At 51.5% G+C, this 52215-nt stretch carries 50 protein-coding genes, 9 tRNA genes and 2 rRNA genes; 41 read left to right on the top strand and 20 right to left on the bottom strand.

The features are described 5' to 3' along the window. Nucleotides 1-61: 61 nt before the first annotated feature. From L4D79_RS29205 to L4D79_RS29175, 7 genes are all read left to right on the top strand, one after another. Nucleotides 62-146 (top strand) — tRNA-Leu (locus L4D79_RS29205). A gap of 66 nt (nucleotides 147-212) precedes the next feature. Next, a tRNA-Leu gene (locus L4D79_RS29200) sits at nucleotides 213-297 on the top strand. Nucleotides 298-334: 37 nt separating this feature from the next. After that, nucleotides 335-409: transfer RNA gene (locus tag L4D79_RS29195), tRNA-Gln, on the top strand. Between the two features lie 42 nt (nucleotides 410-451). Next, nucleotides 452-536: transfer RNA gene (locus L4D79_RS29190), tRNA-Leu, on the top strand. Between the two features lie 67 nt (nucleotides 537-603). Continuing rightward, nucleotides 604-688, top strand: a tRNA-Leu gene (locus tag L4D79_RS29185). A 37-nt stretch (nucleotides 689-725) separates the two neighbouring features. After that, a tRNA-Gln gene (locus L4D79_RS29180) sits at nucleotides 726-800 on the top strand. Between the two features lie 57 nt (nucleotides 801-857). Further along, nucleotides 858-942, top strand: a tRNA-Leu gene (locus tag L4D79_RS29175). Nucleotides 943-1142: 200 nt separating this feature from the next. On the opposite strand, the gene L4D79_RS29170 is transcribed toward L4D79_RS29175, so the two are convergent. Further along, a complete protein-coding gene (locus L4D79_RS29170; protein ID WP_428657244.1) occupies nucleotides 1143-2303 on the bottom strand; it encodes a 2-octaprenyl-3-methyl-6-methoxy-1,4-benzoquinol hydroxylase in 1161 nt (386 codons plus the stop codon). Between the two features lie 130 nt (nucleotides 2304-2433). On the opposite strand from L4D79_RS29170, the gene mtgA reads away from it, so the two are divergent. From mtgA to L4D79_RS29135, 7 genes are all read left to right on the top strand, one after another. Continuing rightward, nucleotides 2434-3138, top strand: a complete 705-nt coding sequence (gene mtgA, locus L4D79_RS29165) for a monofunctional biosynthetic peptidoglycan transglycosylase (RefSeq protein WP_428657246.1) — start codon at nucleotides 2434-2436, stop codon at nucleotides 3136-3138. A 159-nt stretch (nucleotides 3139-3297) separates the two neighbouring features. Further along, nucleotides 3298-4722, top strand: coding sequence for a tRNA (N6-isopentenyl adenosine(37)-C2)-methylthiotransferase MiaB (gene miaB / locus L4D79_RS29160; protein ID WP_428657242.1), 1425 nt, complete (start codon nucleotides 3298-3300; stop codon nucleotides 4720-4722). An 81-nt stretch (nucleotides 4723-4803) separates the two neighbouring features. Next, nucleotides 4804-5901 carry a PhoH family protein gene (locus tag L4D79_RS29155; protein WP_428657240.1) on the top strand — a complete coding sequence of 366 codons (1098 nt, stop codon included), beginning with the start codon at nucleotides 4804-4806 and terminating at the stop codon, nucleotides 5899-5901. Then, nucleotides 5901-6365: an rRNA maturation RNase YbeY gene (ybeY, locus tag L4D79_RS29150; RefSeq protein WP_428657238.1), complete on the top strand. Its 465-nt coding sequence runs from the start codon at nucleotides 5901-5903 to the stop codon at nucleotides 6363-6365. Before L4D79_RS29155 ends, ybeY begins: the two co-directional genes overlap by 1 nt. Before the next feature lie 99 nt (nucleotides 6366-6464). After that, a complete protein-coding gene (gene corC / locus L4D79_RS29145) occupies nucleotides 6465-7337 on the top strand; it encodes a CNNM family magnesium/cobalt transport protein CorC (RefSeq protein ID WP_428657236.1) in 873 nt (290 codons plus the stop codon). 3 nt (nucleotides 7338-7340) lie between these two features. Next, nucleotides 7341-8900 carry an apolipoprotein N-acyltransferase gene (gene lnt / locus L4D79_RS29140; protein WP_428657234.1) on the top strand — a complete coding sequence of 520 codons (1560 nt, stop codon included), beginning with the start codon at nucleotides 7341-7343 and terminating at the stop codon, nucleotides 8898-8900. Between the two features lie 204 nt (nucleotides 8901-9104). Further along, complete coding sequence (locus L4D79_RS29135; RefSeq protein WP_428657232.1) at nucleotides 9105-9767, top strand: lipid-binding SYLF domain-containing protein; 663 nt, start codon at nucleotides 9105-9107, stop codon at nucleotides 9765-9767. A gap of 73 nt (nucleotides 9768-9840) precedes the next feature. On the opposite strand, the gene L4D79_RS29130 is transcribed toward L4D79_RS29135, so the two are convergent. Then, nucleotides 9841-10323, bottom strand: a complete 483-nt coding sequence (locus tag L4D79_RS29130; RefSeq protein WP_428657230.1) for a zinc ribbon-containing protein — start codon at nucleotides 10321-10323, stop codon at nucleotides 9841-9843. Nucleotides 10324-10507: 184 nt separating this feature from the next. Between L4D79_RS29130 and leuS the strand changes: the two genes are divergently transcribed. The 12 genes from leuS (at nucleotide 10508) to lipA (ending at nucleotide 23375) form a co-directional block, all read left to right on the top strand. Next, complete coding sequence (gene leuS, locus L4D79_RS29125; protein ID WP_428657228.1) at nucleotides 10508-13084, top strand: leucine--tRNA ligase; 2577 nt, start codon at nucleotides 10508-10510, stop codon at nucleotides 13082-13084. Nucleotides 13085-13226: 142 nt separating this feature from the next. After that, nucleotides 13227-13922: an LPS-assembly lipoprotein LptE gene (locus L4D79_RS29120; RefSeq protein WP_428657226.1), complete on the top strand. Its 696-nt coding sequence runs from the start codon at nucleotides 13227-13229 to the stop codon at nucleotides 13920-13922. Continuing rightward, a complete protein-coding gene (holA, locus tag L4D79_RS29115; RefSeq protein ID WP_428657224.1) occupies nucleotides 13919-14947 on the top strand; it encodes a DNA polymerase III subunit delta in 1029 nt (342 codons plus the stop codon). The genes L4D79_RS29120 and holA overlap by 4 nt, the downstream gene beginning before the upstream one ends. A gap of 151 nt (nucleotides 14948-15098) precedes the next feature. Further along, nucleotides 15099-15416: a ribosome silencing factor gene (rsfS, locus tag L4D79_RS29110; RefSeq protein ID WP_428657222.1), complete on the top strand. Its 318-nt coding sequence runs from the start codon at nucleotides 15099-15101 to the stop codon at nucleotides 15414-15416. A 6-nt stretch (nucleotides 15417-15422) separates the two neighbouring features. Then, entirely contained in the window at nucleotides 15423-15893 is a 471-nt protein-coding gene (gene rlmH / locus L4D79_RS29105) for a 23S rRNA (pseudouridine(1915)-N(3))-methyltransferase RlmH (RefSeq protein ID WP_428657220.1), read from the top strand. A gap of 6 nt (nucleotides 15894-15899) precedes the next feature. Continuing rightward, entirely contained in the window at nucleotides 15900-17855 is a 1956-nt protein-coding gene (gene mrdA / locus L4D79_RS29100; RefSeq protein WP_428657218.1) for a penicillin-binding protein 2, read from the top strand. Next, nucleotides 17852-18973: a peptidoglycan glycosyltransferase MrdB gene (gene mrdB / locus L4D79_RS29095; protein ID WP_428657216.1), complete on the top strand. Its 1122-nt coding sequence runs from the start codon at nucleotides 17852-17854 to the stop codon at nucleotides 18971-18973. Before mrdA ends, mrdB begins: the two co-directional genes overlap by 4 nt. After that, a complete protein-coding gene (locus L4D79_RS29090) occupies nucleotides 18974-19780 on the top strand; it encodes a septal ring lytic transglycosylase RlpA family protein (RefSeq protein ID WP_428657214.1) in 807 nt (268 codons plus the stop codon). It begins immediately after the preceding gene. Nucleotides 19781-20009: 229 nt separating this feature from the next. Beyond that, a complete protein-coding gene (locus tag L4D79_RS29085) occupies nucleotides 20010-21185 on the top strand; it encodes a serine hydrolase (RefSeq protein WP_428657212.1) in 1176 nt (391 codons plus the stop codon). Nucleotides 21186-21349: 164 nt separating this feature from the next. Beyond that, nucleotides 21350-21625 (top strand): DUF493 family protein YbeD, encoded by a 276-nt coding sequence (gene ybeD / locus L4D79_RS29080; RefSeq protein ID WP_428657210.1) that lies wholly within the window; start codon nucleotides 21350-21352, stop codon nucleotides 21623-21625. A gap of 134 nt (nucleotides 21626-21759) precedes the next feature. Further along, on the top strand, nucleotides 21760-22407 hold the full coding sequence (gene lipB / locus L4D79_RS29075) for a lipoyl(octanoyl) transferase LipB (RefSeq protein ID WP_428657208.1): 648 nt from the start codon (nucleotides 21760-21762) through the stop codon (nucleotides 22405-22407). Next, on the top strand, nucleotides 22404-23375 hold the full coding sequence (gene lipA, locus L4D79_RS29070) for a lipoyl synthase (RefSeq protein ID WP_428657206.1): 972 nt from the start codon (nucleotides 22404-22406) through the stop codon (nucleotides 23373-23375). The genes lipB and lipA overlap by 4 nt, the downstream gene beginning before the upstream one ends. A gap of 122 nt (nucleotides 23376-23497) precedes the next feature. Here lipA and bamC read toward each other — a convergent pair whose 3' ends face one another. Beyond that, nucleotides 23498-24526, bottom strand: a complete 1029-nt coding sequence (bamC, locus tag L4D79_RS29065; protein ID WP_428657204.1) for an outer membrane protein assembly factor BamC — start codon at nucleotides 24524-24526, stop codon at nucleotides 23498-23500. 30 nt (nucleotides 24527-24556) lie between these two features. Next, nucleotides 24557-25438, bottom strand: coding sequence for a 4-hydroxy-tetrahydrodipicolinate synthase (gene dapA / locus L4D79_RS29060; protein ID WP_428657202.1), 882 nt, complete (start codon nucleotides 25436-25438; stop codon nucleotides 24557-24559). A 315-nt stretch (nucleotides 25439-25753) separates the two neighbouring features. On the opposite strand from dapA, the gene L4D79_RS29055 reads away from it, so the two are divergent. After that, nucleotides 25754-26293, top strand: coding sequence for a glycine cleavage system transcriptional repressor (locus tag L4D79_RS29055; RefSeq protein ID WP_428657200.1), 540 nt, complete (start codon nucleotides 25754-25756; stop codon nucleotides 26291-26293). A 10-nt stretch (nucleotides 26294-26303) separates the two neighbouring features. Next, the gene (bcp, locus tag L4D79_RS29050) at nucleotides 26304-26774 is read left to right on the top strand and encodes a thioredoxin-dependent thiol peroxidase (RefSeq protein ID WP_428657198.1); all 471 of its coding nucleotides are present in this window, start codon (nucleotides 26304-26306) and stop codon (nucleotides 26772-26774) included. Nucleotides 26775-26832: 58 nt separating this feature from the next. On the opposite strand, the gene L4D79_RS29045 is transcribed toward bcp, so the two are convergent. Next, complete coding sequence (locus L4D79_RS29045) at nucleotides 26833-27909, bottom strand: AI-2E family transporter (protein WP_428657196.1); 1077 nt, start codon at nucleotides 27907-27909, stop codon at nucleotides 26833-26835. Between the two features lie 7 nt (nucleotides 27910-27916). Further along, nucleotides 27917-28171 carry a sulfurtransferase TusA family protein gene (locus tag L4D79_RS29040; protein WP_428657194.1) on the bottom strand — a complete coding sequence of 85 codons (255 nt, stop codon included), beginning with the start codon at nucleotides 28169-28171 and terminating at the stop codon, nucleotides 27917-27919. A 156-nt stretch (nucleotides 28172-28327) separates the two neighbouring features. Between L4D79_RS29040 and bepA the strand changes: the two genes are divergently transcribed. The 4 genes from bepA to L4D79_RS29020 all read left to right on the top strand — a co-directional run bounded on the left by bepA (nucleotide 28328) and on the right by L4D79_RS29020 (nucleotide 31290). Further along, nucleotides 28328-29782: a beta-barrel assembly-enhancing protease gene (bepA, locus tag L4D79_RS29035; protein WP_428657192.1), complete on the top strand. Its 1455-nt coding sequence runs from the start codon at nucleotides 28328-28330 to the stop codon at nucleotides 29780-29782. 130 nt (nucleotides 29783-29912) lie between these two features. Beyond that, entirely contained in the window at nucleotides 29913-30263 is a 351-nt protein-coding gene (gene arsC, locus L4D79_RS29030) for an arsenate reductase (glutaredoxin) (protein WP_428657190.1), read from the top strand. 15 nt (nucleotides 30264-30278) lie between these two features. Then, a complete protein-coding gene (gene wrbA, locus L4D79_RS29025; protein ID WP_428657188.1) occupies nucleotides 30279-30860 on the top strand; it encodes an NAD(P)H:quinone oxidoreductase in 582 nt (193 codons plus the stop codon). Between the two features lie 4 nt (nucleotides 30861-30864). Next, entirely contained in the window at nucleotides 30865-31290 is a 426-nt protein-coding gene (locus tag L4D79_RS29020; RefSeq protein WP_428657186.1) for a DUF2069 domain-containing protein, read from the top strand. Nucleotides 31291-31385: 95 nt separating this feature from the next. On the opposite strand, the gene L4D79_RS29015 is transcribed toward L4D79_RS29020, so the two are convergent. Beyond that, a complete protein-coding gene (locus tag L4D79_RS29015; protein WP_428657184.1) occupies nucleotides 31386-32624 on the bottom strand; it encodes a DUF2066 domain-containing protein in 1239 nt (412 codons plus the stop codon). 293 nt (nucleotides 32625-32917) lie between these two features. Between L4D79_RS29015 and L4D79_RS29010 the strand changes: the two genes are divergently transcribed. Further along, complete coding sequence (locus tag L4D79_RS29010; RefSeq protein ID WP_428657182.1) at nucleotides 32918-34171, top strand: uracil-xanthine permease family protein; 1254 nt, start codon at nucleotides 32918-32920, stop codon at nucleotides 34169-34171. A gap of 85 nt (nucleotides 34172-34256) precedes the next feature. On the opposite strand, the gene upp is transcribed toward L4D79_RS29010, so the two are convergent. Next, on the bottom strand, nucleotides 34257-34883 hold the full coding sequence (gene upp / locus L4D79_RS29005) for a uracil phosphoribosyltransferase (protein WP_428657180.1): 627 nt from the start codon (nucleotides 34881-34883) through the stop codon (nucleotides 34257-34259). 196 nt (nucleotides 34884-35079) lie between these two features. Between upp and purM the strand changes: the two genes are divergently transcribed. Together purM and purN are read left to right on the top strand one after the other, a co-directional pair. Continuing rightward, nucleotides 35080-36120, top strand: a complete 1041-nt coding sequence (purM, locus tag L4D79_RS29000; protein ID WP_428657178.1) for a phosphoribosylformylglycinamidine cyclo-ligase — start codon at nucleotides 35080-35082, stop codon at nucleotides 36118-36120. A 3-nt stretch (nucleotides 36121-36123) separates the two neighbouring features. Then, nucleotides 36124-36768, top strand: a complete 645-nt coding sequence (purN, locus tag L4D79_RS28995; RefSeq protein ID WP_428657176.1) for a phosphoribosylglycinamide formyltransferase — start codon at nucleotides 36124-36126, stop codon at nucleotides 36766-36768. Between the two features lie 77 nt (nucleotides 36769-36845). Here the strand turns inward: purN and L4D79_RS28990 are convergent, their stop codons facing one another. Genes L4D79_RS28990 through dauA form a run of 3 tightly spaced genes read right to left on the bottom strand, consistent with a single transcriptional unit; the run spans nucleotide 36846 to nucleotide 39998 of the window. Then, complete coding sequence (locus L4D79_RS28990; RefSeq protein ID WP_428657174.1) at nucleotides 36846-37625, bottom strand: class II glutamine amidotransferase; 780 nt, start codon at nucleotides 37623-37625, stop codon at nucleotides 36846-36848. Nucleotides 37626-37669: 44 nt separating this feature from the next. Then, complete coding sequence (lpcA, locus tag L4D79_RS28985) at nucleotides 37670-38248, bottom strand: D-sedoheptulose 7-phosphate isomerase (protein WP_428657172.1); 579 nt, start codon at nucleotides 38246-38248, stop codon at nucleotides 37670-37672. A gap of 31 nt (nucleotides 38249-38279) precedes the next feature. Next, nucleotides 38280-39998, bottom strand: coding sequence for a C4-dicarboxylic acid transporter DauA (gene dauA, locus L4D79_RS28980; protein WP_428657170.1), 1719 nt, complete (start codon nucleotides 39996-39998; stop codon nucleotides 38280-38282). Between the two features lie 490 nt (nucleotides 39999-40488). On the opposite strand from dauA, the gene fadE reads away from it, so the two are divergent. Next, nucleotides 40489-42939, top strand: a complete 2451-nt coding sequence (gene fadE, locus L4D79_RS28975; RefSeq protein ID WP_428657168.1) for an acyl-CoA dehydrogenase FadE — start codon at nucleotides 40489-40491, stop codon at nucleotides 42937-42939. A 136-nt stretch (nucleotides 42940-43075) separates the two neighbouring features. On the opposite strand, the gene L4D79_RS28970 is transcribed toward fadE, so the two are convergent. Then, nucleotides 43076-44338, bottom strand: a complete 1263-nt coding sequence (locus L4D79_RS28970; RefSeq protein ID WP_428657166.1) for a TIGR03503 family protein — start codon at nucleotides 44336-44338, stop codon at nucleotides 43076-43078. 4 nt (nucleotides 44339-44342) lie between these two features. After that, nucleotides 44343-45068, bottom strand: a complete 726-nt coding sequence (gene dnaQ, locus L4D79_RS28965; protein ID WP_428657164.1) for a DNA polymerase III subunit epsilon — start codon at nucleotides 45066-45068, stop codon at nucleotides 44343-44345. Between the two features lie 51 nt (nucleotides 45069-45119). Between dnaQ and rnhA the strand changes: the two genes are divergently transcribed. Continuing rightward, nucleotides 45120-45584 carry a ribonuclease HI gene (rnhA, locus tag L4D79_RS28960; protein WP_428657162.1) on the top strand — a complete coding sequence of 155 codons (465 nt, stop codon included), beginning with the start codon at nucleotides 45120-45122 and terminating at the stop codon, nucleotides 45582-45584. Nucleotides 45585-45594: 10 nt separating this feature from the next. Here the strand turns inward: rnhA and L4D79_RS28955 are convergent, their stop codons facing one another. Then, on the bottom strand, nucleotides 45595-46338 hold the full coding sequence (locus L4D79_RS28955; RefSeq protein WP_428657160.1) for a methyltransferase domain-containing protein: 744 nt from the start codon (nucleotides 46336-46338) through the stop codon (nucleotides 45595-45597). 54 nt (nucleotides 46339-46392) lie between these two features. Here L4D79_RS28955 and gloB point away from each other — a divergent pair, with 54 nt between their 5' ends. The 3 genes from gloB (at nucleotide 46393) to L4D79_RS28940 (ending at nucleotide 49479) form a co-directional block, all read left to right on the top strand. Beyond that, entirely contained in the window at nucleotides 46393-47151 is a 759-nt protein-coding gene (gene gloB, locus L4D79_RS28950) for a hydroxyacylglutathione hydrolase (protein WP_428657158.1), read from the top strand. 70 nt (nucleotides 47152-47221) lie between these two features. Then, a complete protein-coding gene (locus tag L4D79_RS28945) occupies nucleotides 47222-48793 on the top strand; it encodes a LysM peptidoglycan-binding domain-containing protein (RefSeq protein ID WP_428657156.1) in 1572 nt (523 codons plus the stop codon). Next, nucleotides 48790-49479 (top strand): YIP1 family protein, encoded by a 690-nt coding sequence (locus L4D79_RS28940; RefSeq protein WP_428657154.1) that lies wholly within the window; start codon nucleotides 48790-48792, stop codon nucleotides 49477-49479. The genes L4D79_RS28945 and L4D79_RS28940 overlap by 4 nt, the downstream gene beginning before the upstream one ends. Here L4D79_RS28940 and L4D79_RS28935 read toward each other — a convergent pair. Next, complete coding sequence (locus tag L4D79_RS28935; RefSeq protein ID WP_428657152.1) at nucleotides 49466-50317, bottom strand: endonuclease/exonuclease/phosphatase family protein; 852 nt, start codon at nucleotides 50315-50317, stop codon at nucleotides 49466-49468. The genes L4D79_RS28940 and L4D79_RS28935 overlap by 14 nt on opposite strands. 124 nt (nucleotides 50318-50441) lie before the next feature. Beyond that, nucleotides 50442-50777 (bottom strand): DUF1904 domain-containing protein, encoded by a 336-nt coding sequence (locus L4D79_RS28930; RefSeq protein WP_428657150.1) that lies wholly within the window; start codon nucleotides 50775-50777, stop codon nucleotides 50442-50444. Nucleotides 50778-50977: 200 nt separating this feature from the next. Between L4D79_RS28930 and L4D79_RS28925 the strand changes: the two genes are divergently transcribed. Continuing rightward, entirely contained in the window at nucleotides 50978-51316 is a 339-nt protein-coding gene (locus tag L4D79_RS28925) for a hypothetical protein (RefSeq protein WP_428657148.1), read from the top strand. An 88-nt stretch (nucleotides 51317-51404) separates the two neighbouring features. On the opposite strand, the gene L4D79_RS28920 is transcribed toward L4D79_RS28925, so the two are convergent. From L4D79_RS28920 to L4D79_RS28905, 4 genes are all read right to left on the bottom strand, one after another. Then, nucleotides 51405-51481 (bottom strand) — tRNA-Trp (locus L4D79_RS28920). Between the two features lie 105 nt (nucleotides 51482-51586). Next, a tRNA-Asp gene (locus L4D79_RS28915) sits at nucleotides 51587-51663 on the bottom strand. A gap of 66 nt (nucleotides 51664-51729) precedes the next feature. Then, nucleotides 51730-51845, bottom strand: a 5S ribosomal RNA gene (gene rrf / locus L4D79_RS28910). Nucleotides 51846-51974: 129 nt separating this feature from the next. Continuing rightward, nucleotides 51975-52215: ribosomal RNA gene (locus tag L4D79_RS28905) — 23S ribosomal RNA — on the bottom strand; the annotation flags it as partial.

Below are 52215 nucleotides of genomic sequence, written 5' to 3'. Positions count from 1 at the left end.
AATCCAGGTAGACCTGCCATTATTAAACTTAACGAGTTTCTTCGGAACATTCGGTAAGTATGCGGAAGTGGCGAAATTGGTAGACGCACCAGATTTAGGTTCTGGCGCCGCAAGGTGTGAGAGTTCAAGTCTCTCCTTCCGCACCATCATTCTTTGATTAAGCTCCGGCTTAATTGAGAAAACCAGAGAAGCAGCTGGCAACAGCACAAAATGCGGAAGTGGCGAAATTGGTAGACGCACCAGATTTAGGTTCTGGCGCCGCAAGGTGTGAGAGTTCAAGTCTCTCCTTCCGCACCATTCTCTCTGGATTCAAGTCTCTGCAAAGAGCATCTGCAGGTCTATCGCCAAGCGGTAAGGCAGCGGCTTTTGATGCCGCCATTCCCTGGTTCGAATCCAGGTAGACCTGCCATTATTAAACTTAACGAGTTTCTTCGGAACATTCGGTAAGTATGCGGAAGTGGCGAAATTGGTAGACGCACCAGATTTAGGTTCTGGCGCCGCAAGGTGTGAGAGTTCAAGTCTCTCCTTCCGCACCATCATTCTTCGATTGAGCTCCGGCTTAATTGAGAAAACCAGAGAAGCAGCTGGCAACAGCACAAAAATGCGGAAGTGGCGAAATTGGTAGACGCACCAGATTTAGGTTCTGGCGCCGCAAGGTGTGAGAGTTCAAGTCTCTCCTTCCGCACCATTCTCTCTGGACTCAAGTCTCTGTAAAGAGCAACTGCAGGTCTATCGCCAAGCGGTAAGGCAGCGGCTTTTGATGCCGCCATTCCCTGGTTCGAATCCAGGTAGACCTGCCATCTTTTGCTTAACGTCTTTCGTTATTCGTTGCTAAAATGGATATAGACGGTAAGTACGCGGAAGTGGCGAAATTGGTAGACGCACCAGATTTAGGTTCTGGCGCCGCAAGGTGTGAGAGTTCAAGTCTCTCCTTCCGCACCATCTTTAGAAACCCACCTTTTGGTGGGTTTTCTTATGTCTGGCATATGGTTAATAAAATACATTATTATCCAGAAAGTTAGGCAACAAATTTTACAACCAACTCAATGATCGTATCTCTCTGGTTGTTAAGCCGAATGTTTTTACAAACATTCGGCTTTTTTCTTTTTCAGCGCTTATGCCTACTCCCCCGTTCCGGGCAGCTACATTCCCATCGCATATTTCAATACTTTCTGCTTAATCGGCCCAGCCTGTTCGGCCAGCTTCAACCCCGCATTGCGTAACAACTTCACCGGCAGTAAGTTGTTACTGAAAGTGGTATAGAAAAAGTCCATGCCACTTTGCATCAGCAGGTTATCCGGCCGGCGGCGGCGCTCATAAGCTTTGAGTACCCGAACGTTAGACCAATCTTGACCCGCTTTCTCGATTTCATGCAGTAAGACATCAACATCCTTGAAGCCAAGGTTGACCCCCTGCCCCGCCAACGGATTAATAGTATGAGCTGCATCGCCTAACAGCACCACGCCTGACTTATAGTATTGCTGGGCATGACGACGGGTGAGCGAGAAGCGGCCATGGTTAAGGACTTTGATTTCACCCAGCTCTGGTGGGAAATGGGTAATGATCTGCGCTTCCAGCTGAGCTGGAGTCATCGCCGACAGCTGCTGGATCTTCGCCGGGCTGTCGTACCATACCAATGAGCCCTGATGGCCCGGCAACGGCAGAAATGAACGCGGGCCGTGAGGCGTAAACATCTGCCAGGTAATATCCTGCTGCGGCGAGGCCGTTTCGACATTGATCAGCATGCAATGCTGGCGGTAGTCCCAAGCGGTGATCCCAATTCCCGCCTGTTGGCGAACACGCGACTGAGCACCGTCGGCCCCCACCAGCAAAGTAGCACGCAGTGAGTTGCCATCCTCGAGTGCAATCTCATAACCACTGTCGGTTTCGACTGCTGAAACCATACGGGCTGGGCACTTCACCGTCAGGTTCGGATAGAGTTCGAACTGCTGCCACAGCGCCAGTTGGATAACCCGGTTTTCGACAATATAGCCAAGGCGGTTAAGGTGCATATGCTCAGCATTGAAACGGGTACGGCACTCTGGGTGCTCCCAGGTTTCCAATCGTTTATACGGACAGAGGCGCATGGCCGTCACCGCTTCCCACGCCCCCAACCGTTCCAGCAATGAAACAGAATGTGGGGAAATAGCCGACACCCGCAGATCCATTGGCTGCGAGGATGCAAACGGGGCTGGGGTTACCCCTTCCAACACTGCAACAGATAGCCCCTGCTGGGCCAACCCTATTGCTGTTGCCGCTCCGACCATACCGCCGCCAGCCACAACCACATCAAACTGTTCCATATCGGTTCCCATTTGTTATGCTCAAGAAAAGAGTACAGCGCCCAGTGGCGCGTTGCTGCCATTATTCTATCAAAATTCACTAACGCATCAGTGATTAATAAACGCTAACTGCCGCACAGAGATGAGGGTGATGATCGGATTTATCAAAAGTTGGCTACTCAGGCTGTTGTTGCTAGCCCTTGTTCTGCCTATCTTGCTGGTATTGGCTGGGAAGTATATCAACCCGCCAGTGTGGGGTTGGCAACTTCACCGTGAATGGTTTCCCCCACAAGGCTATCCACCACGCTCAGCGCATTTATGGGTACCGATGGCTGCGATATCAACCAATGTCCAGCTCGCAGTGATTGCCTCTGAAGATCAGCACTTCCCCGATCATAGCGGCATTGACATCAACGCTATCCTGGCGATCCTCAAACAAACGGGTAGCGAGGGTCCCAGCCGGGGAGGCAGTACCATCACCCAGCAAACGGCCAAAAACCTGTTCCTGTTTCCATCCCGTACATTCCTGCGCAAAGGGGTCGAGCTCTACTTTACCCTGTGGATGGAAGTTCTCTGGGACAAATCACGGATCTTGGAAGTCTACCTGAACATCGTAGAATTCGGCCCAGGCCTGTTCGGGGTGGAGGCGGCCAGCCAGACCTTTTTCGGTATTCCCGCCAGTCGGCTCAACGCCCAGCAAGCCGCCCAACTGGCAGCGGTATTACCCAACCCTTACCGAATGCAACCAGCCCCCATGACACCCTATATTCAGCAACGCAGTCAATGGATCCATCAACAAATGCGTCAATTGGGCCCCCAAACCCTCAATAAACTCAAACCGGTAGCGACAGAATGAAAAACCACAAAATATTCGGGGTGGTGATGATCTAGTCAGGCACGCTTTAAAGCAGTACAATACGCGGCTTGCTACCGCAGGCGGCCTTGTTTTGACCGCCGAAGCGGAATGAAGCAATGTGAAATGCAATGAATAAACACTACGAGTGAAGAGTTAGACATGGCTAAGAAACTGCTTATCAAAACCTGGGGTTGCCAGATGAACGAATACGATTCATCAAAAATGGCCGATCTTCTTAATGCAGCCAATGGCTTCGAGATAACGGAAGAACCAGAAGAAGCAGACGTTCTGCTGCTTAACACCTGCTCCATCCGTGAAAAAGCCCAGGAAAAAGTGTTCCACCAGCTTGGTCGCTGGAAAACCCTAAAAGACAAAAAACCTGAGCTAGTGATCGGCGTGGGGGGTTGTGTAGCAACCCAAGAAGGCGATTCAATCCGCAAGCGTGCACCATATGTCGATGTCATTTTCGGCCCACAGACCTTGCACCGCCTGCCTGAGATGATCAAGCAATCGCAGAGCGACCATGCGCCAGTCATGGATATTTCCTTCCCGGAAATCGAGAAATTCGACCGCCTACCAGAACCTCGTGCTGAAGGCCCGACGGCGTTCGTTTCGATTATGGAAGGCTGCTCGAAGTACTGCACCTACTGTGTGGTTCCTTATACCCGTGGTGAAGAAGTAAGTCGCCCGCTGGATGACGTACTATTCGAGATCGCCCAGCTGGCAGAACAAGGCGTACGTGAGGTCAACCTGCTTGGCCAGAACGTAAATGCTTTCCGTGGTGCAACCCACGATGGTGATATCGCGACTTTCGCGGAGCTATTGCGTCTGGTGGCGGCTATCGACGGCATCGACCGTATTCGCTACACCACCAGCCACCCGATCGAGTTCACTGATGACATTGTCGAAGTGTACCAAGACACCCCTGAAGTGGTGAGCTTCCTACACCTACCGGTACAAAGTGGTTCGGACCGTATCTTGACGAACATGAAGCGCCCACACACCGCGATCGAGTACAAGTCGAAGATCCGCAAGCTACGTAAAGCGCGTCCGGATATCACGATCAGCTCTGACTTTATCGTTGGTTTCCCGGGCGAGTCTGATCAAGACTTCCAGGATACGATGAAACTGATCCGCGATGTCGACTTCGATATCAGCTTCAGCTTTATCTTCTCTGCCCGTCCAGGTACACCGGCAGCCGATTACCCATGTGATCTGCCTGAAGAAGTGAAGAAAGAACGCTTGTATGAACTGCAGCAACAGATCAATACTCAAGCTATGCGCTATTCTCGCCAGATGCTAGGTACCGAGCAGCGTATCTTGATTGAAGGCCCATCGAAGAAGAACGTGATGGAGTTGCGCGGCCGTACCGAGAACAACCGCGTGGTGAACTTTGAAGGTTCGCCAGAGCTAATCGGCCAGTTCGTTGACGTGAAAATCACTGACGTCTTCACCAACTCGCTACGTGGTGAGTTAGTTCGCACCGAAGCAGAAATGGACCTACGCGTGGCCATGTCTCCAGCCGAAGTGATGGAAAAAACACGCAAAGAAGATGAATTGGGTGTTGGCGTATATACTCCATAGTAAGACGCCCGTCTGAACACTAGTAGGACGCGCCCTGAACCCTAGGCCACCCGCACGGGTGGCCCTATTGAGAGGCAAATCTTGAGCAAAGTTATTACTATTGAATTCAATCTGGAACCCGCCAATAACCAGCGCCTTTCCAGCCTTTGTGGCCCTTTCGACGATAACATCAAACAACTTGAACGCCGTTTGGGTGTAGAAATAAACCACCGCAGCAGCAGTTTCAGTGTGGTCGGACAGCCCCACACAGCCGAATCCGCCGCCGATATCATCAAAAACCTGTATGTCGATACCGCCCCGGTTCGCAACACCATTCCTGACATCGAACCTGATCAAGTTCACTTGGCTATCAAAGAGTCCGGTGTCCTAGAGCAGTCTACCGAATCAAGCATTCCTTATGGCAAGGAAGTGGTGATCAAAACCAAGAAAGGGGTGATCAAGCCACGCACACCTAACCAGGCCCAGTACATTGCCAACATGGTCCGCCATGACATTACCTTCGGCATTGGCCCGGCAGGTACCGGTAAGACATATCTGGCTGTCGCTGCTGCGGTTGATGCGCTGGAGCGTCAGGAAATCCGTCGTATTCTTCTGACCCGCCCTGCGGTTGAAGCCGGTGAGAAACTGGGATTCCTACCCGGTGATTTGAGCCAGAAGGTCGACCCATACCTACGCCCGCTCTACGATGCCCTGTTTGAAATGCTGGGTTTCGAGCGTGTTGAGAAGCTGATTGAACGCAACGTGATTGAAGTTGCGCCGCTCGCCTACATGCGTGGCCGTACTCTCAATGACGCTTTTATTATTCTTGATGAAAGCCAGAACACGACCGTCGAGCAGATGAAGATGTTCCTGACCCGTATCGGTTTCAACTCCCGTGCGGTGATCACCGGCGACGTGACCCAAATCGACTTGCCTCGCGGTGCCCGTTCCGGCCTGCGCCATGCGATTGAAGTACTGTCCGATGTCGATGAGATCAGCTTCAACTTCTTCCAGGCCGACGATGTCGTTCGCCACCCTGTGGTTGCTCGAATTGTCCAGGCCTACGAGGTATGGGAAAGCGCGGATCAAAAACAACGCAAGCTCACCGAGCTGCGCCGACGTGATGAGCAAGCCGCCATGCAAGCTGCCGCTGCCGCACCGGTTGCCACCCCAGCAGTAGAAACGGAAAAAACAAACTAATGGCGATTTATCTCGATCTCCAGGTAGCCACTGAAAACACCGACGGTATGCCTAGCGAAGCGCAATTCCAGCAATGGCTGGATGCTGCTATCACTCCCTTCCAAGCCGATGCCGAAGTCACTATCCGCTTGGTCGACGAGGAAGAGAGCCATAGTCTTAACCATGATTACCGTGGCAAAGACAAACCGACCAATGTCCTGTCTTTCCCGTTCGAGGCACCACCGGGTGTGGAGCTGGAACTGCTGGGCGACTTGATCATTTGCCGACAGGTCGTCGAAAAAGAAGCTAAGATGCAGGATAAACCTCTAAATGCCCATTGGGCACACATGGTTGTACACGGCAGTCTTCATCTGCTAGGTTATGACCATATAGAGGACGACGAAGCAGAAGAGATGGAAAGCTTGGAAACGGACATCATGCAGCAGATGGGCTATGTCGATCCGTATGCCGAAGAAAAGCAGTAAACTTTTCATGTTATTGTTGTCAAACTAATACGGCACATTGAGGTGCCGTATATTCCCGTGGCACAGCCACTTAACTGAGAGAAGTAATTCTTACAAACAATGAACGAAGATAACTCACAAAATTCTGAAGGTCCGAGTAGAAAGTCCTTCTTTGAACGAATTGGCCAGCTGTTCCAAGGCGAGCCACAGAACCGCGAAGAGCTTGTAGAGGTTTTCCGTGATTCAGAAGAAAACGATTTGATCGACCACGACACCCGCGACATGCTCGAAGGGGTCATGGAAATTTCCGAGATGCGTGTCCGTGACATCATGATCCCGCGCTCTCAGATGGTCACTATCGAGCGTTCTCAGAAGGTAGAGGATCTAATTAATTTAATTGTTGATGCCCAGCACTCACGCTACCCGGTGATCAGTGACGACAAAGACCACGTCGAAGGGATCCTTCTGGCTAAAGATCTTTTACGTTACCTGCAGCCTAACAGCGAACCGTTCGATATGGAAAAAGTACTGCGACCTGCGGTCGTTGTGCCGGAAAGCAAGCGGGTTGACCGCCTGCTCAAGGAGTTCCGTGAAGAACGTTACCACATGGCTATTGTGGTCGATGAGTTTGGTGGGGTATCCGGTGTTATCACCATTGAAGATATCCTTGAACAAATCGTTGGCGAAATCGAGGACGAGTTCGACGACGAGGAAGAGCAGGATATTCGTCAGTTAAGCAAACACACATATGCGGTGAAAGCGCTGACAACCATTGAAGAGTTCAATGAAATGTTCCATACCCAATTCAGCGATGAAGAAGTCGATACCGTCGGCGGCTTGGTGATGACCAGCTTTGGTCACCTGCCTACCCGAGGGGAGATCGTTGAATTGGCGGGCTACTCATTCAAGGTAACGTCAGCCGACAACCGCCGGGTTATTCAGTTGCAAGTGACCGTGCCTCACGAAGCACCTCAACCGACGACAACATCATAACGAATGACGAAAAATACCCTTAAGAAGTTGGGGCAGCCATTGCTGGCTGTCCCAGCAGGTGCCTTAGCCACCTTATCCTTCGCTCCCTACCATCACTGGTACCTTGCTCCACTTTCCCTCTTTATTTTTCTGTACTTACTGCAGAATCAATCCGTCAAGCGCTCCGCGCTGATCGGTTTGTTGTGGGGCTTGGGTCTGTTTGGTACCGGGATCAGCTGGGTTCATGTCAGTATCGCTAATTTTGGCGGAATGCCATGGTTAGCTGGCTGGGCATTAATGGCACTGCTGATTGGCTACCTTGCCCTTTACCCCGCCGTATTCGGCGCCCTGTTCAACAAATTCAACCGTGGCCGCCCGTTCCACCAGCTGATGCTGAGCGGCCCGGTACTCTGGCTGTTGCTAGACTGGATCCGCGGCTGGCTGATGACCGGCTTCCCATGGCTCTGGTTGGGCTACGGACAAATTGATAGCCCATATGCCGGCCTTGCTCCTATCTTGGGGGTAGAAGGGATCACCTTGGCACTGCTGCTCACTGGCGGTGCCCTCGTGGCAGCCACTTACTACCGTAACTGGCGCCCGCTACTGGTACCAGTCTTCATTTTGGCTCTAAGCCTGTTTGCCGGCCAAAAGCAATGGGTCAAACCGGACACCGACAATACCGTCGATGTCGCGATGATCCAGGGTAACGTACCGCAGGAAATCAAATGGCTGCCAAGCCAGCGCTGGCCGACCCTGATGAAGTTCACCGATCTGACCCGAGAAAACTGGGACGCAGATTTGATCATCTGGCCGGAAGCGGCGATCCCAGCATTAGAAACTCAGGTCACCACCTTCCTGCAGAATCTCGATGCGGCAGCACGCAATAACAACAGTACCGTGATCACCGGGGTGCTGGACCAAAATGAGCAAGGGGAGTTTTACAACAACATCCTCACACTTGGCGTCAATGCAGTCGGCCCGTACCAGTACGACCAAGCAGAGCGCTATAGCAAGCACCACTTGCTACCGTTTGGTGAATTCGTGCCGTTCGGCGATATCCTGCGTCCAATTGCACCGTTCTTCAACCTGCCGATGTCTTCGTTCAGCCGGGGGGATTACATCCAACCGAACCTCGAGGCCAATGGCTACTCGCTGGCACCAGCACTGTGCTACGAAGTCGCGTTCAGCGAGCAGGTGCGTCGCAACGTCAATATCGATACCGAATTCTTGCTGACCCTGTCTAACGATACCTGGTTCGGTAAATCCATCGGCCCATTCCAGCATATGGAAATTGCCCAGATGCGCTCGCTTGAACTTGGTAAGCCCCTGCTGCGCGCAACCAACAGCGGCCTGACCGGTATTGTCGATCACAAGGGTAAGATCATTGAGCAGATCCCGCAGTTCGAAACAGGTGTCCTCAGAGCAGAAGTGGTGCCGACCATAGGTATGACACCGTACACCACGCTTGGTAGCTGGCCACTGTATATCTACATCCTGTGGTCTGTCGCCTTATCGTGGATCCTGATCCGCCGTCAGGCCGGTCGGTTTCGTGACGAGCAACCGCAAGTGAACTACCACGACTAACCGGCTCGCCAGCATTACGCTGAATCAACGCTGACAATCCCCCCGAAAGGCGAAGGTAACCCCTTCGCCTTTTCATTCACCTTGTTAATATATTGGACAGATAACCAAGTGGTGTGTATTGGAGTGTGCCACAGCACGCGTAGTGCCTGTACCTATCAAAAGCTTGGAATAACAACAGCACAACGTCTATTTGGGGAAACGCCAATGAAATCGATCAACAAACTCTTTGCCATGCTATGCAGCATCGCTATGCTCTGCGTGGCAACCGGTTCGGTAGCAAAAGAAGATCTCGAGACCCAAGCCACTCTTACCCAGTTCCAAGCCGCCTCACAAACCCAGCCCTTTTTCCATACCGCGTATGGCTATGCGGTTTTTCCTTCTGTTGGTAAAGGCGGATTCTGGGTTGGCGGTGCTTATGGCAGCGGTACGGTCTTCAAAGATAGTGAGATCACCGGCCATGCCAAGCTGTACCAAGTCTCTTTCGGCCTGCAGTTCGGTGGCCAATCCTACAGCGAAATTATTTTCTTCCAGGACAAACGCGCCTATGAGCGCTTCATGGACGGTAACTTCGAGCTTGATGCATCGGCCTCTGCTGTGGCCTTGACCGAGGGTGCCCAAGCCAATGCGGGAACATCAGGTTTTCGTGCCAGCGCCGGTGATAAATTTGTCGACGCTGACTACACCAACGGGGTGGCAGTATTCACTGCCGCCAAAGGCGGGATGATGGTGGAAGCAGCCATTGCCGGCCAGAAATTCAGTGTCACACCGCTCCAGAATAGTGCTCAGCCGTCGACAGCCATACCTACGCAGCTTCCAGAGCCCGCACCAACCACAGTGGTGGTCGAGACGATAGAGCCTATCGAGTAAGCCGCATTGTATTGCTAGCAATAACGGGCCCCAAGGGCCCGTTTTTGTTTATCTCCGATTAGTCAATCGGAGCCTAGGGTGACAGCGGCTTGCGGGTAAAGCGGTTATGGCCGCATTTGAGGCAAGGTGAGATTTCTTTAACATGGGTGATGACCTCGTCGTGGCCGCACTTTTCACAGACCAGATGACCGAGGCCAACAATCTCACCCGCTTCATAGACTCCCTGGTGCTTGAGGTCATCCATTACTTCGTGCCATTCGATCTGGGTTTTGTCCGTCGCTTCGGCAAGTCCTTCCCAAATCGTTTCTTTCACTACCCGGTAAAATGGGCTGTCGCTGAACGGCGCCGGGCTCTCGTCAGCATTCTGGCCGAACTCCTGCACATCCCGTTTGAGGTATGCAGAAATTAATGCCAGCTCGTCTTTGGTCATGTCACTGGCCGCTTGACGGTACTTTTCCGTCACTTCTGCCCAGTGTTTTAGCTCATCAGGACTGTGCTTGAGGGTTTCCGTGACTTGCTCGAGTAGCGCCTCATAATCCGTTTTCTTTGTTGCCATAGGTCACCTCCTATCCGCTAATTCACCGGCATCCGCCTGCCTTCTGCGTAATTGGCACCATTATAGGCCAACAATTCGTCCCCGAAGTGGTTTCAGCTATTGTTGACACCTTTACCTTTAGTTATTCTATGTCGATTATATTGAATGTGTTTGTACTCAACTCACAAAATCCCGGATGTCATCGATGCAAGAACAATATCGTCCACAGGACATTGAACAGAAAGTTCAAGAACATTGGGACAACAAAAAGACCTTTGTTGTAAGTGAAGACCCTAATAAAGAAAAATTCTACTGTCTCTCCATGTTCCCGTACCCAAGTGGTCGACTGCACATGGGTCACGTGCGTAACTACACCATCGGTGATGTGATCTCTCGTTACCAGCGCCTACAAGGCAAGAATGTAATGCAACCAATCGGTTGGGATGCATTCGGTCTACCCGCTGAAAATGCCGCGGTTAAAAACAAGACTGCACCAGCGCCTTGGACATACGAGAACATCGAATACATGAAGAACCAGCTTAAACTGCTGGGCTTCGGCTACGACTGGGACCGTGAGTTTGCAACCTGTACCCCAGAATACTACCGCTGGGAACAGGAGTTCTTCACTAAGCTTTACGAAAAAGGCTTGGTTTACAAGAAGACCTCTTCAGTTAACTGGTGCCCGAACGACCAGACCGTACTGGCTAACGAACAGGTTGAAGACGGTTGCTGCTGGCGTTGTGATACCCCGGTTGAACAAAAGAAAATTCCTCAGTGGTTCATCAAGATCACTGAATACGCACAAGAACTTCTTGACGATCTAGACAACCTTGAAGGTTGGCCTGAAATGGTGAAAACCATGCAGCGTAACTGGATCGGCCGCTCTGAAGGTGTTGAGCTATCTTTCGCTGTTAACGGTGAAGAAGCGCCACTAGAAGTCTACACAACGCGTCCAGATACGCTGATGGGCGTCTCTTACGTGGGTATCGCTGCAGGTCACCCTCTTGCAGAAAAAGCCTCTCAGAATAACCCTGAGCTTGCTGCTTTTGTTGAAGAGTGCCGTAACACCAAAGTTGCTGAAGCTGAGCTGGCAACCATGGAAAAGAAAGGCATGGATACGGGCCTAACCGCTATCCACCCGCTTAACAGCCGTGAAGTACCTGTATTCGTTGCTAACTTCGTACTGATGGATTACGGCACAGGTGCGGTAATGGCGGTTCCAGCTCACGACCAACGTGACTACGAATTCGCGACCAAGTACGATCTAGACATCATTCCAGTGATCAAGCCAGAAGACGGCAGCGAGCTAGACGTATCAGAAGCGGCATACACTGAAAAAGGTGTCCTGTTTGATTCGGGTGAATTCGACGGCCTTGACTTCCAAGCGGCATTCGATGCAATTGCAGCGAAACTTGAAGCGGAAGGTAAAGGCAAGAAGACCGTAAACTTCCGTCTACGTGACTGGGGTGTCTCTCGCCAGCGTTACTGGGGTGCGCCAATCCCAATGGTAACCACTGAAGATGGCGAAGTTCACCCGGTTCCAGCCGATCAGCTACCAGTGATCTTGCCGGAAGATGTGGTTATGGACGGTGTAACCAGTCCAATCAAAGCCGACAAAGAGTGGGCTAAAACCACTTTCAACGGCGAGCCAGCACTGCGTGAAACAGATACCTTCGATACTTTCATGGAATCGTCTTGGTATTACGCACGCTACTGTTCACCACAGGCTGACGACATTCTAGACCCAGAAAAGGCGAACTACTGGCTACCCGTCGATCAGTACATCGGTGGTATCGAGCACGCTTGTATGCACCTTCTGTACTCTCGCTTCTTCCACAAATTGCTACGTGACGCAGGTTACGTAACCTCTGACGAGCCGTTCAAGCAGCTTCTATGTCAAGGTATGGTACTGGCCGATGCTTTCTACCACACTAACGACAAAGGCACTAAAGAGTGGATTGCGCCAACGGATGTAGAAATCGAGCGTGACAACAAAGGTCGTATCGAAAAAGCGATTGATGACAAAGGCCGTGATGTGACTCACTCAGGCATGATCAAAATGTCTAAGTCGAAGAACAACGGTATTGACCCACAAGAGATGGTAGACAAATACGGTGCAGATACCGTACGTCTATTCATGATGTTTGCCTCACCGGCAGACATGACGCTTGAGTGGCAAGAGTCTGGTGTTGAAGGTGCCAACCGCTTCCTGAAACGTGTTTGGAAACTGGTTAACGAGCATGCAAGCAATGGTGCAGCGGAAGCTGTCGATGTGGCTGCATTGTCTTCTGATCAGAAAGCACTGCGCCGTGATGTGCACAAAACTATCGCTAAAGTGGGTGACGATATTGGCCGCCGCCAAACGTTCAACACCGCGATTGCCGCTATCATGGAGTTGATGAACAAACTGGCTAAAGCCTCTCAAGAATCAGCACAAGACCGTGCCCTGCTTGACGAAGCCCTGAAAGCTATCGTTCGTATGCTATACCCAATGACACCGCATATCTGTTTCGAAATGTGGGAAACGCTGGGCGAGAGCAACATCGATGACGCACAGTGGCCAGTCGCTGACGACAAAGCCATGGTTGAAGACGAAAAGCTGATCATCGTACAGGTGAACGGTAAACTTCGCGCTAAACTAACAGTTGCGGCAGACTCAACCAAAGAGCAAGTCGAAGCCTTGGCAATGGCCGATGAAGGCGTGACCAAATTCACAAACGAAAAAACCATTCGTAAAGTGATTTATGTACCAGGCAAACTGCTGAACATCGTTGCGAACTAATTTCGCATCGAACTAAAGCAATTTCCTAGTGCCTAACCTGTGGCTCCAATTTGGAGCCACAGTTTAATCCGGCTCACACACCCCAACTAGAACCATCCGCGTCAGCCGGTCAGTTTTCACTTTTTTTCATGGAGCAGACTCGGTGAGAGCTTTCATCTTTTCCAAAAGCATTATCCGAACCTTCTTTGTTGTCCTCATGGCGCTGGCGACTGCATCTTGCGGTTTTCATCTCCGTGGTAACTATATGTTGCCCGACGACATTGCCAAGCTTTCCCTGACCAGTTTTGACCAATATGGCCAACTGCACCGTCAGGTAAAATCACAATTCCAATTACACGGTATCGAGCCCGTTGCGCCGTCAAGCAAAGTACCGAACCTGCATTTGATCAGCGAATCGACCGGTGAACGTACCCTATCGCTATACCAAAATGCCCGTGCCGCCGAATACGAGCTGACCTACACCGTAAGCTACCGTATCGTTGTACCCGAAAAAGGCAGCCAGACGTTTACGACCCGTGTCAACCGTACTTTCCTTGATAACCCGCTAACGGCACTGGCTAAATCTGTCGAGCGTGACATGATCGAGCAAGAAATGCGCGAACAGGCCGCCAAACAGATCATGCGCCAGCTAGCCCGTCTGACAGCTGTCTTCAACCAGATGGAAGAAGAAGAGCTGCAAGCCCTGCTGGAGCAAAGCGCAAATGCCGACAGCAATGGTGAGCAAGTCACCACAGCGCTTGGCTTGGACGTAAAAGCCGAGAGCGTGCCTGCGAGCGATAATGCCAACCAGGCAAGTATGCAAGATAGGCAAGTTGAGCAGGTTGAAACGGCGCAATGAGGATTTTCCCGGAACAACTGGCGCAGCAGTTAGGCAAAGGGCTGCGCCAAGCCTACCTGTTATGCGGTAATGAACCGCTACTCAAGCTCGAATCAAGTGGCCACATCAAGCAGGCAGCCCAGCAGGCTGGTTTTGATGAACGCCATAGCTTTACGGTCGACGCCCAATTGGACTGGAATACGGTGCTCGATTGCTGCCAGGCCATGAGCCTGTTTTCAGCCCGCCAGATCATTGAACTGGAGCTGCCAGAAAATGGCCTAAACGCCCAGCAGGTCAAGTCATTGCAGGAAGTCATTGACGTCCTGCACGAAGACATCTTGCTCCTGATCCAGGGACCCCGTCTCAACAAAAAGCAGGAAAGTACCAAGTGGTTCAAGGCACTTGACGCACAAGGGCTGTATATTCCCTGCAATACTCCCGATGCCCGCCATCTGCCGCGGTTTATTCAGGGACGCTGCCAGCAACTCGGGCTGAAACCGGATCATGAGTCGGTACAACTACTGGCCCAATGGCATGAGGGCAACTTGCTCGCCTTGGCCCAGAGCCTACAAAAGCTGGTATTGCTCTACCCTGATGGCGATTTAACCATCGTCCGCCTTGAAGAAGCCCTGAGCCGCCATAACCACTACACCCCGTTCCAACTGCTTGACGCCGTGCTGGCAGGTCAAGCCAAACGCAGCCAGCGAGTATTGCGCCAGTTGCAGGGCGAAGGCGTTGAAGCGGTGATCTTGTTACGTACCTTACAGCGCGAGTTGACCCAACTGTATAAAATGCAGGAAATGGGCAGCAAGGGTACCTCGCTCAACAACATCTTCGAGAACTTCCGGATCTGGCAAAGCCGGCGGGAAGTCTACATCGGCGCACTACACCGCTTGCCGCTACCCACTATCATCAGGCTGCTCCGGCAGCTCGCTGAGCTGGAACTACGGGTAAAAACCGATTTTGACTACCAGCCGTGGGATGCCCTATCGGCCCTGTGTGCCGAAATGTGCGGCGTAACGACCGCTTTACCGGGTAAGTTTTAGCCATCAGGCACAAGTTAGGCGCAGGCTATGTAAAGTTACTGCCAACTTGTCATGGACAAGCTTGAGCATGGTATACTGCGCCGCTACATTGGGACCCAGCACTATCTGGGTCTACAGTAATGACACCAAACATACAAAAGAGGATCCCCTTTTGCAGGTTCAAGAACTACACGATTTTATTGTTGATAAAGTAGATGACATCAAAGCACAGGACATCGTTACCCTTGATGTTCGCGGTAAATCCAGCATCACTGATTTCATGGTGCTGTGCACGGGTACCTCAAACCGCCACGTCGCCTCGATTGCCGATCACGTTAACAAGGAATCGAAGCTAATTGATTACCCGCCATTTGGGATCAGCGGCGAAGAAGACGGTGAGTGGGTAATCGTTGATATGGGCAATGTCATGCTGCACATCATGCAGGAAGATGCCCGCAATCTTTACCAACTGGAGAAGCTTTGGGGCTAACCGACAATGAAGCTTCAACTAATTGCTGTCGGCACCAAGATGCCGAAATGGGTCGAGGAAGGCTATAAAGAATATAGCCGCCGTTTCCCGAAAGACATGCCGCTCGAACTGGTTGAAATCACGGCCGGCAAGCGCGGTAAAAATGCCGATATCGCTCGCATCCTGCAAAAGGAAGGCGAGGCAATGCTGGCCGCGGTGCCAAAAGGCAACCGTATTGTCACCTTGGATATCCCGGGCAAGCGCTGGGATACCGAGCAATTGGCCGATCAAATGGAAAGCTGGAAACTGGATGGTCGAGATGTGTCTATCCTGATCGGCGGTCCGGAAGGCTTGGCACCGGCTTGCAAGGCGGCAGCCGATCAAAGCTGGTCACTGTCACCCCTGACATTACCGCACCCGTTGGTGCGTATTGTCATGGCCGAAAGCCTGTACCGCGCGTGGAGCATCACTGCGAACCACCCGTACCATAGGGAATAATGGGCAATGAGACAAAAGCGAACGCAGATCCGCGACCACCGGGCTGAGTCGGCGTTATTCTTTCGCCGGGCTCTTGTCTCATTTATCGGCATCGTCGTGCTGGTCGGTATTCTGCTCACTAACCTGTATCACATCCAGATTCAAGAGCACGAAGACTACCAGACACGCTCGAACGACAACCGGATCAAGATCGTGCCTGTCGCCCCTAACCGCGGCCTGATCTATGACCGTAACGGGATCCTCCTTGCCGAGAACCGCCCGGTTTACTCACTGGAGATCACTTCGGAAAAAGTGCCAGACAGGCAGGATACCTTCGATCGCCTCAAAGACTTGATGGGTGTCACCGACGAGCAGATTGAGCGCTTCGAGCGCGAGCGCCGCCGCACGCGACGCTTCAAATCAGTGCCTATCCTCAACCAGCTCACCGAAGAGCAGGTCGCGCTGTTTTCGGTTAACCAGCACCGTTTCCCAGGTGTAGAAGTCAAAGCCTACCTGAAACGGCATTACCCTTACGGTGAAGCCCTGACCCATGTCTTGGGCTATGTCGCGAAAATTAACGACCGAGATCTCCAGCGTCTTGAGCGCGACGAGAAAATCAACAACTACAAAGCGACCCGAGATATCGGCAAGCTGGGTGTTGAACGTTATTACGAAGATATGCTGCACGGTACCTCCGGCTACCAGGAAGTCGAGGTCAACAGCCGTGGGCGGATCATCCGTACCCTGAAATATGTCCCGCCGATCCCCGGCAACGACATAAAACTGAATATCGACATTGAGCTCCAGCTCTATGTCAAAGAGCTACTGACTGAGCGCAAACTCGACCCAGACACCGGTGAAGAGCAGATCAAGTTTAAACGTGGCTCAGTCATTGTCATGGATCCGCGTGACTCGTCAGTGTTGGCAATGGTCTCAAGTCCAAGCTACGACCCCAACCTGTTCGTCCACGGCATTTCCGGTCCCCAGTACCGCGCTCTGCTGAATGATAAAAACCGTCCGCTGGTCAACCGGGTTACGCTCGGGATCTACCCGCCGGCCTCAACCATTAAGCCGATGATCGCGGTAGCCGCCCTGAGCGAAGGGGTGATCACCACCCGTACCACCCGAAACGATCCGGGCTACTGGCGGATCCCGAACTCCAACAGCCGCCCATTCCGCGACTGGTTGCGTTGGGGACACGGCAAGGTCAATATCTACAAGGCGATAGAAGAGTCAGTCGATACCTTCTTCTACCAAGTGGCCTACGACATGGGCATTGACCGCCTGTCCGACTGGATGAGCCGCTTCGGTTTCGGTGAATACACCGGTATCGATATCCATGAAGAAAGCAAGGCCAATATGCCGACCCGTGAATGGAAGCAGGCCCGTTTCCGCCAGCCTTGGTATCAAGGGGATACCATCCCGGTCGGGATCGGTCAGGGATACTGGACCGCGACACCGTTGCAGATAGCCAAAGCCACCACGGTGCTGGTCAATGACGGTCGGGTACAAGCTCCGCACCTGCTCAAAGACATCATTGATGATGACGTGGAAAAGCCGGCTAAGTACGAGGACTTCCCACCAATTGATAATGTCGACCCGAAAAACTGGCAAGTGGCCAAAGAAGGCATGTTCCGAGTACTTCACGGCGTTCGCGGTACGGCACGACGGGCATTCTACGGCTCTGAATACAAAGCTGGTGGTAAGTCTGGCTCGGCTCAGGTCTTTGGCCTGGCCGAAGATCAGGAATACAACGCCGAAGAGCTAGAAGAGCACTTACGTGACCATGCTCTGTTCACCGCATTTGCCCCGTTTGAAAAACCAGAAGTGGTCGTTTCCATGGTACTGGAAAACGCCGGTGGCGGTTCTTCCAACGGTGGCCCGGTCGCCCGCAGGATCTTCGACCACATGTTGCTCAAACCGGAAAAGCCCGATCCACTGGTAGAGCTAGTCGACAAGAAAATAGCCGAGGTATCGCAATGAGTATCATGGCCGCCACAGGCAACAAGCGGAGCTTGAGTGACCGCCTACATCTGGACTTCCCGCTTTTGATGGGGATCCTTGCCCTGATGGGCTTTGCCCTGATGGTCATGTACAGTGCCAGCGGGCAGGACGTGGCCATGATGGAACGCCAAGCGATGCGTATGGTCTTGTCATTGGGGATCATGTTCATCCTGGCCCAGATCTCTCCTCGCCACTATGAAACCTGGGCCCCCTATTTATTCGGCGTCGGATTGATCCTGCTACTTGGGGTGCTGTTTTTCGGTGAGTCATCCAAAGGTGCCCAGCGCTGGCTGAACCTGGGTTTTGTCCGCTTCCAGCCCTCGGAGCTGATTAAACTGGCAGTGCCGCTGATGGTGGCTCGCTTTATCGGTAACAACCCACTGCCACCGAGCCTGAAGAACATTGTTATCGCTCTGGTAATGGTGTTTGTACCGACCATCTTGATTGCCAAGCAGCCCGACTTGGGCACATCTATCCTGATCGCTGCGTCTGGGGTATTTGTATTGTTCCTTTCCGGTATGAGCTGGAAAATCATCGGGGCTGCTGGTGTTCTGGTTGGGGCCTTCATCCCAGTGCTGTGGATATTCCTGATGCGGGATTACCAACGCACCCGAGTATTGACCCTATTCAACCCTGAATCCGATCCACTGGGCGCCGGTTACCATATCATCCAGTCGAAAATCGCTATCGGCTCCGGCGGCCTTTCGGGCAAGGGATGGCTGCAAGGCACCCAGTCCCAGCTTGAATTTCTACCCGAGCGACACACCGACTTCATCTTCGCGGTGATCGCCGAGGAATGGGGGCTGATAGGTGTCCTTTGCCTATTGGCTATTTATCTGTTTATTATCGGTCGAGGTTTATTGCTCGCCAGCCGGGCCCAGACCGCATTCGGCCGGATGATGGCCGGTAGTATCGTATTAAGCTTTTTTGTCTATATTTTCGTCAACATCGGGATGGTCAGCGGATTGCTGCCGGTCGTAGGGGTTCCCCTGCCGCTGGTCAGTTACGGCGGCACCTCCATGGTCACCTTGATGGCTGGCTTCGGGATCCTGATGTCTATCCATACTCACAGAAAAATGTTGTCCAAGGCGACCTAAATGCGCATATCCCCCTTATTCCTTGTTCTTATCCTTGCGGGATGTAGCTCGGCACCCAGCACCGAGCGCTACGATCTGGCCGACGATGTCGCACCAGAATCGTCACCGACACTGGATCATATTGAAGATGCCCAACCACGCTATGAGCCCCAGAGCCTAGCTGGTAACAAGGACTACACCCTACGCGGCAAGCACTACCAAATTGTGCAGGGTGAGCAGCCGTTTGTCGAAGAAGGCAATGCATCATGGTACGGTCAGAAATTTCACGGTCACAAAACCTCCAACGGTGAAATCTACGATATGTACTCGATGACGGCAGCACATAAAACACTGCCGCTACCGAGCTATGTCAAAGTGACCAATACTAACAACGGCAAGAGCGCTATTGTTCGGGTTAATGATCGTGGCCCTTTCCACGATGGGCGCATTATCGACCTCAGCATGGCCGCGGCGGCACGGCTGGATGTTATCAAGCATGGCACCGCGCCGGTCAAAATCGAATTGATCCGAGTCGAGAAACCCGACAACCCGAACGAATGGCAAAGTGCCAACCCCAACCTGTACTTCGTCCAGCTGGCGGCGGTCACCGATGCAGATAAGGCTGAGCAAATCGCCAAGCAGCTGGAGCAAGATTTCGACACCTCGGTTGATTTGAAAAAGGCGGACTCTGCTGAGATTTACCGCCTGCGTCTCGGACCTTACATCGACCGCGACGAAGCGACCAGCCAGCGTGATAAAGCCAAAGCCGGGCAGTATCCGCAAGCCTTTATCATCACATCTAAACGTGAGTTGGAACCAAAGTCCTAACTCGCAGTCATAAATAAATACCAGAGCGAACCACTGCTCTGGTATTTTTTTGACTCTGGTTATACCAAGCTGTTTCATCGTCCAGACGATTATTCAGCTTGGTATAATGTCAAAATTCGCCAAGAGTCGCCTTGCCGCACAACATATCCGAGTCCAAGACTGGTCTCATATTGACAATCTGATATAGTGTGTGAAGTTTTTTACATTCGACAAATTAAGTTACAACCACATGAAAAAATCTGCTGCACTTTTTCGCTCTGTTGCTATTTCAGCAACCTTGCTGGCTTCAGCATCAGCAGCGGCTGCCCCAGCTGTAGTACCTGAAGCCCCTCAGATTGCTGCCAAGGGCTATGTCCTTATGGACTATCATTCAGGCAAGATCCTGGCTGGCAATAAAGAATACGATCAAATCCCACCAGCCAGCTTGACCAAAATGATGACCAGTTATGTCATCGGTCAGGAAGTTAACCGTGGCAATATCACCATGGATGACACCGTGGTGATCAGCAAGAATGCCTGGGCCAAGAACTTCCCGGGTTCTTCTAAAATGTTCATCGAAGTCGGTAGCGAAGTAAAAGTTTCTGACCTTAACCGTGGCATCATCATCCAGTCGGGTAACGACGCCTGTGTGGCAATGGCTGAACATGTGGCGGGTTCGGAAGACTCTTTCGTCGATCTGATGAATGCCTGGGCCAAGACCCTAGGCATGGACTCGACCCATTTTGCCAATGTTCACGGCCTGGATAACCCAGATCTCTACACCACGCCGTATGACATGGCACTGCTTGCTCAGGGTCTTATCCGCGATGTACCCGATGAGTTTGCTATCTACAAAGAAAAATCGTTCACTTATAACGGTATCACTCAGTACAACCGTAACAGCCTGTTGTGGGACAAGAGCCTCAACGTTGACGGCCTGAAAACGGGCCATACCAACAATGCAGGTTACAGCTTGGTGAGTACGGCTACCGAAGGTCAAATGCGTCTGGTTGCCGTTGTTATGGGCACCAGCAACCCTAATGCCCGCAAGGCAGAGAGCAAAAAACTGCTGAACTATGGCTTCCGCTTCTTCGAAACAGTGTCTCCGCATAAAGCGAACGAGACATTTGTAACTGAAAAAGTATGGATGGGTGATAAAGCTGAAGTGTCACTGGGCGTGAGCGAAGATACCTTCGTGACTCTGCCACGCGGTCAAACCAAAGATCTCACCGCCAGTTTCGTACTGGAAAAAGAGCTGAAAGCCCCAATCCAGAAAGGCGATGTGGTTGGTAAACTGTATTACCGTGTCGGTGACGAAGATATTGCCGAATACCCACTGCTGGCGTTGGATGACATCAATGAAGGCAGCATGTTCAGCCGCCTGATTGATTACATCATGCTACTGTTCAAAGGCTGGTTGAGCTAAGCTTGGTATAACTTACCGATAAATAAAGAAAAGAGGCAACCTAGGGTTGCCTCTTTTCTTTCCTGACGATCCCCAAGACACCAGATGGCTTGTGAAAAAGCCACATACCCATTAATATGCTCGGCTAACATCGCAATATGAATGCAAAATACTCGGAGTTCAGCATGCAGCAGCAAGAGCAGCCAAAACTAAAAGATCTTCTAGAGTTCCCTTGTAAGTTCACTTACAAGGTGATGGGTTACAACAAACCTGAACTCCCGGATCTGGTTGTTGAGGTGATCCAGCGTCACGCACCGGGCGACTACACCCCGAACGTCAAGCCAAGTGGCAAAGGGACCTACAGTGCCGTGTCTGTTTCTATCACAGCCACCTCGATTGAACAGGTAGAAACCCTGTACAAAGAGCTGGGTGACATCGACATTGTCCGCGTTGTGTTGTAAGCACTACCCTATTCCCCTACAAAATTGGCGGCTGTAAATTCAGCCGCCAAGTTTTATAATACCCATTGGTATTGAGCCCCCATGCGGGGGTGTCAGTTTTTCCGGCTTCGTCAAACGACTAAAAGGGTGTGACATTGCAAGATAAGATTATAATTCGCAACCTCGGCCGCCAAGATTATCAACCTATCTGGCAGTCCATGCATCAGTTCACCGACGAACGTGGCCCGGAAACCACGGACGAAGTTTGGTTGGTTGAGCACAATCCCGTGTTTACCCAAGGCCAGGCAGGCAAAGCCGAGCACCTGCTCAACACAGGGGATATCCCTGTGGTGCAAAGCGACCGCGGTGGTCAGGTCACCTTTCATGGACCCGGCCAGCTTGTTGCCTATATCCTCATCGACTTACGTCGAAAAAAAATGGGTGTGCGCGATCTTGTCACGCATATCGAAAATACCATCATCAAGACCCTTTCCCATTTCGGGATTGAGTCCAATGCCCGCCCTGATGCGCCAGGTGTCTATGTCTCCGGTCAGAAGATATGTTCACTCGGATTACGGATCAGACGTGGTTGCTCTTTTCACGGTCTGGCACTCAATATCAATATGGATCTGGCACCTTTCCTACGCATCAACCCATGCGGTTATGCCGGGATGGAAATGACGCAAACCGCGTTATTGAATGGGCCTTCTGAACTAGCGGAAATTCAGCCTGTACTCGTAGAAGAGTTGGTCAACCTGCTCGATTACCAGAGCATTGAGTGGAAAACGGAAAGCAATTCATGAGTAAACCAATCAAAATTGAAAAAGGTGTCAAATACCGTGATGCCGACAAAATGGCCCTCATCCCTACTCGTAATGTAGAGGTAGAGGAAGCGCCGAAAGAAGTGCTGCGTAAGCCTGAATGGATGAAGATCAAACTTCCGTCAGACAGCAAGCGTATCCAAGATATCAAATCTGCGATGCGTAAAAACAAGCTGCACTCAGTCTGTGAAGAAGCCTCCTGCCCGAACCTGGCCGAGTGTTTCAACCACGGCACGGCGACCTTTATGATCCTAGGCGCCATTTGTACCCGTCGCTGCCCGTTCTGTGACGTTGCCCATGGCCGCCCGTTGCCGCCAAACGCTGAAGAACCACAGCACCTGGCCAAGACCATCGCAGACATGAAGCTACGCTACGTGGTTGTCACCTCAGTAGACCGTGATGACCTACGTGATGGCGGTGCCCAGCATTTTGCCGATTGTACTCGCGAAATCCGTGCCCTAAGCCCAGAGATCAAGATCGAGACGCTAGTCCCTGATTTCCGTGGCCGCATGGATCGTGCACTGGATATCCTGCGTGACAGTCCGCCAGATGTCTTCAACCACAACCTGGAAACCGCGCCGCGTCTGTACCGTAAGGCACGACCGGGCGCCAACTACCAGTGGTCGTTGGATCTGCTGAAGAAGTTCAAGGAAATGCACCCAGAAGTGCCAACCAAATCTGGCGTGATGATGGGTCTGGGTGAAACCAAAGAAGAAATCGTCCAAGTACTGAAGGACCTGCGAGCGCATGGTGTGACCATGCTGACATTAGGCCAGTACCTGGCACCAAGCCGCCACCACCTACCGGTTGAGCGCTATGTGCCACCTTCTGAGTTCGATGAGCTGAAAGAAATTGCCCTTGAGCTTGGCTTTACCCATGCGGCTTGTGGCCCGTTTGTTCGCTCTTCTTACCATGCCGATATGCAGGCTAAAGGCGAAGAAGTCAAATAAGCCCTTATCGTACCCAACGCCTGCCCTACCAGGCTCTGGGTAATAAGAAGCAGGCTTATTCAGGACATAAAAAAACGCAGCTGGGCAACCAGCTGCGTTTTTTATTGGCGATATCAAGTATTTTAGCCGTTATTTGCACGCTCGATAGCGGCAGCCATAACTGGGGCTAAACTATTCAACGCTTGCTCAGTGACCGGTTTGCCGTCAGTATCCGTAATATTGATCGACGTACGGTTACCCAAATCACCTAGCTGTAGGTTATAAGCACGGTTATCCAGCTCAATCGGCTGGGTACCTAGATCTGCCCAGAACTCATCATCTGGAGACTTGAACTGTACCTCAACCACACCTTGTGAGCGGTTACGGCCTTCTACGGTGAAGCCCAGTTGCCCCAAGAGTTCAGGCAGACGCTCCCAGAACACATTGTATGGCGCACGAGCAATGATCACCGGTAGACCGCTGCGATCCTGTCCCATTGAAATCGGGATCTGCTTCACCAGCTCCTGAGCACGCAAGCGCGCTTGCTCACGCTCTTGTTCGTCGTAACGAGACGTCACCAAGTTGGTCATCAGGATACTGTAGCGCTCTTTGTTCTCAACGCTTACGGTTTGCTCAACACCGCCTTCACGCCAGTCAACCAGCATGATTCGGTAGCTGTAACGTCCAGCATCAGCAGATTTCTCGATACGGTAGCGACTACCGAGCTCGGCATCTTCATCTTCGTTGTTCCAGCTCAGCCAGTCGGTTTCGATGACATTGGCAGTCTGGCTTCTCAACCCGATATTCTGCTCGGCGATCAGCTTTTGGGTTACCGACCAAACGTCAGAAAGATCTTCCTGTTTGACCATCACCAAGGTCACACCGTCATCATCTCGCAGCACTCGCGCACCCGGGATCAAGGCCAGCACTTGCTGTGGCGGACGGATATCTACCCCAGAGCCAATGGCTCCCTGATAATCCCCCGCTGGAATCACATAGTCGCTAACCTGCGAAGACTGGGCATCGCTAGGCAACGTCCAGCTCTCAAGCGGTTGGGTATTGAGGTAGTTAAAATCCTGGTTAGCCTGACGGCGGCGCTCCGCGCCATCAGAGCAGCCAGCCAGTGTAACAACTGCAACGGCAGCCGCCACCAGCTTATACTTATAATTCATTACGCTTCTGCGCTCCTACGCTCTAGCAAATTACAGCAGTACGTTCGCATCCTTGAGTGCTTCGGCTACTACTGGTTGGGCAGATTCGCTCAGCTCAGTCAATGGTAGGCGAAGAGTGCCATACGAGACGAGGCCAAGCTGATGTGCCGCCCATTTTACCGGGATAGGGTTAGATTCAACAAACAATTGCTTATGAAGAGGCATCAAGCGTTGATTAATCTCAGTCGCCGCTTCAATTTGGCCAGAGAGGGCCAACTTGAACATTTGCGCCATATCCGCGGCCGCAATATTGGCTGTTACAGAAATCACACCGTGACCACCCTCGGCAACAAAATCCAACCCCGTGGCATCATCACCGCTTAGTTGGATAAAATCATCGCCACAAAGTTCCCGGGTTTTCTTTACACGAGAAAGATCTGCTGTCGCATCCTTAATACCAACGATATTATCTAGCTTCGCCAGTCGAGCCACCGTCTCCGGCAACAGGTCAACAGCAGTACGCCCTGGTACATTGTATAGGATCTGAGGCAGCTCTGTCGCCTCGGCAATCGCTTTGAAATGCTGGTACAGGCCTTCCTGCGTTGGCTTGTTATAGTACGGCGTAACCGTCAAACAACCCGCAACACCGGTACCAGAAAAGAGTTTACTAAAGGTGATGGCTTCATGAGTCGCATTGGCCCCGGTACCTGCAATGACCGGAATACGGCCCTGTGCATATTCCAAGGTCTTCAATACCACCTTCACATGCTCATCAACGGTCAGTGTGGCTGACTCGCCGGTGGTACCAACCGCAACAATCGCATCGGTGCCTGCGGCAATGTGGTATTCTACAAGTGACGCCAAACTGGCGTAATCGACTTCACCGGCTTCATCAAGCGGTGTTATTAGCGCTACCATGCTTCCTGAAAACATGTCCATCTCCCCTGAATAAATATATCCCTGGCTTCGTCATGAATTTATGCTGGTTAAGCGAATAATCAAGCGGCCAAGAAAAACCATACTACGTTTCAGTTACAGTAAACTCAAGACAGAAGTATGTAAATCAGTGAAGGCTAACTCTCTGCCAACAGCTCACTTTTACATCTACTTTTTCGCATCTACCAGATGCAAAACAACACCACGACCAAACAGGCGTTTCCCCATCTTTGGCATCTGCAGGAGATATTCCTTGGCGGGCCATAGGTCTGTGCTAACATGCAGAAGGTATTCAAAATGTGATGGATAAATATGGAACATTACCTCGTCGTTACCGCGGTTGGCACCGACCGACCGGGAATTTCTGATGACGTCACCCGGCTTATTACCCAATGCGACTGCAACATTGTTGATAGCCGCCTGGCCCTGTTTGGCCAAGAATTCACCCTTATCATGCTACTTTCGGGCTCGGCCAATGCCATCTCCCGGGTTGAATCGACCTTACCGTTAAAGGCCAGCGAGCATGACCTGCTAACGGTTATGAAGCGCACAACCAAGCATGAATACCGCCATTTTACCTATACCGCGGACTTCCACATTGAAGCCAATGACAGCCCAGGTCTGATTGAGCAATTTACCGGCTTCTTTGCCTCGCGCACGATCGATATAGCCTCGCTCAGCGCCCACACCCAAGAAAGTACACAAACCGGATCGCCGAATAGATTTCAGCTGCAAATCGGGACAAATTTGCCTGAAGGCTGTAACCTAATGAGCTTACAAGAAGAATTTGAAGCACTTTGCCAAGATCTGGTGGTCAGCGGCAACGTGACTTTTGTCGGCCATAATCAATAAGGAATCCACTATGAAGACTTTGACCGCCGGTACGCCTGCGCCAGCCTTCACACTACAAAACCAAAATGACGAGCCGGTCAGCCTGGCTGACTTCAAAGGCAAGAAAGTCCTCGCCTACTTCTACCCGAAAGCCATGACTCCTGGCTGTACTGTTCAGGCATGTGGCCTGCGTGACAGCAAAGCGGAGCTTGATGCCCTTAACGTTGAAGTACTGGGTATCAGTATCGATGCGGTCAAGCGCCTGCCGAAATTTATCGAGCGTGACAACCTGAACTTCACCCTTTTATCAGACGAAGACCATGCGGTGGCTGATCAATTCGGTGTCTGGGGCGAGAAAAAGTTCATGGGCAAAATTTACGACGGCTTGCACCGTATCAGCTTCCTGATTGATGAAAATGGTGAAATTGAACATGTCTTCAATAAGTTCAAGACCAAGGATCACCATGAGGTAGTGCTTGCCTACCTGAACGAGAATAGCTAACAAAAAGGCCGCAATCGCGGCCTTTTCTATATTGAATCTAGTAACCCATTTTACTCTGTCACTCTTCGAGGTGCTCTTCTTGCGGCAGCTCCGTTGAAGGAAAGGCATTCCATACCGCTTTGACCAGCGTCGCCAACGGGATGGCAAAAAAGACGCCCCAAAATCCCCACATACCACCAAACACCAGCACCGACACGATAATCGCCACCGGGTGAAGGTTAACCGCTTCCGAGAACAAGATCGGCACCAATACGTTGCCGTCTAGTGCCTGGATAATGCCGTAGGCAACTAGCAGCCACCAAAATTCCGGGCTGATCCCCCACTGGAACAAACCGACCATCGCCACCGGTAGAGTCACCGCCGCTGCCCCGATATACGGGATCAATACCGAGAAGCCGACCACAACCCCTAGCAACACTGCGTAACGCAGATCCATCACCGCAAAAGTGACATAACTGACAATACCGACAATGAAGATTTCGGTAACCTTGCCGCGAATATAGTTGGAGATCTGCTGGTTCATTTCCGCCCCCACCTTGCTGGTCAGGCGGCGGTTCTTCGGTAGCAGACCACTGAGCATCTCCAGCATCTCTTCCTTGTCTTTAAGCAGGAAGAACACCAATAGAGGAACCAGGATCAGGTAGACGGCCAGGGTGGCTAAGCTCACCAGCGAGGCCAATGACCCTTTCACTACACTCTCACCCATGCCCAGCACTTTCTCACGTAGGGTGATCATGAAGGTGGACACTTGGTGTGGCTGAACAAAGTCCGGGTAGCGCTCAGGCAAACTAGAGACATACTCCTGCAGGCCATTGAACATATTAGGCACATCGGCAATCAAATTGCCTACCTGATGCCAAATGGTCGGAACCAAGCCAAAGACCGCCATGACCATCAAGCCAGCAAAAATAAGTAATACCCCCATCACTGCCAGCGTTCTAGGCAGCCCCAGCCGGGTCAGCTGCATCACTGGCCACTCAAGTAGGTATGCGAGGACAATGGCTACCAGCAATGGCGCGATCAGGTTACCGAAGAAATAAATGGTCAGGAAGCCACCCAGTAGAATAGCTACCAAGCTCACGGCATGGGGGTCGGAAAAGCGTCGCTTATACCAGCGATTCAGCATGTCCAGCATAAAATGTTTACTGCCTTTTGGTCACAATAATTTCAAGTACCTGTTGGTTGTCCAACCGTACATCAATAAAAAAGCCATGGTTTGAGAGGTAGCGGGGGATATCCTGCCTTGCCCCAGTGTCAGTGATATGAATTTCAAGCTTGTCGCCAACATCCAGCGCATGCACCGCCCTTTTGGCAATAAGCAGAGCCATTGGGCAGCGTTCCGTCGTCAAATTAAGCAATGCAGGTTCCATTCCGGTATACTGACAATTATCATCCATCAGGTTATTGTAAAGGTTATTAGAGTGACAAAAAAGAAACCTGTCAAAGGTTTCGCTGTCAGACCTTGGTGAAATACAGCATTATTCAGGACAGATTTAGCCTCGTAGTAGTGCGAATGCAGGAATACGCAACAGAAGGCGGTATTAATTATTACTATGTTTCGATTTGCTAAGGCACCAGCCTATCTTCTCATCAGTGCGTTACTCGGCACTAGCATTGCAGCTCCGGCCAATGACTTAAGTAGCCTCCCCGATATCGGGACGGCGGCAGCGTCGACACTCAGCATTGAAAAGGAAATGGAGTACGGTGACGCCTACATGCGGATGATCAGGGCCAGCATGCCTGTGATCAGCGATCCGCTGCTGTCTGAATATATCAATGATCTCGGCCACCGGCTGGTTGCCAATGCCAACGACGTCCGTACCCCGTTCAGCTTCTTCATGATCCAAAACCGGGATATCAACGCCTTCGCCTTCTTCGGCGGCCATGTTGCCATCCATTCTGGGCTGTTTCTCCATGCCAAAACCGAAAGTGAGCTGGCCTCGGTCGTTGCCCACGAAATCGCCCACGTTACCCAACGCCATCTGGCACGGAGCATGGAAGATCAAGCCAGGAAATCGCCTGCTACACTCGCCGCCCTTATCGGCTCGATGATGCTGGCGATAGCCTCACCGGAAGCCGGGATCGCTGCGATTCATGCCACCACCGCCGCTTCGGCCCAGGGCCAGATCAACTATACCCGTAGCAACGAAAAAGAAGCCGATCGCATCGGGATCGCCACCTTGTCAAAATCTGGCTTCGATGTACAAGCGATGCCGCGCTTCTTCGGCCGCCTCGCCGATCAATACCGCTATGTCAGCACGCCGCCGCCGATGCTGCTCACTCACCCCTTGCCAGAATCGCGGATCACCGACAGCCGCAGTCGGGCCAATCAGTTTCCGGCTCGCAATGTGCAGACATCACAGCGCTACCAGCTAGCCCGCGCACGTATTGTTGCCCGCTATGCCGGTATCGAGAGCAACGCGGCGCTGGATTGGTTCGAGCGCCAGATGAAAAGAAGCAATGGCACGATGACAGATGCCCTCAATTACGGCAAGGCATTGGTGTACATCGATTCAGAGCAATACGATAAAGCCCATGCCTTGCTTGATCCACTGCTGGCCAAAGAGCCCAACAACCGCTTCTACATTGACTCGGCGACGGATCTCGACCTGCACCAAAAGCAATACGACCGCGCTATTGCGCGTCTTGAGAGTGCACAAAAAGCCAATCCGAACAACAAGGTATTGCGTCTGAATCTGGCCAATGCGCTGCAGGAAGCGAATCGTAACAGCGAAAGTATCCCTATTCTGACCCGCTACACCTATGACAATCCGGATGATCCGAACGGCTGGCACTTGCTGGCTCAGGCGCAGGCTGCCAATGGCCGCCGAGATGCTGAACTGGCGGCCAGAGCAGAATTGATGGCCTTGCGCGGCGCATGGGAAAAAGCGATCCAGATGTATATCCAAGCAAGCCAAATCGTCGAGGTCAACTCGCTGGATCAAGCTCGCTATGATGCCCGCATTGATCAACTTCGCCTTGCCAGACAACGCGTTGCCAACCTCTGATCGGGCTAACAAAGAACCGGTGTTATAGCATTCCTTCTTGATGACAGGTGTTCTACAATAGGGCAACATTATCAAAACAATAAGTAACCGGCGTGGACACCACACCGGTTATCTTTAAAAAGGAAGTAACATGTCTGTCACTATCTACCACAACCCTCGTTGCTCGAAAAGCCGCCAGACCCTCGCGCTGCTGGAAGAAAAAGGGATCAGCCCAACCGTTGTCAAATACCTTGATGACACCCCTTCTGCCGAACAGCTCCAAACCCTGCTCAACCAGCTTGGCTATACTTCTGCTCGTGACATGATGCGTACCAAAGAAGCGCTATACAAAGAGCTAGAGCTGGGTGGCGTTGATGTTACCGAGCAGCAACTGATCGACGCGATGGCAGCCAACCCGAAGCTGATCGAGCGCCCAATTGTCGTCAATGGCGAGCTTGCTGCAATGGGCCGCCCACCAGAGCAAGTCCTCGACATCCTGTGATCTGGTTACCTGCCCATGCATAGCATCCTCGTTCTGTATTACAGCCGACACGGCTCAACACGCCAGCTCGCTCGGCAGATTGCCCGGGGTATCGAGCAGGTTGCTGGCTGCGAAGCGGTATTGCGTACTGTCGCTGAGCTCGGTGCAGATGGCCAGCTACAACCCGAAACCTCGGGAGACCCGTTGGTTACCAAATCAGATATCCAACAATGCGCTGGACTGGCACTCGGCAGCCCGGTACGGTTTGGCAACATGGCCGCGCCGCTCAAGCACTTTATCGACTCGACCAGTGCCGAATGGCTGAGCGGTAGCCTGATTGGTAAACCGGCCTGCGTCTTCACCACCTCTTCATCCATGCACGGCGGTCAGGAGACCACGTTGCAATCGATGATGCTGCCGCTGCTGCACCACGGTATGCTCATTGTCGGCCTGCCCTTCTCTGAGCCGGCATTACATACCACCGGCACCGGAGGGACCCCCTATGGGCCTTCCCACCTCAACCACGAGCAATCTCGTCAGTTGAGCGGTGAAGAGTGTGAACTGGCACAAGCCTGCGGCAAACGGCTGGCTGAGGTTGCCTGCAAATTACAAGGATAGAGCCATGACCGTCATGCAGAAAAAAACGCGCTTACTTCGCTACTTCGCCGTATCGGCCAACCTCGGCCTTTTGGCCTGGGTTGTGCTGTGGCAAACGAACCTATCGCCGCACCCGCATATTAACCACATGGCAATGGCTGCGGTCTGGGTTACGCCACTGCTGCTTCCGCTCAAAGGAATTTTGGCCGGCAAGCCTTATACCCACGCTTGGGCCAACTTCATCCTGATGTTTTATTTTCTCCACGCCCTGACCATCCTGTGGATCGACGATGGAGAGCGCTGGCTGGCATTGATTGAACTGGCTCTGACAACCAGTGCCTTCATGGCCAACATCTTGTTTACCCGCCACCGTGGCAGGGAGTTGGGACTAAAGCTGAAAAAGCTCTCTCAGGTCGAGAAAGAAGAAAAAGCCCAGCATGAAGGTCAATAGCGACTAAGGCGTGCAGACCTAATATGGATACAAACAAAAACGGTGGCCTAAGCCACCGTTTTTTTATTGCCTTATCAGTGCTTGTAAGTAACCACTTACAATGCTACTGATGTTGTATTAGACCAGCTGAACACAGCAGCCTGCTTGGCTGGCTTGGCTTCAACCGGAGTGTCATTGCTAAGCTGTTCAGTGTCTGAAACATCAACATCCGATACTTCACCAGCCACAGGTTCTGCTTGGCTTGAAGACTCACCAGAAGCTGACACATCCGTTGCTCGGATCATGCCTTGGGGCTGAGGGGCCGGCTCATATTGCTCTGCCACCGGCGTGGTCACGGCTGACAAGCGGCTATCTTGGCTCAGCTCACGCTGGAATACATCTTCGGTAGTGAGCAACTGCACCGTAAACTCAACTTGGTCACCTTGAATACGGTAAGCATTAACCGCAGCAACCGATGTCAGATTGGTGAGCATACGTTCAAGGGTAAAGAAATCTTTCGACGACTGGATATTCTCAACCACCACTGCCAACTGACCGCTGGCGTCACCGCCAAGCGGCACGGCATATTTGGCAGCGAGAATATCTGCCACGCTATCTACCATCTGAGCAACCGATGTCACCGTCTCGCCGCTATTGCGGCCTTCAGATGGCGCAACCTGGTTACGGCCTAGCTGTTCGACATTACCTGAATAAAGCTGCCAGTTCAGGGTAACCTGCTCATTGTCCTGCTGGCGGGCACGCACCACCAATACTGCTTGAGGCTGGTAACGCTGACTGGCTGTCGCGATAGGCTGGACAAAACCACCCCAGATATCCGGCGTGCTGATGGCCGTTACATCTTCAAAGTCACCAATCGGTATCAGCACAGGTACGCCACGGCGGTCACCCTCATCCTTGATGCGGCCGGCTAGGGCATTACTGGACTGATCCCAAATAATATTTCGACTGCGGTTAGCATCTTCCACCAGCCATACCAATACACTCGGTCGCTGTTCGCTCCAGAACGTTGAGTTGGCCTGGGTCAACAAGGTACGAATGCGGCTTCGGTCAAAAGTCAGTAATAGAGTACGCTGACCATCACGGTTGGCATAGCTGAACTGGCTGACATATTGGTTACTGCTTCCCAGCGCCTTGGCAACGATTTCGTTTTCAACGATGTTGCTTTGCCCCGATACTTTGATCAGTACCTGTTCCAGCGCCTGCTTCCTGGCTGCTTGCTCGGATTGGCGATCCGTATCAGGCAGGGCAACCTGTGCCTGATAAAGGTTGGTCACCGTGGCCGCCTTCAGCGGCAGGGCCAATAGTGCCAAGAAAAGTAATGCAATACGCAACATAAAGTACTCGTTATCACTAAAGTTAATACCCGATCATAAATTGAACACATCTCGCGGGGCAACTGCTTCCCACACAAAAAATTCATTCAATTGTATTTTTCTGTTCGCAACTTTTTATAAGTCTTTGCCAGTAGACAATATTCAGCGTCAATGTTCTGCAAATTTTCATCTTATACATCACAAAATTATGCTGAGATCCCTTTTTGCTCTATTTTACCGATTACCCTTAGGTAAACGGTTGCCCCTGTGCTAACATTCCGCGATTTTTTTTACAGCTAGGGTGGAATTCAACCATGATGCAGATATTACAGGGTGCTCAAATGCTTTTCGTCGCATTTGGCGCATTGGTTCTGGTACCGCTTCTTACCGGACTGGATCCTAACGTTGCCCTCTTCGGTGCCGGTATCGGTACTCTCCTCTTCCAAGTCATCACCAAACGCTCCGTCCCTATCTTTCTCGCCTCCTCTTTTGCTTTTATTGCTCCTATTATGTATGGCGTACAAACTTGGGGGATCCCTGCGACCATGGGTGGCCTGATGATGGCCGGCGTGATCTACGTCTGTATGGGAGCGATTATCAAGGTACGTGGTGTTGCGATTATCCATAAGCTGCTACCACCAGTGGTTGTAGGCCCGGTGATCATGGTTATCGGCCTTGGCTTGGCACCGGCAGCAGTGAATATGGCACTGGGTAAAACCGGTGACGGTGCAGTACAACTGGTTAATGGCGATGCTGCGCTGTGGATTTCAGCTATCTCGCTGTTGGTTACCATTGCCTTCAGCGTGTTTGCCAAGGGCTTTTTCAAGCTTATTCCTATTATGGCGGGTATCGTTACAGGCTATCTGGTCAGCCTTGGCTTTGGCGTTGTTGACTTCACCCCGGTTCAACAGGCAGCTTGGTTAGCACTTCCTAACTTCACCTTCCCAGAGTTCAATATCAATGCGGTGTTGTTCATGATCCCAGTGGCCATTGCCCCGGCGGTTGAGCATGTCGGCGATATGCTGGCGATTTCAAACGTAACAGGTAAAGACTACCTGAAAAAACCGGGCTTGCACCGCACCATGGCGGGTGACGGGGTCGCGACGATAGCTGCCTCTATGTTCGGCGCGCCACCAAATACCACTTACTCTGAAGTCACCGGTGCCGTTATGCTAACCAAAGCATTCAACCCGGTGATCATGACCTACGCTGCCGTCACCGCTCTGGTCCTGGCCTTTGTCGGTAAGCTCGGCGCCATGCTGCAAACTATTCCGGTTCCGGTCATGGGCGGCATCATGATCCTGCTATTCGGCTCCATTGCCACTGTCGGCCTCAACACCCTGATCAAAAACCAGGTTGACCTGCACAAAGCACGCAACTTGGTGATCGTGGCGGTAACATTGGTCTTTGGTATCGGTGGGATGGCTTTCGGAATCGGTGAATTCAGCCTACAGGGTGTCAGCCTGTGTGGTATCGTGGCTATCTTGCTGAATCTGATCTTGCCTGATGACTTGGGCGAGAGCCATGTGGTCGATAATGCCCAGATGGAAGAGACATCCAACAAATAGTCTATTGAATTAGGCCCATAAAAAAAGCCGGATAAATATCCGGCTTTTTGCTTTCTACTTACTTTCTAGAAATACAGTACAGTGCTTATTTAGTACCGAAGATCTTGTCACCTGCATCGCCTAGACCCGGTACGATGTAGCCTTTGTCGTTCAGCTTCTCATCGATTGCCGCCGTGTAAAGCTCTACATCTGGGTGGGCTTTTTCAAGTGCCGCAATACCTTCAGGCGCAGCAACCAGTACCAATACCTTGAACTGCTTACAGCCTTGCTCTTTCAGCAGGTCAAGGGTAGCAATCATCGAGCCACCAGTTGCCAGCATCGGGTCAACAACTAGCGCAATACGCTCGTCGATGTTTGATGCCAGTTTATTGAAGTAAGGAACCGGCTCAAGCGTTTCTTCGTCACGGTAGATACCCACAACGCTGATACGTGCACTTGGCATGTGCTCAAGCACACCATCCATCATGCCAAGGCCGGCACGAAGGATTGGCACAACTGTTACTTTTTTACCCTTGATCTGGTCAACTTCAACTGGACCATTCCAACCGTCAATGGTAACTTTTTCTGTTTCGAAGTCTGAAGTCGCTTCATACGTCAGCAAGCTGCCTACTTCCGTCGCTAGCTCACGGAATCGCTTAGTGCTGATGTCACCTTCGCGCATAAGACCAATCTTATGTTTTACTAGTGGGTGTTTAACCTCAACGACTTTCATCTTTGACTCCTGGGCAAATTAATTTCAAAAAAATCGCACTATTATACACTAGACCATTTACGCTCTGGTAGGGGTATAGCTGCTATTTGCTCAGGAAACACTCAGTGACAAATATTGACGCAAACGTTTCCCTTTCCGCCCTGACTGCTGTTATCATACCCCCGCTTTTTTACTTTAATACGTTGAGGAAACTCTTGTGAGCGGCAATAACTCTTCTCTTAGCTACAAAGATGCTGGTGTTGATATCGATGCAGGTAATGCATTAGTTGATCGTATTAAAGGGGTGGTAAAACGCACCCACCGTCCAGAGGTGATGGGCGGTATTGGCGGTTTCGGCGCTTTATGCAGCCTGCCGACCAAATACAAAGAGCCAGTACTGGTCTCTGGTACCGACGGTGTAGGTACAAAACTGCGCCTGGCGATGGATCTGAAAAAACATGACACTATCGGTATCGATCTGGTTGCCATGTGTGTCAACGATTTGATCGTACAGGGTGGCGAGCCACTGTTCTTCCTTGACTACTATGCAACGGGCAAGCTGGATGTAGACACAGCGGCCGATGTTGTTGCCGGTATCGGTGAGGGCTGTATCCAGTCAGGCTGTGCGCTTATCGGTGGTGAAACAGCAGAAATGCCAGGTATGTACCACGGTGAAGACTACGACGTTGCTGGTTTCTGTGTCGGGGTAGTTGAAAAAGCCGACATCATTGACGGTAGCAAAGTGGCTGAAGGCGATGCCCTGATTGCTGTTGCCTCTAGCGGCCCGCACTCAAACGGCTTCTCGCTGATCCGTAAAATCCTTGAGGTTTCAAATGCAGACCTTGATCTGGAACTCGAAGGTAAAGCCCTTTCTGAGCACCTGCTAGAGCCAACCAAAATCTACGTGAAATCAACCCTGAAGATGATGGAAAGCTGTGATGTTCACGCTATTTCCCACATCACTGGCGGCGGCTTCTGGGAAAACATCCCGCGCGTTCTGCCACAGGGCACGAAAGCGGTTGTTGACGGTAACAGCTGGCAATGGCCTGCTGTATTTAACTGGCTACAAGAAGCCGGTAACGTTGACACCTACGAGATGTACCGCACCTTCAACTGTGGTGTTGGCTTGGTGATTGCCCTGCCAAAAGCACAAGCAGAGCAAGCGATCAGCATCCTCAATGCCGAAGGCGAAAATGCTTGGCTACTGGGCCAGATTGCCAACGCAAACGACGGTGAAGAGCAGGTGGAGATCCTGTAAGCCATGAAGAATATCGTTGTTCTCATCTCAGGCAACGGCTCTAATCTTCAAGCGATGATTGATGCCTGCGAGTCAGGCATCATCAAGGATGCCCGTATCAGTGCGGTGCTGTCCAATAAGGCAGATGCTTACGGATTAGAGCGCGCCCGCCAAGCCGGTATTGATGCCCTGCACTTATCTGCAGCGGACTTTGCCGACCGTGCGGCGTTTGATCAGGCCATGGCTGAGCGTATTGATCGCTACCAGCCAGATCTGGTGGTACTGGCCGGCTTTATGCGGATCCTCAGTGGTGAATTCGTTGGCCGTTACCAAGGCCGGATGATCAATGTCCACCCGTCCCTGCTGCCTAAATATACCGGGCTCAATACCCACCAGCGGGCCATTGATGCCGGTGATAGCGAGCATGGCACCAGTGTCCATTTCGTTACCGAAGAGCTTGATGGTGGCCCGGTGATCCTCCAGGCCAAGGTGCCGATTTTTGCCGGCGATAGTGCCGATGAAGTATTGGCTCGAGTCCAGGAGCAAGAACACCGTATCTACCCGATGGTAGCCAGCTGGTGCCTGCAAGGCCGCGTAGCAATGACCGCCGGCCAAGCCGTTTTTGACGGAGGCACATTGCCAGTAACCGGATATGCGACTGACGAGTAAACCGTCAAGCATAAAGGCATTAGCCAAAACAAAAAACGCGACCTGAGGTCGCGTTTTTTTATTTCTTCCGAGTGGTGTTACAACGTTCGATTGAATACCTGCTCACCGAAATGGAAAACATTGAATTCCCCGACCTCCATTTTATGCCAATTTTCATCATTGGTCAGAGGCTGAGTTGCAATCACGGTGACCACATCATTGGGGGTCGTTTCCTGCTGAAAATCAATCGTGACATCCTCATCAATCAACGACGCCTTGCCAAAGGGGGCACGGCGGGTGATCCAATGCAGGTTGTTGGTACAATAGGTAAGTACATACTCACCGTTGCTCAGCAGCATATTGTAAACACCAAGCTGACGTAATGTATCACAGCTTTCCGCCAGTACTCGGTACACCGCTTCCAAATCATCAGGCGTATCAGGGAACTGATCATCAAGTTGTTTGAGCAACCAGCAAAAGGCTATTTCACTGTCAGTATCGCCCACCGCCTTGAACCGGCCGGTATCCAGCTTTTCATATCCGGTCAACTGTCCGTTATGGGCAAACGTCCAGTACTGCCCCCACAGCTCGCGGGTAAACGGATGAGTGTTTTCAAGGCTAACGCCTCCGCGGTTGGCCTGTCGAATATGACTGATCACCGCACAGCTCTTGATCGGGTACTCCTGTACCAGCTCAGCAATACGCGAATGGCAGCTCGGATTCGGATCCTTAAAAGTCCTAAACCCCTTGCCCTCGTAAAAAGTGATCCCCCAGCCATCTGTATGCGGGCCGGTATTGCCCCCACGCTGCATCAGGCCGGTAAAACTAAAGCATATATCTGTCGGCACATTGGCGCTCATGCCAAGTAATTCACACATAGTCCTTTATGCCCTTCCTCTTTGTTCCAGCAAAAATCGCTGGGTTATTTCGCCATTTCTTTTTCAATTAACATTATCAAAATATGGATAATCTTGATATGTACTTCCTGGATACGATCAGCATAACCAAAATGCGGTACGCGAATTTCCACATCCGCAAGACCCGCCATCTTGCCGCCATCTTTACCGGTCAGGGCAATCACTTTCATCCCCTTCGTCTTGGCAGCCTCGATAGCCTTCAAGATATTACCGGAATTGCCTGATGTCGATAGGCCGAACAGCACATCACCTTTTGCGCCGACCGCTTCAAGGTAGCGGGAAAACACCGACTCATAACCGAAGTCATTGCTGACGCAAGACAGGTGGCTCGGATCGGAAATCGCAATCCCCGGGTAACCCGGACGGTTTTCACGGTAACGGCCCGTCAGCTCTTCGGCAAAATGCATCGCATCACAGTGAGAGCCACCATTACCACAAGACAACACCTTGCCGCCTTGCTTAAACGACTCGGCCAGAAGTTTGGCAGCAGCTTCAATATCAGCAATATTCTTATCATCATTTAAGAAGCGATTGAGGACTTCTGCCGCTTCCGTCAACTCGGCGCGGATGTTGTCTTGATACATAGGACCTTCTCTGACTTATCAAAAATTATTATCAACTAGCAGTGTACAAAGAAACGCTTGGAAGTGTCGACTCCTTCGGCTGAACATTGTGAGTCTTTATTGCCAAATGCTCACGTAATGACTCTGCACTGGCATAGCAGGCAACATTATCCACCGCGAAAAGACCTGCCGTTGCCAGCTTCCTCTCAATATGGGTGGCAACGCCTAGCAGGTAAACCGGGTAGTCACGGATCCGGTCGATGGCATTTTCCAGCGCATGGATAGCGGTAATATCGACCGTCGTCACATCGCTAAAATCTAATACCACCGCCTGAGTATCCGGTGCGGTGTAATCAATTACCGACAGGGCTTTTTCACTGGCGGCAAAGAACAGCGGGCCATTGATATCATACACGATGACATCATCACCAAAGTTCTGATGCGGATGTCCGCCCGTCACTTTGTCGACCGTCGTCAGTGAGGCAATACGCTGGATGAACAGCACACCAGCCAGCAGCAGGCCGACCACTACAGCCACCACCATGTCGAATACAACGGTTAGGGTAAAGCAGGTCAACAACACCGCGACATCCCGCCTTGGAGCCACTTTCAAGGTATGTACAAAGTGGGGAGCCTCGGACATATTCCACGCCACCATAATAAGCAGCCCTGCCAGCGCACTCATCGGCACATAGGAAAGCATCGGTGCCAAGACTATCATCGCTGCCAACACAAATAAGGCATGGACAATCGCCGACAATGGAGAAAAAGCACCGGCCCTGATATTGGTCGCCGTACGGGCAATGGCGGCCGTCGCCGGGATCCCGCCGAAGAACGGAACCACTATATTCGCCAGACCTTGACCGACTAACTCGGCGTTGGGATTATGCTTGGTGCCGGTCATACCATCGGCGACGACGGCGCACAGCAATGACTCAATGCACCCCAGCATGGCAATAGTAAATGCCGCAGGCAATAGCTCGATGACCAGTGCCCAGGAGAAATGGCTATCCTGCCATGGCAAAATGAACTGCGGCAGTACCTGAGGGATCCCCTGCCCGATCAAGTTACCAATTTGATAATGGAATTTCTCCCCCAGCAAGCCAACATGGGCACCGCTGCTGTGGTTAACAAACAACGCCACCAGCGTGCCGGTCAATAAGGCCACCACATGGGCAGGCACTTTGGTTTTCAGCTTGGCCCATAGAATAAACACCGCGATAGTAACGACTCCTACCAAGGCATCAGCCATATTTAAGGTCGGCATTGCACTGGCGTACGCCACCACCTTATCGGGAAAGTGAATAGGATTGGTTGCGACGCTGAGGCCGAGTAGGTCTTTGAGCTGCAAGAAGGCAATCGTCAAGCCTATCCCCGCGGTAAAGCCAGTAGTGACCGGATACGGTACATAGGCCACCAGCTGACCCAGGCGCAGCACTCCCATCAGCAGCAAGATCACCCCGGACATCATGGTCGCCAGCATCAAGCCGGATAGCCCATATTGCTGGGTGATAGGCAAAAGGATCACCACAAAAGCCGCGGTCGGGCCTGTGATATTAAAACGGGAGCCTCCCAACAACGCCGCCAGTAAACCGGCAACAATAACGGTATAAAGACCATGCTGTGGCGGGACCCCAACAGCAATCGCCAATGCCATCCCCAACGGAATAGCAACAACACCCACGGTAACGCCGGAGACAATATCAGCGCGTAACGTTGAAAGAGAAAAGCCTTCGCGCCACGCTTGTCTGAACGCATCAAATAACAACACGGTAAACCCCTTGCAAACCAAACGGAAACGACAAAAGCCAAACACGATTGTTACCGTTTGGTGAAGATAAATAGAAGAATTGTAAGTAGCTGTCATCCCGAGAGTGGGATCCGGCGGGCAACTGTCAGTCGGAGTTCGGGAAAGGCAACAATTGGAAAGGCCATTTTGCGCGACCTTTATCACTCCATGAAAATTCACGAAAAGGTGGCCTCAATGCCACATTCCTAGCAATACGTGAACTATATCACGCGATCTTAATTGTATGATAATTTAACGCAAGCACTTTTTTCCATCCAGCTGATCTCGATCAATCCCTTATTTTACAACAAGTGACAAGACATCTTTACGTAACCGCGCTCTATCACAATGGAAATTTATTTTACATTTCATTAAAAACCACATTACACTTAGCACAAGTGGTTAGACCTCTTACCTTGCATAAATTGTACCTAAAATATAATAAAACAACGCCCAAATAAGGAGATTGAACATGGTTACACTTGTGTACCTACTGGGGCTGGTTGGTATAACCGGTGTGCTCGCTTACCACCGGGCAAACCTGCGCACCTTCACCCTCGCCATTGCTGCTGCACTGGCTGCGGGCACCCTACTCAATATTACTGGCCAGTTCAGCTGGTTAGCTTTTTTGATCATCGCTTTACCGCTAAATATAACGTCTCTGCGCCGCTCGCTAGTGAGCCGCCGCGCACTGGAAGCGTTCAAGAAAGTCATGCCAGAAATGTCACGGACGGAAAAAGAAGCCATTGACGCCGGTACCGTCTGGTGGGAAGCCGACTTGTTCCGTGGTGCACCCGACTGGAATAAGCTGCACGATATTCCGGCCCCGCGTCTGAGTCCCGAAGAGAAAGCGTTCCTCGACGGCCCAGTCAATGAAGTCTGCCGCATGGTCAACGACTTCCAAGTCACCCACGAACTGGCCGACCTACCACCGGAAGTGTGGCAATACCTTAAAGAACACAAGTTCTTTGCCATGATAATCAAGAAGAAATATGGTGGTCTTGAATTTTCCGCTTACGCCCAGTCTCTGGTCCTACAAAAACTAACCGGTGTGTCTGCCGTGCTCTCCTCGACTGTCGGGGTGCCGAATTCACTCGGTCCCGGTGAGCTACTGCAGCATTATGGCACCGAAGATCAGAAAGACCATTACCTGCCCCGTCTTGCCGAAGGCAAGGAGATCCCTTGTTTTGCCCTGACGAGTCCAGAAGCGGGTTCCGATGCCGGATCGATCCCGGACTTCGGAATCGTCAAGAAAGGCTATTGGCAGGGAGAAGAAGTACTCGGCATGGAGCTGACCTGGAACAAGCGCTATATCACCTTGGCACCGATTGCCACCGTACTTGGCTTGGCTTTCAAGCTATTTGACCCGGACCACCTATTGGGTGATGAGGAAGAGCTGGGGATTACCTGCGCCCTTATCCCAACCGATATTGATGGTGTCGACATCGGCCGCCGTCATTTCCCACTCAATGTCCCGTTCCAAAATGGTCCGACTTTGGGTGACAAAGTCTTCGTCCCTATCGAATTTATTATTGGCGGTCAGGAAATGGCAGGGCAAGGTTGGCGTATGCTGGTTGAGTGCCTATCGGTCGGCCGTGGGATCACCTTGCCATCCAACTCAACAGGCGGGCTGAAATCTGCGGCGATGGCCACCGGTGCTTATGCTCGTATCCGCCGCCAGTTCAAACTGCCTATCGGCAAGATGGAAGGGATCGAGGAGCCATTGGCCCGTATTACGGGGAATGCCTATGTGATGGATGCGGCCAGTAACCTTACAGTGACCGGTATTGATCTCGGCGAGAAACCCTCGGTCATTTCAGCGATTGTGAAATATCACTGTACCCACCGTGGCCAGCGTAGTGTTATCGACGCGATGGACATTGTCGGTGGTAAAGGGATCTGTATGGGTCCAAGCAACTTCTTGGCCCGAGGCTACCAAGGGGCACCAATAGCGGTAACCGTGGAAGGTGCCAATATCCTGACCCGCTCGATGATCATCTTTGGTCAGGGGGCGATCCGCTGCCACCCATATGTCCTAAACGAAATCAATGCGGCCTACGACGAAGATACAGACAAAGCCCTACGTGAATTTGATCAATCATTGTTCGGCCATGTGGGCTTTGTGATCAGCAATATGGTGCGTTCATTCTGGTTCGGCCTCACCGATGGCCGTGGCTCTTCTGCTCCGAGAAAAGATCCAACCGCCCGTTACTACCAGCAACTGAACCGCTACAGTGCCAACTTGGCATTACTTGCTGACATATCAATGGCTGTACTGGGTGGGTCACTCAAGCGTAAAGAGCGCCTGTCAGCCCGATTGGGTGATGTACTGAGTCAGCTCTATCTTGCCTCTGCGACCCTCAAACGCTATACGGACGAGGGGGCCAAGGCTGAAGATCTACCCTTGGTTCACTGGGGTCTGCAAGATGCACTCTACCAGACTCAAGAAGCATTAGACGAGTTTTTGCGCAACTTCCCGAACCGCCCTATCGCGGCTGTACTGCGCACCATGGTGTTCCCACTAGGGTTGGGTCGCGTACGCCCATCGGATAAGCTGGATCACAAAGTCGCTAGGATCATCCAGACGCCAAGCGAAACCCGTAACCGTATTGGCCGAAACCAATACCTAGAGGCGACGCCAAACAATGCTGTCGGTATGATTGAAGAAACGCTGAACGATATCCTTGCAGCCGAGCCAGTCTACGATCGTGTCTGTAAAGCAGCAGGTAAGCGAATGCCGTTCATGCAGCTAGACAAAGTCGCAGAGAAAGGGCTTGAGCTGAATGTCATTAACCCTGAAGAAGCCGAACTACTGTGCCGGGCAGAAGAAGGTCGACTACGCACCATCAATGTCGATGACTTCGACTCGCAAGAGCTGGCGGCCAAGCCCTACCAGCCGACTCCAAAGGAAATAGCCGCTTAAACTTACCACTGCGCAAAAACGACAAAGGGAAGCCTATCCGGCTTCCCTTTTTCTATCTGGCGACTGCTTGTCTACTCATTTACACCCTCTGATGTCCAACCAGGATAGTCACAATCAAGCTATCGCTCTCCCGGAATTAGCTCGCCGGGACACTGATCTCGGCACTTTCCATCGCCTTCTTCACTTTACGCTTACGCCATAGCACCGCCGCCACAACCACCAGCACAATCACCAGTACATTGGCCAGTGCAATAATTTTCATGGCCTTTGCGCGGGCAACTTGTCGCTCTGCTTCTAGCTTCGCGAATTCAACCTGCCGCTCCTTGGCTTCTTGCTGCTCGCGAAAAGTCGCAAGATTCCGGTCAAGCTGTAGCTCAGCCTGAATGGCAAAATGGCTTTCAGGGATTTGGAAAATAAGCTCGCGATTGCTGAAATTATCGGTGGCATAAATCCAGCCGGACCAGGTGTAACGCCCGGGTAGCTCGCCGTTTGGTAGCCACACCGTCAAGGTTTCTTCATCCGGTAGGGCAGCCTGTTGGCTGATAGTGGTTTCCCCTTCAAAGCTCACTTGCTCGATATGCGCAGCCAATGAGCCTGTTTTCAATGCGCCTTCCTCACCGGTAACGACCACTTGATGGTCTTCCGTTTGGCCTCGGCCTTGAATAAAACTCGCATTGATGGGGGGTGGGTAGACCAGCACTTCTTGTTCAACCGTCCGCAGGAAAATACCATTGCCAGAGCTAATCTTAACCGTGTACTTACCGGGCTGGAGCTCTATAGGCAGGGCAACGGTAAACTCCCCATCACCGGCAACCTCATCAAACCCATTCCCATCATCGGCGAAAGTCCCCATCGGGATAGGCATCGGCAACGCTTCTTTCGGCAGTTCATCGGGGTTTTCAATATATTCGTAGAACACCACAGACAGGTTAACGCGATCAAGAAAATCACGTAAAGCCAGCGGCTGGCCAGCTTGGGTCAAGCGAGCGGTAAATTTGATGGTTTCTGACTGGTAGAGTCTGGCAGGCAAATTGTCGACATCCAGTTTCAAATCAGACAGAACGGTGATTTTATTTTTGGGACTCACCTTGCCCACCGCCTGCCACGGACCGGGCACCGGGTTTTCGATGGAGATAATATCCATCCCCGACTCTTCGTACCAAGAGACATTCTCAGGATGGCGCCAGGCATAATATTTGTGGCCGTCAGGGCGAACCAAGACCACCGAATTACTTTTCTGATCGCGCTTGACCATAAAAGAGACTTGCTGCACCGTCGGGTCGACCCGGAAGCGATTATCCAGCCATGACATTACCGTGCTGTCGTCAGCCCATGATAATAGTGGCCATAACAACAGCTGCGGCCAAACTAGCATTAGCAACCATAATCGCTTCATCATACCCTTACTGACGCCACATCACGTCGCCCTTCTTGTCGATAATATCCAAACGCGCTTCATGCGCTTGTATTTCATCGGCAGAAGCCCGGATAACCTTTAGCGCTTTTCGCCCAGAAGCTAACCGACGTATTGCATTTTCTGCACCAGCATCACTCTCTTCACTGCCGCTGCTCAGGGCCAAGGACGTCTGGCCACCGGTCATCATCAGATAGACATCGGCCAGGATCTCGGCATCGAGCAATGCCCCGTGGAGCGTACGGTGCGAGTTATCGATACCGTAACGGGAACAAAGTACATCAAGGTTGTTACGTTTACCCGGGAATAGCCGCTTGGCCATCTCAAGGGTATCGGTCACCTTGCAGATCTCTTCCGTTTTCATCGAAAGAGCTAGCTTCCTGAATTCATAATCCATGAAGCCGATATCGAAGGGCGCGTTGTGAGCGACCAGTTCGGCCCCACGGATGAAATCCATGAACTCCTGGTGGATTTCACCGTAAGTCGGCTTATCAACCAAGAATTCATCGGTAATACCGTGGACATCAACCGCCTCGGCATCGATTTCGCGATCCGGCTTGATATACACATGGAAAGTATTGCCCGTTAATTTACGGTTAATAATTTCCACAGCACCGATCTCGACAATGCAATGCCCTTCATAGTGAGGGCCGGTCATATTCATACCAGTTGTTTCAGTATCGAATACGATTATGCGTTCATTTGTGGCTTTCATAGATACGATTGTGTCAGACTCAAGTTTTAACTAAGACGAATACTACCAAATATGACGAAGCAGGTAGAAATTTTCACGGACGGTTCTTGTCTCGGCAACCCGGGGCCGGGTGGTTATGGTACCGTGTTGCGCTATAAACAGCATGAAAAAGAACTCAACGACGGCTTTTTCATGACAACCAACAACCGCATGGAGCTTCTGGCCGCGATTGTCGGTTTGGCGAGCCTGAAAGAACCCTGCCAGGTCGACCTCACCACCGATAGCCAATATGTCCGCCAAGGGATCACTCAGTGGATCCATAACTGGAAAAAACGCGGCTGGAAAACCGCCGACAAAAAACCGGTTAAGAACGCGGACTTATGGCAACGCCTGGATAACGAAACCCAGCGCCACCAAGTCAGCTGGCATTGGGTAAAAGGCCATGCCGGCCACCCTGAAAACGAACGCTGCGATGAGTTGGCGCGTGCCGCGGCAGAATCACCAACCCAAGAAGATACCGGCTATCAAGCCAGCTAATGCTAGCTCCCTAGCATTTTTGCTTACGGGAAGCTTTGGTGCGGCAGTTCACTCCCAACGGTGCCAGCTGTCGCCTGAGCTTCCAGGTCGGCTTGATCGGCTTGAGCGGGACGGTTCGCTTTCTCGCCACAATCAAGTACATGCTGCCAACTGACGATAAGCTGTCCGACACCATTCCCTCGACCCAGGCCGAGCAAGCTTGGTGGCGCGTTGCAGGCAGTATCGCAAAGTTTTCGTGAAACACGACCTCGTAGTTAAGCACTCCTAACCAGTCTTTCACCCGCATTGGCATGAACATACGGCCTTTCCACGGAAAGCGCTTGCGGTTCCACGGCAACAGTCCCCGTAACCCTAAGGCACTCACCGGGTTGTTCCCACTAATAAGAATATAACCATCATCGACAATCACCCGGTCAACCTCACGCAGCAGCCGATGGGGATCACTGCAGAAGTCCAACTGATGGGTAATAACGCAGGCATCAAACGCTTTCTCGACAAACGGCAAGGCAAAGGGATCAGCAACCACGTTATGCAGAGGGTTGAACTTATCAATGCAAATCTGATGCTGGATGTTACAATGGCCACTGGCCAATTCGCAGCTTAGCCCACCCAGCTTCAGCATATGGTAGCCAAATAGTTTGGGCCACCACTCATCAAGCCGGGCCTGCAGTAGCTCTGCTGCCCATTCACCGTTGACGACTTGTGACCAGGTGTGTGGTGGTTCGATATGTTTTAATATGCGGGCTGGCTTCATAGCAATTCCAAACTAAGTCGATGCTCAATAGCAAAAAAAGCCGGAGAAACAAAGATGCTGACCATTAAAAGCATACCTGCATTCAATGACAATTACATCTGGCTGATTCACAGTCCGGATAACCATTGTGTCGTGGTGGATCCCGGTGATGCCACCCCTGTCCTGAAATTCCTCGAAAAGGAAGAGCTTGAACTAGACGCCATCCTGATCACCCACCATCACAATGACCATATCGGCGGGATCAGCGAACTCAAGCGCCGCTACCCGAATATCCATATTGTCGCCCCTTCTGCCGAACCTATCCCAGGTGTCTCGCAATCGGTCGATGACGGCGATCAAGTTGAAATTTTTGGTGAGCGATTCATGGTCCTTGGCGTACCGGGCCATACTGCAGGCCATGTTGCCTACGTCGGTGATGGCAAGCTATTTTGCGGCGACACCCTGTTTTCTGCCGGTTGCGGCCGTTTATTCGAAGGCACCGCTGGGCAAATGTACGCTTCGCTGCAAAAGCTCAGCGCCCTACCCGATGAAACCGAAGTCTACTGTGCCCATGAATACACCAGCAGCAATCTGGCCTTTGCTCTTGTAGCCGAACAAGATAACCCACACCTTCAACGTTACCGCGAAGAGGTCGGCCGGATGAGAGCACAAGGGATAAGCACCATTCCTAGCACTTTGAAACAAGAAAAATTGATCAATCCTTTCCTACGTTGTGACCAGCCGAGCATTAAAAAATCAGTTGCAAATAAAGCAGTTAACGATAGCGATGTAGAAACGTTTGCGGCACTGCGCCGTTGGAAAGACGAATTTTGACCTGTGTCACTTGTAACTAAGGTGGTTGGACAAGTATTATCTCCAACTATTTTGGCTATAGGCTGGACACATGAAAACCCGATTTTTTTTGGCGAGTGCGCTACTTCTGGCTGGTTGCCAAATTACGAATACGACAAATACAGTAGAAGAAGAAAAAACAAACACAACAAATAATGACCCTGCGGCCCAAGTTGCTCCGACAGCAACGACTAAAACACCAACACCTGAGCCGCAGGTGGTTGTTCCCAAGAAAATTCCAACCCCTCAGGAACAGCAGGATGTGTGGCAACGCATCAGCATGCAGCTGAGGGCGGATATCCCCAATGACCAACGTGTCATTCATTACCGTGACTGGTATCTCCGTCACCCAAGCCATCTCAATACCGTCGCCCAGCGAGCCGAACCTTTCCTCTATATGATCACCGAGGAGATCGAAAAGCGCGATCTGCCGCTTGAGCTTGCTTTACTACCGGTCGTTGAAAGTTCTTTCGACCAATTTGCCTATTCACACGGCCGTGCAGCAGGTCTTTGGCAGATCACAGCACCAACAGGCCGCAGTTTCGGCCTAGAACAAAACTGGTGGTATGACGGTCGCCGTGACGTGGTGGAATCCACCCGCGCAGCGCTGGACTTGCTTGAGTACCTCAACCGTAAATTTGATGGCAACTGGCTCCACGCCCTTGCTGCCTACAACACTGGTGAAGGCCGAGTATTCCGGGCTATTCGCAACAACAAAGCAGCCGGTAAACCGACTGATTTCTGGTCCTTGAACCTACCTCGCGAAACCAGCGACTACGTGCCTAAACTACTCGCGGTGTCTGATGTGATCCAAAACCGTGACAAATACGGCATCAGTATTCCGGCTATCGACAATAAGCCGGCAGTAAAACTTGTTAAACCAAAGACCCAGATGGATTTGGCGATGGCCGCCAAATTTGCCAATGTCTCTCTTGACGAACTTCAGCGCCTCAACCCGGGTTACAACCGCTGGGCAACCGCACCTGAAGGCCCGAGCCACCTGCTGCTGCCGATCAGTAAAGTCGACAAGTTCAACAACGCCTTTGCCGAAAATGGCCGCCGTGGCATGAAAGTGATCCGCTACGAGGTTAAGCCGGGTGATACCCTGAGTGTGCTTGCCCGTAAGCATAAAACAACGACCAAGCAGATCCAGCGTGCCAACAACATGAGCGGTACCAATATCCGTGTCGGTCGCCATATTCTGATCCCGGTTGCAATGCAAGATGGTGAGACGGTTGCGGCCCGTATGGCCAACAACACCCAGCAAAGCCATGGCAGCGGTTACCGCACCACATATACTGTCCAGTCCGGCGATAGTTTATGGACCATTGCCCGCAAGCAAAAAGTCTCAATTGACGAAATCACCAAGTGGAACGGGATCAGCAAAAGTGCTCCCCTTCGTGTTGGCCAGAAGCTGACCCTATGGAAATCAAGTGAAACGGGTGGTGTGATCCGCACGGTACACTACAAGGTGCGCTCTGGCGACAATCTGAGTACCATTGCCCAACGCTACAAGGTGAAAGTCGCCGATGTGGTAAAGTGGAACCAGCTCAATAGCCAGAAGTATCTCAAGCCGGGTCAGCAATTAAAACTTTATGTTGATGTTACCAAGGTAAGTGTATGACGCCTTCCAAAAATCCGTTTATTGCGGTTCTCGATACTTTCCGCTCACCGATAGACTGCTTTGCAGCTGTTCACGAACGCCCAAAGTGGGCGTTCTTGGCCTACTTGTTGATCATTATCGGCCCGTTCTTCTTTTGGGGCGGGTATTTCAATCATGTCGATATGAACTGGTTGCAGCAAACGCTGATGATGCAACTGCCCAATGTGGAACAGCAAGTGCAAGAGGCTTGGCTAACCAAGGAAGTCTTGTTAGCCGGTGAGGTGTTCAGTGATTTCTTTGGCCGAACAGCCGCTATTTTTGTCTTGGCACTCTGGCTTAACCTGGCAACCAAGAGTAGTAAATACAAGCATAGTTTCGGCAAGTGGCTTGCTGCGGCGTGCTTTATCATGCTGCCAGCGGTTATCGGTGACTTCGCCAGCTATCTGAATGCAGTATTCAACACCAGTAACTTCTTACCTAATGCGGCTGATCTAAACAGCCTCAATGGCTTCCTGAAGCTACCGTTGAATCATCCTTGGTCTGCCTTTGCGACCACGGCACCACTGCTGGCACCCTGGTATATCGCCTTGAGCTATGCCGCCGTCGCTGCTTGGACAGACTATGACAGAGCCAAATGTATCATCGTCGCTGCCTTACCTTGGCTGATGACCCTGATCGTCTGGCCAGTAATGATTATTGCAGCCTAAAGTTGGCAATGATCGGATTATGATCGGAGGCATCGGTTGTCGGTGCCTCCGCGCTTACCAAGTCTAACCCTCGGTAATAGACATGATCGAGTGGCTTCCCAAACACCTTCACCCGTCGATCACGACGCAATACCGCATCTTTCAAGCCAAGGCTGCGGGCAAAATCATCCACCACATCCAATCTCGCCTGACGCCAGGTATTGAAATCGCCGGCTAAAATCACCGGGCCAATATGTTTATCCAATACTCGCTTCAAGGTGCGGAACTGCTCTTTGTACTCTTCCAGCCCCAGAGCAAAGTTCACCCCATGCAAGTTGACTACCGCCAGCGTCTGACCGTTTGACAGGTTGAACTCGGATAGCAGAGCAGATTTTGGCAAACGCAACCAAGGCTCCATCGCCAGGTAGGCACAGGTTGTCTTGGCATTGACCGAAGACAGATTCATCACCCCAGCAGGCGTGTTAAGAAATTTGAAGGCATTGGCCATTCTGACTTTCCACTGGGTATCGTCCAGATAATCTTTCAGCTCGGTAGTCAAGCTCGCTTCTTGGAGCAATACCAACCCGCTATTTTGGCTGAACCTTTCCAGCTCGCTGCGCCAGTTTTCTTTCTGTTGTTTGTAGATATTCCAGACCGATACCGAAAAATTACCGTCTTGATCCAGCGGCAGTGCGACATCGCTTTTAATACAATTGAACGAGAACTGTGGTGCCAACACATTGGCACTGACTTCAGGTACTTCTGATACATCAAACGACCAATTCAGTGCACCCGAACTGATCCCCAACGCTCCTGCGACAACCCCCAATCCTGCTACAACCTTGGTATAACGCGACATCAAACTTACCTAACCAACAACAACAATTACTAAGCAGCTACAGGCTGATCAGCCATACACCAACCCGCTATATACAAAACAGATAACCATAATAAGGAAAGCGGCCTATTGGCCGCTTTGAGTATCAGTAATGGCTACCATTGTCATAGTATGCCGACGGCGTCAGCGCAGTGAAAATCACAGCAATACCCTGATCTGGTTCTTCAAATTCAGCGCGGACGGCCTCGGTGATCAGCTGTGCGACTTGATCCTGCACCTCTTGGCCCCGATCAAACCACAACACTTCCACAAACGGGTAGGCATCAGACACCTCACCATCAAAAATAAAGGTGGTTGAAACATGCTCGAGGGTAAAATCCTCGCGAGGACAAGCCATTAACGGCTCCAAAACATCAACCAACTTGGTCGACAATGCCTTCACATGATCAAATTCAACAGCTCGAAAACGCAGGTGTGGCATGGTGACTCCAATTTTTCTCAACTAGAAAAAGCCACAAGATACCATCTAACACATCTTTTTCGCAGCTATTTTTGTCAATTTCAAGTCAGACTCTTCCCATCCCCCATCCGTTCAAGCTGTTTCACATTTCAATACGAGAAACATTTTGCTACCATACACACAAATAAAACATCGTTCAATTAAGTAAAGGTAGCAATAGTATGCTCAAAAAATTACTCCCTATTTTAGCGCTTAGCCTCATCGCTACTTCACAAGTTAATGCAGCAAGCGGCAACACTGACCAGCGCATCAGAGAGCTAGAATATCAAATACGTTTACTGACCCAACGCGTAGATAGCCTAGAAAGAGAACTTGACCGGGAACAAGATTACAGTCGCCATGATCGTATGTACCAGTGTCAACTGAACATCTTCGGCCAACAATACAAGGGCCGTTCGTCAAGCCGTGGCAAGGCGATCACCAAGGTCGTCAATCAATGCAGCAGTGATCATGACGATATGTTCTGCCGCCCCGAAGCGGTTAGCTGCAACAATTACTGATAAACAACACGCCCTCAACTGAGGGTGTTTTTTTGAATAAGCAACAGACGTAAAAAAGCCCCGACATTTCTGTCGAGGCTTTCGAAGGTGGCAGGGGTAGAGAGATTCGAACTCCCAACACGCGGATTTGGAATCCGCTGCTCTGCCAATTGGAGCTATACCCCTGTAGTTATTTTAAAGACTTAACTCTGTCTGAATAAGTGGCGGAACGGTCGGGCTTGCGTTCAAGCGGGACTCATTCGACCAAAGGGCGAACCCTTCTAAATAAAGTGGCGGAGCGGACGGGACTCGAACCCGCGACCCCCGGCGTGACAGGCCGGTATTCTAACCAACTGAACTACCGCTCCACACGGTGATAAACATGTTCATGTCTATCCGATACACGTCGTTCAATACGCATATCTAAATTGGAAGCCTGGCGATGTCCTACTCTCACATGGGGAGACCCCACACTACCATCGGCGCTATTACGTTTCACTACTGAGTTCGGCATGGGATCAGGTGGGTCCATAATGCTATGGTCGCCAAGCAAATTCTGTTTATTCACCGCCCTCGGGCAGCAAATAGCAATCTGGGAAAATCTGACTAGCTCTTACTATCAAGCTCTCAACACTCATTCAAGTGCTCATGGAGTCCGCTAAAACCCCTTGGGTGTTGTATGGTTAAGCCTCACGGGCAATTAGTACAGGTTAGCTCAACGCCTCACAGCGCTTACACACCCTGCCTATCTACGTCGTAGTCTTCAACAACCCTTTAGGAACCTTATAGGTTCAGGGATGACTCATCTCGAGGCTCGCTTCCCGCTTAGATGCTTTCAGCGGTTATCGATTCCGAACTTAGCTACCGGGCAATGCGTCTGGCGACACAACCCGAACACCAGAGGTTCGTCCACTCCGGTC

Source organism: Photobacterium satsumensis, assembly GCF_050336935.1.
Classification (GTDB): domain Bacteria; phylum Pseudomonadota; class Gammaproteobacteria; order Enterobacterales; family Vibrionaceae; genus Photobacterium; species Photobacterium satsumensis.
Note: the sequence above shows the minus strand (reverse complement) of the source record. Positions and strands in the feature narration are given on the sequence as shown.

What these genes read in the sequence shown, in the direction of transcription:
- corC (WP_428657236.1), top strand. Translation starts at nt 6,465, where the DNA reads ATGAACGAAGATAACTCACAAAATTCTGAAGGTCCGAGTAGAAAGTCC.
- purN (WP_428657176.1), top strand. Translation starts at nt 36,124, where the DNA reads ATGAAGAATATCGTTGTTCTCATCTCAGGCAACGGCTCTAATCTTCAA.
- arsC (WP_428657190.1), top strand. Translation starts at nt 29,913, where the DNA reads ATGTCTGTCACTATCTACCACAACCCTCGTTGCTCGAAAAGCCGCCAG.
- L4D79_RS29135 (WP_428657232.1), top strand. Translation starts at nt 9,105, where the DNA reads ATGAAATCGATCAACAAACTCTTTGCCATGCTATGCAGCATCGCTATG.
- L4D79_RS29010 (WP_428657182.1), top strand. Translation starts at nt 32,918, where the DNA reads ATGATGCAGATATTACAGGGTGCTCAAATGCTTTTCGTCGCATTTGGC.
- bepA (WP_428657192.1), top strand. Translation starts at nt 28,328, where the DNA reads ATGTTTCGATTTGCTAAGGCACCAGCCTATCTTCTCATCAGTGCGTTA.
- wrbA (WP_428657188.1), top strand. Translation starts at nt 30,279, where the DNA reads ATGCATAGCATCCTCGTTCTGTATTACAGCCGACACGGCTCAACACGC.
- dnaQ (WP_428657164.1), bottom strand. Translation starts at nt 45,068, where the DNA reads ATGAAAGCCACAAATGAACGCATAATCGTATTCGATACTGAAACAACT.
- bcp (WP_428657198.1), top strand. Translation starts at nt 26,304, where the DNA reads ATGAAGACTTTGACCGCCGGTACGCCTGCGCCAGCCTTCACACTACAA.
- upp (WP_428657180.1), bottom strand. Translation starts at nt 34,883, where the DNA reads ATGAAAGTCGTTGAGGTTAAACACCCACTAGTAAAACATAAGATTGGT.
- L4D79_RS28945 (WP_428657156.1), top strand. Translation starts at nt 47,222, where the DNA reads ATGAAAACCCGATTTTTTTTGGCGAGTGCGCTACTTCTGGCTGGTTGC.
- mtgA (WP_428657246.1), top strand. Translation starts at nt 2,434, where the DNA reads ATGATCGGATTTATCAAAAGTTGGCTACTCAGGCTGTTGTTGCTAGCC.
- gloB (WP_428657158.1), top strand. Translation starts at nt 46,393, where the DNA reads ATGCTGACCATTAAAAGCATACCTGCATTCAATGACAATTACATCTGG.
- L4D79_RS28935 (WP_428657152.1), bottom strand. Translation starts at nt 50,317, where the DNA reads ATGTCGCGTTATACCAAGGTTGTAGCAGGATTGGGGGTTGTCGCAGGA.
- ybeY (WP_428657238.1), top strand. Translation starts at nt 5,901, where the DNA reads ATGGCGATTTATCTCGATCTCCAGGTAGCCACTGAAAACACCGACGGT.
- mrdB (WP_428657216.1), top strand. Translation starts at nt 17,852, where the DNA reads ATGAGTATCATGGCCGCCACAGGCAACAAGCGGAGCTTGAGTGACCGC.
- holA (WP_428657224.1), top strand. Translation starts at nt 13,919, where the DNA reads ATGAGGATTTTCCCGGAACAACTGGCGCAGCAGTTAGGCAAAGGGCTG.
- dapA (WP_428657202.1), bottom strand. Translation starts at nt 25,438, where the DNA reads ATGTTTTCAGGAAGCATGGTAGCGCTAATAACACCGCTTGATGAAGCC.
- L4D79_RS29085 (WP_428657212.1), top strand. Translation starts at nt 20,010, where the DNA reads ATGAAAAAATCTGCTGCACTTTTTCGCTCTGTTGCTATTTCAGCAACC.
- L4D79_RS29045 (WP_428657196.1), bottom strand. Translation starts at nt 27,909, where the DNA reads ATGCTGGACATGCTGAATCGCTGGTATAAGCGACGCTTTTCCGACCCC.
- L4D79_RS28970 (WP_428657166.1), bottom strand. Translation starts at nt 44,338, where the DNA reads ATGATGAAGCGATTATGGTTGCTAATGCTAGTTTGGCCGCAGCTGTTG.
- L4D79_RS29020 (WP_428657186.1), top strand. Translation starts at nt 30,865, where the DNA reads ATGACCGTCATGCAGAAAAAAACGCGCTTACTTCGCTACTTCGCCGTA.
- rnhA (WP_428657162.1), top strand. Translation starts at nt 45,120, where the DNA reads ATGACGAAGCAGGTAGAAATTTTCACGGACGGTTCTTGTCTCGGCAAC.
- ybeD (WP_428657210.1), top strand. Translation starts at nt 21,350, where the DNA reads ATGCAGCAGCAAGAGCAGCCAAAACTAAAAGATCTTCTAGAGTTCCCT.
- L4D79_RS29090 (WP_428657214.1), top strand. Translation starts at nt 18,974, where the DNA reads ATGCGCATATCCCCCTTATTCCTTGTTCTTATCCTTGCGGGATGTAGC.
- L4D79_RS29055 (WP_428657200.1), top strand. Translation starts at nt 25,754, where the DNA reads ATGGAACATTACCTCGTCGTTACCGCGGTTGGCACCGACCGACCGGGA.
- leuS (WP_428657228.1), top strand. Translation starts at nt 10,508, where the DNA reads ATGCAAGAACAATATCGTCCACAGGACATTGAACAGAAAGTTCAAGAA.
- L4D79_RS29040 (WP_428657194.1), bottom strand. Translation starts at nt 28,171, where the DNA reads ATGGATGATAATTGTCAGTATACCGGAATGGAACCTGCATTGCTTAAT.
- L4D79_RS28940 (WP_428657154.1), top strand. Translation starts at nt 48,790, where the DNA reads ATGACGCCTTCCAAAAATCCGTTTATTGCGGTTCTCGATACTTTCCGC.
- L4D79_RS29130 (WP_428657230.1), bottom strand. Translation starts at nt 10,323, where the DNA reads ATGGCAACAAAGAAAACGGATTATGAGGCGCTACTCGAGCAAGTCACG.
- L4D79_RS28930 (WP_428657150.1), bottom strand. Translation starts at nt 50,777, where the DNA reads ATGCCACACCTGCGTTTTCGAGCTGTTGAATTTGATCATGTGAAGGCA.
- mrdA (WP_428657218.1), top strand. Translation starts at nt 15,900, where the DNA reads ATGAGACAAAAGCGAACGCAGATCCGCGACCACCGGGCTGAGTCGGCG.
- L4D79_RS28990 (WP_428657174.1), bottom strand. Translation starts at nt 37,625, where the DNA reads ATGTGTGAATTACTTGGCATGAGCGCCAATGTGCCGACAGATATATGC.
- lnt (WP_428657234.1), top strand. Translation starts at nt 7,341, where the DNA reads ATGACGAAAAATACCCTTAAGAAGTTGGGGCAGCCATTGCTGGCTGTC.
- lpcA (WP_428657172.1), bottom strand. Translation starts at nt 38,248, where the DNA reads ATGTATCAAGACAACATCCGCGCCGAGTTGACGGAAGCGGCAGAAGTC.
- rlmH (WP_428657220.1), top strand. Translation starts at nt 15,423, where the DNA reads ATGAAGCTTCAACTAATTGCTGTCGGCACCAAGATGCCGAAATGGGTC.
- bamC (WP_428657204.1), bottom strand. Translation starts at nt 24,526, where the DNA reads ATGAATTATAAGTATAAGCTGGTGGCGGCTGCCGTTGCAGTTGTTACA.
- L4D79_RS28955 (WP_428657160.1), bottom strand. Translation starts at nt 46,338, where the DNA reads ATGAAGCCAGCCCGCATATTAAAACATATCGAACCACCACACACCTGG.
- L4D79_RS28925 (WP_428657148.1), top strand. Translation starts at nt 50,978, where the DNA reads ATGCTCAAAAAATTACTCCCTATTTTAGCGCTTAGCCTCATCGCTACT.
- lipA (WP_428657206.1), top strand. Translation starts at nt 22,404, where the DNA reads ATGAGTAAACCAATCAAAATTGAAAAAGGTGTCAAATACCGTGATGCC.
- L4D79_RS29170 (WP_428657244.1), bottom strand. Translation starts at nt 2,303, where the DNA reads ATGGAACAGTTTGATGTGGTTGTGGCTGGCGGCGGTATGGTCGGAGCG.
- miaB (WP_428657242.1), top strand. Translation starts at nt 3,298, where the DNA reads ATGGCTAAGAAACTGCTTATCAAAACCTGGGGTTGCCAGATGAACGAA.
- fadE (WP_428657168.1), top strand. Translation starts at nt 40,489, where the DNA reads ATGGTTACACTTGTGTACCTACTGGGGCTGGTTGGTATAACCGGTGTG.
- L4D79_RS29015 (WP_428657184.1), bottom strand. Translation starts at nt 32,624, where the DNA reads ATGTTGCGTATTGCATTACTTTTCTTGGCACTATTGGCCCTGCCGCTG.